This is a genomic window from Streptomyces sp. NPDC041200 (genome assembly GCF_055591805.1).
On sequence record NZ_JBVIZF010000030.1, the window covers coordinates 1 to 56,739 of the forward strand.

The window sequence follows — 56,739 nt, forward strand, 5'->3', positions numbered from 1 at the left end:
CCCCACATGTGGTCCCGGAAGTGGCGCTTGATCTCCCCGACGACGGTCGGCACGGCGAAGCTGGCGAACGCGCTGCCGCGCTCGGGCTCGTACCGCTTGACGGCCTTCACCAGGCCGAGCATCGCCACCTGCCGCAGGTCATCCGCCAGCTCACCGCGGTTGCGGAACTGCCGCGCCAGCCGCTCCGCCATCGGCATCCAGGCACGGACGACGTCCTGCCGCAGCGCCTCCTTCTCCGGGCCCTCGGGCAGCGCGGCGATGCGCTCGAACTGGGCGGAGGTGTCGGGAGCGTCATCGTGCGAGTGCTTGCTTCGTGTGCGTACGGCAGTCATGCGCCGGTCTCTCCCCTCATGCGTGGGCGGCGTGGGAGAGATCTGACCGCTCTGGGGTGCCGGACAGAGCACACCCCGGAGCAGCCGAACCGCTCCCGTGGGCGTGCCTCCGTTCCGAAGCACATTCAGGCGCCTGCCCCCGGCGGTCACCCGCAAACAACCTCCGCCCGCGGTCCGTACGGGGGTATCGAGGCGCGGGTGCGCCACATGATTCGATGGACACCTGTTTCCGGGAGGTCCAGGACGATCCATGATCCGACGCATACTCGCCGCCGCCGTGAGCCTGGCCGCGCTGCTCACCGTCCCCTCGGCCGCGCCCACGGTGTCGCGCCCCTTGACGGTGTCCACCGACAAGGGCGAGGTCGCGGGGGCCGCCACGGGCGGGGTCGGCCGGTACCTCGGCATTCCGTACGCCGCGCCACCCGTCGGCGACCGGCGCTGGCAGCCGCCGTCGCCCGCCGCCGAGTGGCCGGGTGTCCGGTCGGCGGACCGCCCCGGCGCGCGCTGCGTCCAGACGGCCACCGGTGACGGCCCGGGCACGAGTGAGGACTGCCTGTACCTCAACGTCTACGCCCCCGAGCGGCGCACGCAGCGTCCGCTGCCGGTCCTGTTCTGGATTCACGGTGGCGGCTTCATGAGCGGTGCGGGCGACCTCTACGACGGCTCGCTGCTCGCGCGGACCAACAACATCGTGGTCGTCACCATCAACTACCGGCTCGGCGTGTTCGGCTTCCTCGACCTGCCCGGGCTGAGCGCGCGCGGCGCGGGCAACTACGGTCTGCTCGACCAGATGGCGGCGCTGCGCTGGACCCAGCGGAACATCGGCGCGTTCGGCGGGGACCCCGGCCGGGTGACGCTCTCCGGCGAGTCGGCCGGTGGCCAGTCCGTGTGTTCCCTGCTGGCCTCGCCCCCGGCCCGCGGTCTGTTCGACCGCGCCATCATCCAGAGCGGAGGGTGTCCGAGCCTCACGCCCGCGCAGGCCAGGGCGCGCGGCAGGAGCGTTGCCACCGCCGCCGGTTGCCGCGATTCCGCGACCGCCGTGTCCTGTCTGCGGGCCAAGCGGCCGGACGACGTGCTCGCCGCCGGGCGCGAGTTCGGTGGCATCCTGAACGGCCCCCTGCCCGTGTCCGGCGTCCCCGAACTGCCGGTCGCGCCGGGTCTCGCGGTGCGCTCCGGCCGGTTCGCCGACGTCCCCCTCCTCATCGGCACCAACCGCGATGAGATACGCAAGTGGACACCCCCGTTCGCGAACGCGACCAAGGCGCAGTACGAGCGGGTGATCCGGCAGCACTACGGTCCGCACGCCGGCGGGGTGCTCACCCGCTACCCGTACGGCGCACGCCCCGGCCGGTACAACGCGGCGTACGCCCTCAGCGCGGTGTGGACCGACAGCAGCGTCTTCTACGGGATGGGCGGCTGCCAATACCAACGCCTCGCGGGCCGTTTCGCGTCCCAGCAGCCCAAGACGTACTTCTACGAATTCGGCGACCGCGACACGCCCTCCCCCGGCCCCGTTCCCCCGGGCTTCGCGGCGGGCGCGAGCCACGCCACCGAACTCGCCTACCTGTGGCCCAGCATGGCCCAGAAGCCCCTCACACCGGAGCAGCGGAAACTGTCGCGGACGATGGTGCGCCACTGGGGCGCGTTCGTACGCGACGCGGACCCCACGGCGCGGGGGCAGGCGGCGTGGCCGCCGTACCGCGGCGGCCGCCTGATGTCGCTGCTGCCGGGCGACAGCAGCAAGACCGTCAGCTCGAAGGCGTACGCGGCACAACACCAGTGCTCCTTCTGGAACGGGATCGGCTACGACTGGCTGACCACCGACCCGGCCCACCTCGCGGGCGCGCTGCGCGACCGCGGCACGTCCTAGGGTGGGTTCCGTGGAGCTTCTGCACCTGCGTTACTTCGCCGCCGTCGCCCAGGAACTGAACTTCTCCACCGCGGCGCGCAAACTGCACATGGCGGCGTCCCCGCTGAGCCGGCGGATCAAGGATCTCGAGGAGGAACTGGGACACCGGCTGTTCGACCGCGACACCCACCATGTGAGGCTCACCCCGGCGGGCAGCGCGCTGCTGCCGATCGCGCGCGGTGTCCTGGAGCAGGTCGACTCCATCAAGTGGCGGCTGGACGAGACGACCCGGCCGCAGCGGACCACCGTGCTGCTCGGCGTACCCACCGGCATCCACCCGGACCTGCGGACGCGTATCGACGCCCTCGCCGAGCGGGTCCGCGACCGGTTCGAGATCAAACGGTGGCCGGGCTCCACCGACCGCCTGGTCGACGCGGTGTGCGACGGCAGACTGGCGCTGACCCTGGCCCGGCTTCCGGTCGGCGGCGACCCGGCGCTGGAGCAGCTGCCGGTGATGTCGGAACGGCTCGGCGCGGTCGTGCCCCGGGACGGGTTCCCCGGGCGGGAGTCGGTCGCGCTGGCGGAACTGGCCGACCTCGCCTACGCGGGTTCTCCCGTGGCGGTGGCCCACGCGTACTTCCGCGGACTCGATCAGCAACTGTCGGATCTCGGCCTCAAGAAGCGCATCAAACTGAGCAGCGCGACCTTCGACGGGGTTTCCGAAATAGTGTCGAGTGGTCTGGCATTTTCCATTTCCATGCTGGACCCGAGAAGCCCTCTGCAGAATTATCGACTCGACAATGTCACCGTCCTCCCCTTTTCTGATTTCCACCCCCGCCTGGAGACCGGACTGATCTGGCGCCAGGACCGCGCCGACGGCGGTGACCTGGAAGAAGTCGCGTCCGCTGCCCGCGACATATTCGCCGAGCCACTCCACACCTGAATTCCGGAAAGCGGTATGACCACTGTGGTCACACCGCTTTTCGCAACATGATCATTCCGTCTTCACCCCTCCCTTGCTAATTTAGTTTCCAGATACATACACAGCAGCGGAGCAAGGAGTGAAGGCACAACGATGACGGACATCACGGATACCATCGCCGGTCCCCTGGAAGGCGTGCGCGTGATCGACCTCTCGACCGTGGTGATGGGCCCCTACGCGGCCCAGATCCTCGGGGACCTGGGCGCCGACGTGATCAAGATCGAGTCGCCCGCCGACACCGTGCGGGTGGGCCCCTACCGCACCACGCCGGGCATGACCGCGCTGAACCTCAACGTCAATCGCAACAAGCGCAGCGTGACCCTCAACCTCAAGGACGAGACGGAGCGGGAACGGGCGCTCGAACTGATCGACACCGCTGACGTGCTGATCACGAACATGCGGCCCGGCGCGCTGACCCGCCTGGGCCTGTCCTACGACGACATCGCCTCCCGTCATCCGCGGCTCGTCTACGCGCACGCGCAGGGCTTCCGCGGCGACTCGGACCGGGCCGGGAACGCCGCCTACGACGAGACCGTGCAGGCCGCCTCCGGCCTGGTCGACATCGCCGACCGGGCCCTGGGCGAGCCCGTCTACCTGCCCACCATCATCGGCGACAAGGTCTCCTCGCTGACCATCGCCTACAGCGTGCTCGCCGCCCTGCTGCACCGGGACCGGACCGGCCGGGGCCAGCTCGTCGAGATCCCGATGACGGACACGCTGATCGCGTTCAACCTGGTCGAGCACCTGGCGGGCCACACCTACGAGCCCGAGATGGGCCCCACCGGTTTCCACCTGTCGATGGCCAACGGGCACAAGGCGGTGCGCACCAAGGACGGTCTGGCTTGCGTGATCCCGTACAACCCGCGCAACTACCGGGACTTCTTCGCGGCCGCCGGGCGCCCGGACCTCGCCGAGGACCCGCGGGTGTGCGGCGAGGAGATCGACCGGGCCGACTACGAGGGCCTGGCCGCGCTGATCGACGCCTGCGCCCCGGCGCTGACCACCGCGGAATGGACCGAGGTGTGCGCCAAGCACAGCATTCCGATGGCTCCGGTGCTGGAACTGGACCGCGCCCACGAGGATCCGTACGTCCGGGACGGCCACCTGCTGGACACCGTCGAGCACCCGACCGAGGGCACCCTCCGCACCATCGGTATCCCGACGCGCTTCTCCGCCACTCCCGGCTCGATCCGCCGGCTGGCGCCGGTCGCGGGCCAGGACACCGAGGACGTGTTCGCCGAGTTCGACGCCACGCGCTGAGCGCCGCCGCCACGCGCTGACGCCGCCGTCCCGCACACCACCGCTCTCCGAGGACACCCATGAGCACTTCCCCAGCACACCCCGTACGCACCGAACGGATCGGCTCCACCCTGCTGATCACCCTCGACCGCCCCGAGGCCCGCAACGCCGTGAACGCGGCGGTCGCCACCGGCCTGACCGGCGCACTGGACGAACTGGAGGCCGACCCCGCGCTCCGGGCCGGTGTCCTGACCGGCGCGGGAGGTTCGTTCAGCGCCGGGATGGACCTCAAGGCGGCGATGCGGGGCGAGTCGCCCGAGGTCGAGGGCCGCGGGTTCGGCGGCCTGACCGAGGCCGACCGGGAGAAGCCCCTGATCGCCGCCGTGGAGGGCTGGGCCATGGGCGGCGGGTTCGAACTGGCCCTGGCCTGCGATCTGATCGTCACTGCCGAGGAGGCCCGGTTCGGCCTGCCCGAGGTCAAGCGCGGGTTGATCGCCGCGGGCGGCGGTGTGATCCGCCTGCCCCAGCGGATCCCGTACCACCTGGCCATGGAGCTGCTGCTGACCGGCGAGCCGGTCGATGGCCGCCGCGCCGCCGAACTGGGCCTGGCCAATCGGGTCACCGCCGCCGGACAGGCCGTCGCGGAGGCGCTCCGGCTCGCCGACCAGCTCGGCGACAACGCCCCGCTCGCGCTGGCAGCCGTCAAGCGCGTCGTCCGCGCGGCGGACGGCGCGTCCGACGCCGACGCCTTCGCCTTCCAGCGGGGGGAGATGGCGGCGCTGATGGCCTCGGCCGACGTCCGCGAAGGCATGACCGCCTTCGCCGAACGCCGCGCCGCACAGTGGACGGGGCGGTGAGGCACGACATGATCCACGACCACTTCCGAGGGAGGAGTACCGAGATGACCACCCCCGCGCAGCCGTCGGCCGTCGGGCCGATCGCGGACGAACTGGCCGCCGACTTCTACCACTACGAGTCGCTGCTGCCGGACGAGGAGCGCAAGATCCTCCTCGGGGCGCGCGCCCTCCTGCGCGACCACGTCAGGCCGCTGGTGAACGAGAACTGGGCCAGGGGCGAGTTCCCCAGGGAGCTGATCACCCTGTTCCGTGACAGCGGCCTCGCGGGCCTGCCCTACGAGGGCTACGGCGCCCACCGCCCCGCCGTCAGCAACCTCCTGAGCGGCATGCTGGCGATGGAGATGGCCCGCACCGACGCCTCGGTGTCCACCTTCTTCGGCGTCCACAACGGCCTGGCGATGTACTCCATCCACTCGGGCGGCGACCAGGAACAGCGCGACCGCTGGCTCCCGGAGATGGCCGCGATGGACAAGATCGGCGCGTTCGCCATGACCGAACCGCTCGGCGGCTCCGACGTCGCGGGCGGCATGCGCACCACCGCCCGGCGCGAAGGCGACACGTGGGTCCTGAACGGCGCCAAGAAGTGGATCGGCAACGCCACGTTCGCCGACTACGTCGTGGTGTGGGCCCGGGACGTCGACGACAACCACGTCAAGGGCTTCGTCGTCGAGAAGGACATGCCCGGGTTCAGCCCGGCGAAGATCGAGAACAAGCTCGCCTTCCGGATCGTGGAGAACGCCGAGATCACCCTGACCGACGTCCGGGTGCCGGAGGCCAACCGGCTGCAGAACATCAACTCCTTCCGGGACGTCGCCGAGATCCTGCGCGCCACCCGTGGCGGAGTGGCGTGGCAGGCGCTGGGTGTGATGGCCGGTGCATACGAACTGGCGCTGGGCTACGCCCGGGAGCGCCACCAGTTCGGCCGTCCGATCGGTGGCTTCCAGCTCGTGCAGGACCTGCTGGTCAAGAGCCTGGGCAACGTCACCGCCTCCTGGGGCATGCTGGCGCAGCTCGCCCGGATGCAGGACGCCGGTATCTTCCACGACGAGCACTCCGCCCTGGCCAAGGCGTTCGTCACCTCCCGGATGCGGGAGGTCGTGGCCTGGGGCCGGGAGATCTTCGGTGGCAACGGCATCCTCCTGGAGCACGACATCGCCCGGTTCTTCGCCGACGCCGAGGCCATCTACTCCTTCGAGGGCACCCGTGAGATGAACACCCTGATCGTCGGGAAGTCGATCACTGGCCAGAGCGCCTTCGTGTGAGTCCGTAGTCCTCGTCAGCGGAGCCGGTCGACGCGGCGCTCGTCCCACACCGGCTCCGCTGTCTCGCGGATGACACCGTCCGAGCCGAAGACCAGGAAGCGGTCGAAGGAGCGCGCGAACCAGCGGTCGTGGGTGACGGCGAGCACCGTGCCGTCGTACGCCTCCAAGCCCTCCTGCAGCGCTTCCGCCGACTCCAGGTCCAGGTTGTCGGTCGGCTCGTCCAGCAGCAGCGTGGTCGTCCCGGCCAGTTCGAGCAGCAGGATCTGGAAACGGGCCTGCTGGCCGCCCGAGAGCCGGTCGAAGAGCTGGTCACCCTGGCGTTCCATCTCATAGCGCCGCAGGGCGCTCATCGCCCGGCCCCGGTCCCGGGCGTGGTCGGTCCACAGGATCTCGACGAGTGTGCGGCCGGTCAGCTCGGGGCGGGCATGGGTCTGCGCGAAGTGGCCGGGCACGACGCGCGCGCCCAGCTTCCACTCCCCCCGGTGGGCGACGTGCTCACCGGCCAGGAGCCGCAGGAAGTGGGACTTGCCCGACCCGTTGGACCCCAGAACGGCCACCCGCTCGCCGTAGAAGACCTCCAGGTCGAAGGGGCGCATCAGCCCTTCCAGCTCCAGCCCCCGGCAGGTCAGCGCCCGGACCCCGGTGCGTCCGCCCGCCAGCCGCATGGTGATGTCCTGCTTGCGCGGCGGCTCGGGGGGCGGGCCCGCCTCCTGGAACTTCCGCAGCCGGGTCTTCGCCGCCTGATAGCGCGACGCCATCTCATCGCTTCGCGCCGCGTACCGCTGCATGTCCAGCACCAGGCGCTTCAACTGGGTGTGTTTCTCGTCCCAGCGCCGACGCAGCTCCTCGAACCGTGCGAACCGCTCGTCGCGGGCCGTGTGGTACGTGGCGAAACCGCCGCCGTGGACCCATACGTCGCTGCCCGCCGGGCTGGGCTCGACACTGACGATCCGTTCGGCCGCGCGGGACAGCAGTTCCCGGTCGTGGCTGATGAACAGCACGGTCTTGGGTGTCTCCCGGAGCCGCTCCTCCAGCCACTGCTTGCCCGGCACGTCCAGGTAGTTGTCCGGCTCGTCGAGCAGCAGGACGTCGTCGGGGCCCCGCAGCAGGGCCTCCAGCACCAGTCGCTTCTGCTCGCCCCCGCTGAGCGTGCGCACCGCGCGCCACCGCGCCTTCTCGTACGGCACCCCGAGCGCCGCCGTGGTGCACATGTCCCAGAGCGTCTCCGCCTCGTAGCCACGCACCTCGGCCCAGTCGCTGAGCGCCTGGGCATAACCCATCTGGGCGGCCTCGTCGTCCCGCTCCATGATCGCGAGTTCCGCCTCGTCGACCGCGCGGGCGGCCTCCCGTACGGCGGGCCGCGCCACCGAGACCAGCAGGTCCCGCACGGTCCGCTCATCCCGGACGGAACCGACGAACTGCGGCATCACGCCCAGTGAGCCGCTGACGGTCACCGTCCCCTCATGGGGTTCCGCCTCGCGGGAGAGAAGCCGCAGCAGTGTGGTCTTCCCCGCCCCGTTCGGCCCCACCAGCGCGGCGACGGCGCCCTCACCCACCCGGAACGACACATCACCGAGCAGCAACCGCCCGTCCGGCAGGAAGTAGGCGAGATGCGCGGCCTCCAGATGTCCCATGACCCGGCATTCTCTTGTCACCGCGCCATGACCGGCAAGGCATTTCCTAGAGTCGGAGAGAGGCGACAACGCCCCCTTCAGGAGGAGAACCCATGCCCACGCCACAGACCCCGTTTCCGCTGGACGGGACTTTCCTCGCGGACCCGCACGCCTCTTGTGCCGCCTTACGCCGAACCGGTTCGGTGCACCGGGCCGTCGACCCCGACGGAGGCCCGCTCTTCCTGGTGACGCGATACCAGGATGTCCGCGCCGCCGCCGCGGATCGGCGGCTGTCGGTCAGCAAGCGGTATGCGCGGGCCGCCTGCGGCCATGTTCACTCGATGCCCGCCGAGTTGGACGCGCATCTGCTCAACAGCGACTCCGCCACCCACGCACGCCTGCGCCGCCTGGTGGGCACGGCGTTCACCCCTCGCCGTACGGAGAGCCTGCGGGACGCGGTGCGGCAGGCATCCGACCAGCTGCTGGACACGATGGCCTCGAAAGACCGCGCCGATGTCGTCGCGGATCTGGCCCATCCCTTGTCCATGACGGTGATCTGCGACCTGATGGGTGTTCCGTCCGACGACCGCCTGGACTTCCGGCGCTGGACGAACACCCTGCTGAGTTCCGAGCCCGGCGCCCCCCAACGCTCCCGCGAGGCCATGCGGGAGATGCACCGCTTCCTGGCACACCTCATCGACCGCAAACGCGTGGCGCCCAGGGACGATCTGCTGTCGGCCCTCATCGCGGCGCGCGACGAGGAAGAACGGCTGAGCGAGGACGAACTGGTGGCCATGGCCTTCCTCCTGCTCTTCGGCGGCTACGACAACACGGCGAGCCTGATCGCCACCAGCGTGCTGGCGCTGCTGACCCACCCACGGCACCTGATGGCCGTCCGTACCGGCGAGCTGGCCATGGACGCGGTGACGGAGGAGGTGTTGCGCTGGAATCCCCCGACCATGCTCGCCGTCCGGCGCTTCGCCACCGAGGACATCGAGATGGACGGCACCGCCATCCCGGCCGGTGAGCGCGTCTGGCTGTCCTGGGCGTCGGCCAACCGCGACCCCGACCGCTTCGCGGAACCGGACGCGTTCGACCCCCACCGCGAAGTGACCACGCACCTTTCCTTCGGGCACGGCCCCCACTTCTGCCCGGGCGCGGCCCTGGCCCGCATGGAGAACACCATCGCCGTGACATCCCTAGTGCGGCGTTTCCCGAGGCTCGCACTGCTCGGCTCCGTCGACGCCCTGCGGTGGACGGCATCCCTGCGCAGCCGCAGCCTGCGATCACTTCCCGTCTCCCTGTGAGGTGACGGCGACGGCCGAGTGCTCCGCTGGATCCCTGTTGCGGTTCCGCCGTCCCTCCACTTGAACGACCGCGCCGGGATTCACCGGTCCCGGGTCGTGGGTATGTGTTCCCGGAACGCCACGCACCGGGCACCGCATCCGCCCCGTCGCTCACTCCGCTCCACGTGTCACCGCCGTGCACCGCCGCCGTACGCCACGCCACGTCACGCCACGGAGGAGATGTCCCATGCGCCGTAGCTCCCGCCCTCTGGCCGCTGTGATCGCGTTCCTCACCTTCCTCGGGCTGCTGCTGCCCCTCGGCACCACCGCCACCGCCGCCGGGGCCGCACAGCCGGGCGGATCCGGGGTGCTGCCGTCCGTCGTCCCGCGTCCGCAGACGATGGCCCGGCTCGGCCCGGACGTCGCGGTGCCCGCAGCGGTGCGGGTGGTCTACGGCGACGGGGTGGACCAACCCACGCGCGACCTCGTCGCCTCCGTGCTGCGCCGCGCGGGGGCCCGGCACCTGCGGGGCGGCTCCGGGCCGGGGCTGACGGTGACCGTCGGGCGGATCTCCGACGCCCGGATCGCGAAGGCGCTGCGGGCCGCCGGGGGCCGGGTGCCCGGAGAACTGCGCGCGGAGGGGTACGCGCTCGCCGCGCGGGGCAGGGCGGTGGCGCTCGCGGGCGCGGACGCCGACGGGACGTACTACGCGGCGCAGACGCTGCGTCAGCTGGTCACCGGCAAGCGTGCGATCGCCTCCGTGTCCGTCGTGGATCACCCGCTGATGCCACTGCGCGGAGTGATCGAGGGATTCTACGGAAGCCCGTGGACCCACGCAGAGCGCATGGATCAGCTGGCGTTCTACGGGGACGTCAAGATGAACACGTACGTCTACGCGCCCAAGGACGACCCGTACCACCGGGAGAAGTGGCGCGAGCCGTACCCGGCCGACAAGCTCGCCCAGCTCGGTGAGCTGGTCCGGCAGGCCGCCGACCACCATGTGCGGTTCACCTTCGCCCTCTCCCCCGGCAACTCCCTCTGCTACAGCGATCCCGCCGAGTTCACGGCGCTCCAGGCCAAGTTGGGGGCGATGTACGACCTCGGGGTGCGCAGCTTCTCGGTGCCGCTGGACGACATCAGCTACACCCGGTGGAACTGTGCCGCCGACCGCACCGCCTACGGCGAACCCTCGCAGCGCGCCGCGGGCGCGGCGCAGGCCGATCTGCTGAACCGGGTGCAGAAGCAGTTCCTGGACGCGCGCGAGGGCACCGCGCCGCTCCAGATGGTGCCGACCGAATACGGCGACCTCGCCGACACCGCGTACAAGCAGACCCTGCGCGAGCGGCTGGACTCACGGGTCGAGGTCATGTGGACCGGGACCGATGTGGTGCCGCCGCGGATCACCGTGGCCGACGCCACGCGTGCCGCCACCGTCTGGGGGCGCAAGGTGTTCGTCTGGGACAACTACCCGGTCAACGACTACGGTCAGGCCGAGGGACGGCTGCTGCTCGCCCCGTACGACGCCCGTGAGTCCGGTCTGCACCAGCAGCTCTCCGGGCTGGTCCTCAACCCGATGAACCAGGCCGCCGCCAGCAAGGTCGCCCTCTTCGGCGGCGCGGACTTCGCCTGGAACGACACGGCGTACGACCCGGACCGCACCTGGCGGGCCGCCGCCGCGTACCTGGCCGGGAACGACGCGGACGCGGCCACCGTCTCCGCGCTGCTGGCCTTCTTCGACACCCAGCACCTCGCGCCCACCTTCGGCGACAAGCCCTGGCAGCCGCAGGCGCCCCAACTGGCCGCCCGGATGGCCCAGTTCCGTACCGACTGGAACGCCGGACGGCAGCGGGCGGCGCTGGACGCCCTGCGCCCCTCCGCGACACTGCTGGCCACCGCACCGGCCACCATCAGGGCGGACGTGGCCGACCGTGGTTTCGTGGCGGACAGCGCGCCGTGGCTGGACGCGCTGACGCTGTGGGGCCGCGCCTTCGCACGCACCCTGGACGCGCTGGGCGCCCGGCTCGACGGCGACACCGGGCAGGCCGAGCGGTGGTTCGCCGAGGCGTCGTCGCTGGCCCAGCAGGCCGGGCGGATCCGTACGATCCCGGGCGAGACCCGCCCCGAGGGCCCGGTCCGCGTCGCCGACGGAGTCCTCGACACCTTCCTGGCGGCCGCGCCCGGCCTCGGCGGAACGGGCACCCGGGCGACATCCTCTACGGCTGGCTAGTTGCCGCGTCAGTCAAGGTTTACCCGGTAGCGAGACGGCCTGGTGCGGTCAGCCGCAAGGCGCCGGATCGGCCTCGTAGTGGGCCTACTCGGTCGATTCGGCAACGCCGCAGATGGCCGTGCCAGGGCGGTGAGCGGGGTGAACCTTGGCTGACGCGGCACTAGCTGACCGGGGGCGCGCCCGCCCACTGGTGCAGAGCGGCTTCGAGACCGGTACCGGCCGCGGTGTCGGTGGCCCAGGCGACCACCCCGTCCGGGCGTACCAACACCCCGGCCGGGGCCGCGTGGTTGTCGGTCACGCCGCTGACCCGCCCGGCCCAGGCCGCGGCGAGGCGGGCGAACGCGCCGTCCGGCGTACGGTCGAGCAGCAGGAACCCGCCGCCGTGACCGTGGTCGACCAGCCGGGAGCCGTCCGCCAGCCACAGGTCGGGGGCGAACCGTCCGACCAGCGGATGGTCGCCCGGCAGATCGATGCGCTGCGTGACACCGGAGATCTTCTTGACCGCGTGGGTCGCGCCCGCTCGCGTGTTCAGCAAGTCGCCGACGACCTCCCGGAGCGCGGCCGATGTGGCGTCCCCGCGCATCACCCCGATCTGGGCCCGCGTCCAGTCCAGCACCCAGGCGCCGAGGGGACGGCGCTCGGTGTCGTAGGTGTCGAGCAGCCCTTCGGGTGCCCATCCGGCGACCACGGCACCGAGCTTCCAGCCGAGGTTCATCGCGTCGCCCACCCCGAGGTTGAGCCCCTGGCCGCCGAACGGCGAGTGCACATGCGCGGCGTCTCCGGCCAGCAGCACCCGCCCCGACCGGTAGGTCGCGGCCTGGCGGGCGTTGTCGGTCCAGCGGGTCGCGGCGCCGCGCAGCGCGGTCAGTGTGACGTCGGTGCCCGAGACCCGGCGCAGGCTGCTCTGCACGTCCTCCAGGGTGACCGGTGCCGATCGGTCGGCGGGACCGCCGTCGAACTCCACGGTGACCACCCGCCCGGGCTGTGGCCCGTAGCGGTACGCCCCCCGCGTCGACCACACCCATCCGTCGTCGAGCAGCGAAGGGTCGGCGATGTCGGCGACCGCCAGGTGTCCGGTGAGTTCGGGACCGGTGCCGGGGAAGTCGATGCCCGCGAGGCGGCGCACGACGCTGTGCCCGCCGTCGCACCCGACCAGCCACCCGGTGTGCGTCGTCCCGGCGGACGTGCCGACGAGCACGCCGTCGCCGGTGGCGTCGAGCGCGGTGACCTCGACGCCGCGACGCACCGGTACGCCGAGCCGTGCGAGATGGCCGGTCAGCAGCTGCTCCAGCTCACGCTGCGGCACCATCCGCGCTCCGGCGACCGCGGCGTGCGCGGCGAGGTCGGGATCGGACCAGTCCACGAGGTCGGCGTCGAGGATCAAGCCCGCGAAGTGTCCGGTGAAGCGCGGCTCGGGCACTCGCCGACCGCCACCGGGCGGTTGGTCGTCGGCCCCGCGAGCGAACGACCCCACCCGCTCGAGCGTCTCTCGCTGCACCTGCTCGGCGGCGGTCAGCAGGCCACGGCGGTCGAGGGCCTCGGCCGTCGGCACGTTGACCCCGCCCGCCTTCATCGACTCGTCCGGCTCGGTCCGTCGCTCGAGTACGCGCACTCTCGCCCCGGAGAGCGCCAGCTCCGCGGCGAGCACGAGGCCCACCGGCCCGGCTCCGACCACGGTCACATCCACATCCTGGTTCGCTTTCACGAACAGTGTTCTATGTACGAACAGCGTTCGTGTCAAGGTAGGGTGGCCGGGTGAACCCGAGAGAGCGACGCGCGGCACGCCACCAGCCGCCGACCCCCGAGGCCGGAGCCGACCCCAGGCCACGGCGCCGCAAGGCCAAGGCGCCGATCACCGTGGAGCAGGTCGTGGACACCGCGCTGGACGTCATCGCCACGGAGGGCTACGAGGCGCTGACCATGCGCCGACTGGCCGGGGCGCTCGACACCGGACCCGCCTCGCTCTACGCCCACGTGGTCAACAAGGCCGACCTCGACGAGCTGCTCATCGGGCGGCTGTGCGCCGAGCTGAACCTGCCCGAGCCCGACCCTGCGGCCTGGCGGGAGCAGCTCCGCGACGTGTGCGCGCAGATCCGCGACCAGTACCTGAAATACCCCGGAATCTCCCGCGCCGCGCTCGCCATGGCCCCCACCGACCGGGAAACCCTGCGCGTCAGCGAGGCAATGCTGGCGATCCTGCTCGCGGGCGATGTCGCCCCGCAGGCCGCCGCCTGGGCCATCGACGCCCTCCTGCTGTACGTGGCCGCCTACTGCCTGGAGACATCGATCGCGCGCCAGCGATCGGCACACGACGACGCCGCTTGGGTCGTCGACCGCGACGAACTGCTGCGCCGGTTCGCCGCCCTGCCCGCCGAGACCTTCCCCCACACCACCCGCCACGCCGCCGAGCTGACCGCGGGCGAGGGCCACGACCGGTTCGACTTCACCCTCGCCCTGATGATCGGCGGCCTCGCACACCGCCGCTAGCCGCGAACCCGGGGCCGGGCCGCGGCGGTCCGGATCCGGTCCGCCACACCGGAATCGGCGCGTCCGATAGCGTCCACCCATGGCCATGCAACTGCTGCCCCTCGGCGACGCCCTCCTGGACCGCGTGATCGAACTCGCGACCCTGCCCTGGAGCCGACAGGCGTACGAGGACGCCTTCGCACGCAACGGCTGGTGTGCCGGCGAGGACCCCGACGAGCCGGGCGTGGGCTGGGAAGAGCCCTGGTGGATCAGCGGCGAGGAAGGGGTGGACGACTGGTGGCTGTTGCTCGGTGAGGCCCCCGGATGCCGCCGCGATCCGGACCCCACCGTGGTCTGCGACCACCCCGACTGCCGGACGGGCTGCTTCGTCGAGCACCCCTTCGCGTACTTCACCGATCCGGTGGACGCCGAGGAATGGGACAACGAGTTCGGCCCCTTCCACAGCCGACGGGACGTGAACCCAGAGGCCACGGCCGAGGACTTCGAGGCCCAGTACCAGCGGGTATCCGAGCTGCTCCGCGCCCGTCTGGGCGCCCCGCTGCCCGAGGGCATGCAGCGGCTCCCCGACGACGAGGAGGCCGTGCACACGTACCTGATGTGGGAGCGGGGCGACTCCTGGGTGGTCCTGCTCATAGCCGAGGACCTGATCACCTACGGCGCCTACGACCGCGCGGCCATCCAGGTGCGCCCCCGAACCTGACCCCGCCACCGGTGGTCTCTGTCGCCATCTTCGGTGTCGTGGCCACACGTCGAGCTGCGTAGGCTGCCGCCATGGGACTGGACCTCACCGTGCTCATGGCCGACTGGGAACGGCTCCGCGCGTTCCCCGTCGAAGACCGCGTCAAGGCACTGGACGACGCTATGTGGCCGACCGGTCCCGACGACGACCACGACGGCACGCACAGCACGTACAGCACGGCCGACGGCTGGGTCTGGCCACCGGAACAGGACCCGGCGTGGTGCGCCGAGTACCGCTTCTTCAGCACCACCGGCACCTACGCGTGGCATAGCCGCGCAGGCGATGCGTGGGACGACATGCGGCCGCTCGCCGAGGCGTCGCTGCGCGAGGTGATGGACCACTTCCTGAACGGCCTGATCTGGGACGAGGACCCGGACGAGGACCCCACGCTGACCGGCGGCGGGGGCTTCTTCCCGCCCGCCACCGATCGCTGGCGGCGCGACCTGCTCCTCGTCTGCCCGCCAGAGGGGACGCGCGCCAAGGCCCACGCCTGGGAGCGGGCGGCGCCGCACCTGGAGAAGCTGCGCGGCCCCTTCGCCGCTGAGTGCGAGGGCTGGGCCGGACGCCCGGACACCTTCGAGGAGTTCAGCGCCCTCATCCGCGAATGGGGCGACGTAGTGACGGAGACCGCCCGCCACGACTGGGGCCTGATCGGCCTGCCGTTCTGAGCCCGCGATCAGCCGTGGCCCGCCGGGTTCCGGTACGCGGACAGCAGGTCGTCCGTGAGGCGGGCGGCAACCTCGGGGACGTGGGCGCGTAGGTAGTGGTGGCCGCCGGGGAAGTGGTGGACGCGGGTGTCGGCCGTCGTGTGCGTGCTCCACTCGTGCAGTGTCCCGGGGTCGACCATCGGGTCGTCGGAGCCGCCGAAGACGCTCAGTCGCGCGCGCAGCGGGGGGCATGGCTGCCGGGTGTGTTGCAGCAGGGCCACCGCGTCCGCGAGGAATGGGGTGTAGACGGTGCGGGTGAGCGCGTCGTCGGTGGGCTCCTCCCAGCCCATGATCTCGGTGATGGCGGCGATCCCGGAACCGAGGTTGCGCGCGATGTGGTCGCCGAGGCCGCCGCGGTTCGGCGGCGGGACGGCGGACAGCGCGAGCAGGCCCGGTTCGGTGTGCGCCACCGCGCGGAGCCGGTGGGTGGCCTCGTAGGCGAGCAGCGCTCCGAAGCTGTGGCCGAAGACGGCGTGGAAACCGTCGGCGGGTGGCCGGTGGCCGAGGTCCGTGGCGATGGCCTCCGCGATGCCGGTGGCGGCCCAGTCGACATCGGTGATCGACGGTTCCGCGGTGCGGGTGCCGCGGCCCGGCAGGTCGACGGCGACCAGGTCGAAGAGTTCGGAGAACGCGGCGGCCCAGGGCAGGAAGAACTCGGACCCGGTGCCGGACGGCGGCACGCAGTACACCCGGATCCGCGCGGTCTGCCGGTCGGTGAGCCGGTTGAGCCGTGGGGTGGGGAACGGCGGGGGCGAGGTCATGCGGCGCCCCTCCTGACCCTCCCGAGCAGGCGTGGGGCGAGCTGTCGGACACCGGCGGCGGTGGCCAGCTCCATCGTCGGGACGACGCAGTCCAGCCTGCGCTGCAGTACGGAACTCAGCTCGGCCGCCATCAGCGACTCCAGGCCGAGCTGGTCGAGCCGGGTGTCCGGGTCGATCCGCTCCGGGGTGGTCTGCAATACCGTGGCCAGCGCCGAGACCAGGACCTCGGTGACGATGTCCAGCGCCTCCGGCTCGGCCGCCGAACGCAGCAGCTCCGGAATGTTCCGGTCGGTGTCATGGAGATCGGCGTCCGGCGCGGGCAGCAGGTCGGTGAAGCGGGGGGCGGCGACGGCGGGGAGGAGCTTCGCGGTCTGCGCCCAGTCCGTGTTCCCCACCATGATGACGTCCACATCGGGATCGGTGATCAGCTCGCCGAGAGCGCGGGTGGCGGTCGTGGAGTCGAGTTCGCCGAAACCGGCTTGCCGCATGGTGTCGGCCATGCCCGCCCGGTCGGCGTAGCCGGTGTCCGAGATGGCGCACCACTGCACGGCGAGTGCGGGCAGCCCCGCGGCCCGGCGTTGCCGGATGATCGCCTCACCCGCCAGGTTGCCCGCGGCGTAGGTGCTCTGGCGGAGGTTTCCGGCGAGGGCGGAGATGGAGCTGTAGAAGACGAAGAAGTCGAGTGGCCGGTCACGGGTGAGCCGGTCCAGGTGTGCCGTCCCGTCGAGTTTCGGGGTCACCACCGCGCGGGTGCGCTCATCGTCCAGCTCCACGGCGGTGGCGTCGTCGAGGACGTCGTCGAGCACCATGGCGGCGTTGATGACGCCCCGCAGCGGATGGCCGGTGGCATCGATGGCGGCCACCAGCTCCCGGGTGGCCACGGGGTCGGTGATATCGGTGGCGTAGGCGGTCCCCCGCGCCCCCTCCTCGGCGAGGCGGGCGAGCGACGCGGCGGCCTCCGGGTGGGTGGCGCCGCCGCGGGAGGCCAGCGCCAGGTGGCGCGCCCCGCACCGGGCCAGCCAGACGGCGGTGGCCGCGCCGAAACCGCCCAGTCCGCCGGTGACGAGGTACGTGGCCTCCGGGTCCAGGGCCATGGGCGGCCGCGGAACCCGTACGGGGACCGGCTCGGCGGGGTCGAGCGTGATGACGATCTTGCCGATGTGCCGGGAGTCCCGCAGGAGCGCCATGGCGTCGGCGATCTGGTGCGCCGGGTAGGTGAGATGCGGCAGCGGCCGGTACACCCCGGACGCCACGCGCTCGGCCAGTTCGGCGATCATCTCCCCGGCCACTGGTCCGTCGTCCTGGAGCAGACTGGTGAGGTCGACCCCGAAGAAGGAGAGGTCACGGGAGAAGGGCCGCAGGGCGAGCGCGTTGTCCGCGAGGATGTCGCGCTTCCCCAGCTCGACGAAACGGCCGTGCGGGCGCAGCAACTCCATGCCACGGCCCAGCGCCTCCCCCGCCACCGAGTTGAGTACCACGTCCACTCCGCGGCCTCCGGTGATCTCGCGGACCTCATCGGCGAAGCCGAGTCCGCGCGAGTCCAGTACGTGTTCGTAGCCGAGCAGGCGCAGCAGTTGGCGTTTGGCCGGGGTCCCCGCGGTGGCGATGACGGTGGCCCCGGCGTGCTCGGCGTACCGCAGAGCGGCCAGGCCCACGCCACCGGCGGCACCGTGGACGAGGATCGTCTCGCCCTGGCGGAGCCGGGCCAGGTAGTCGAGGCCGTAGTGCACGGTGGCGAAGACCGTCGGGATGGTCGCCGCCTCGGTGAACGGCATGCCGTCGGGGATCGGAACGGTGAGCCGGGCGCGGCAGCGCACGTGCGTGGTGAGGCTGCCGGATTGCGCGACCATCACCCGGTCGCCCACGGCCCGTTCGGCCACACCGGCACCGACGCGGGTCACCACTCCGGCGCATTCGAGGCCCAGCAGCGGAGTTCCGGTGTCCGGTGTCTCGGCCATGGGTGGCACCAGTCCCCGGGAGACCATGATGTCGGCGTAGTTGAGCGCCGCCGCCCGCACCTCGATGACCACCTCTCCGGGGCCTGGCGCCGGCTCGGCCACCGCCGTCCAGGCCGGTCCGTCGTCCGCCACGGCCAGGGCGAAGGGGCGGACTGCGCGGGTGGCGGGCGTGCGCTGGGTGATCCGCGGTACGAAGCGCCCGCCCCCAGTGAGCACGACCTCGTCTTCCTCGGTGTCGGCGAGCAGCTCCGTGCAGACGTCCGCCGCGGTCGCGCCGGGGGCCACCGTAATCCTGCGGACCCTCAACAGAGGGTTTTCGCTGGTCAGGGTGCGGGCCTGGGCCCAGGCGGCGGCCGGGGCGGGGCGTTCGGGGACCGCGGTGTGCGCACCGGGCGTCAGCACCCAGGCGCGCACCTCACGGCTCTCGGGCAGCGCCTGGCAGGCGGTGACCATGGCCCTGAGGATCGCCGCTTGCCGGACCACCAGGCCGACGTCGTCCTCGCCGGTGACCTCGCTGTCCTCGCCGAGCATGACCAGGATTCCGGTGCTCTCGTCGGTGTCGTTCAGCGCGGCGCCCCATCGCGCGGGGTCCCCCGAGGCGTCGGCGTGGCTCACCGAGCACCCCAGGTCGCGCAGCCGCGCCGCGACGGACGCGGGCAGATCGTCGAGGCCGTCCGTCGCCACCAGGAAGTGGCCGGGCGAGGCGATCTCGGGTGGCGGCGCGGGCTGTTCGCGTTCGCCCCGGTCGGCGAAGAGCACCGAGCAGATGGGCTCCTCACCGAGCTGTACGACATCGGCGAACCCGGCGGATCGCAGCACCTCGGGCCACTGCTCACGAGCGAGCAGCGTGTCCTCGCGCAGGTCCGTGTCGGTGAACTCGGCCGCCGAGGTGAGCAGTCCGTAGCAGGGGGCGAAGAGGTCGTTGTCGTGAAACTCTGCGGCGAGCAACCGCCCGCCGCTGTCCAGGAGTTCGGCGACATGGCCGAGGGCCCGGCGCACATCGGTGGTGGCGTGCAGGACGTTGGCGGCGATCACCAGGTCGAAGGAGGCGGCGGTGAAGCCCTGTTCGGCGGGGTCCCGGTCCAGGTCCAGCGTCCGGTAGTCGAGGAACCGGTGGTCGGCGAACCGGTGGCGGGCGCGGGGGAAGAACGCGCTGGAGATGTCCGTGTAGACGTACGTGGCGCGGTCGGCGGGCAGCCGGGGCAGCAGCCAGGCGGTGGTGGACCCGGTACCGGCGCCGACCTCCAGGATCCGCAGCGGCCGGTCCTCCGGCCACGCCTCGACCAGCTCGGTGAGGAGTTCTCTGGCCGTCCGGTTCAGGTACTGGTGTGCCAGGGAGGTCATGTAGTGCAGTTCGGCGAGGCGCTCGGTGTCCGAGAACAGCAACCGCACCGGATCCACGTCTCCGGTGAGCAGACCGGCCAGTTGCGGACCGCACCGCGCGTACAGAAGCAGCTCCGGCGCCATGCCGGGGAAGTCCCGCAGCAGGTCGGCCAGGAGCCGGTCGGGTTCCGGGGTCCGGTCGAGCACACCTTCCCGTACGGCGAGCGCCCGCAGCTTCTCGTACAGCGGCCTGTTGACCGGCCGCGCGCCCTTCGCCTCCAGTTCGGCGAGCGCGGCCGTCACGAAGTGACCGGTCAGGTGGGTGACGCGGCGGACGAAGGCGTGGGGGTCGTAGTGCCGGAACGCCTCGGTCAGGGCCGCCACTTCGTCTGCCCGCGCGGCGGCGAGCGCCGCGGCCGTCGGCAGCCCGGCCGGGCCGGTGGAGCCGGGAAGCGGGGCGGCCTGGAGGGCGCTGACGACGCGGCCGACACCGCTCGCCGCGCCCTTGTTCCGGCGTACCCGGACACCGTGCAGCTCCATGGCCACGGTGCCGTCCGGATCCATGACGGTGATGTCCACCACCGCCTCGCGCAGCGACAGGTCGCGCGCCCGGATCAGTGCCACGCCCCGGTCGGCGGGGGTCCGCCAGAACCTGACCCGCTCCAGCACGGCGGGCAGGAACTGGTGGACCTGCCCGTTCTCGGCGTGCGGGAGCAGCGCCCCGATGGACTGCAGCGTGGCGTCGATCAGGGCCGGGTGGGCGAGGAACTCCCCCGCCCCCGAGGGGTTGGCGTAGTCGGCGAGCACCGTTTCATCGGCCACGGAGAGCCGCTGCACACCGCGGAACGCCTCCCCGTACGCCAGCTCGACCTGCCGCATCCGCGTGTAGTGCCGTTCCCCGGAGACCACGGTCCGTGCGGCCTCGCGGAGGGCGGCCACGTCCAGCGGCGCCGGTGGCCCGGTGGGCAGTCGGCGCACCCGTCCCCGCGCGTGTTCCTGCCAGTCCTCACCGCCCCGGCGGGAGGCCATCCGGGCCACCTCACCGGAGAGGGAGGTCTGCACGGTGACGTCCATGTCCGGGTCGTCCCACGGCAGGACGAGTGCCGTGCCGATGTCCAGGCCCGTGACCTCCACCGCCCCCTCGTGGCCGGTTCGGCGACCGGCCGCGAGCGCCATCTCCAGATACGCGGCGCCGGGCATCACCACCGCCCCGCTGACCCGGTGGTCGCCGATCCAGCCGTGCCGTGACGGCTCGACCGGCGTCTGCCAGGTGGGTTCCGCGCTGGGCAGCCGGTCGCCGAGCAGTGGGTGTCCCGACTCCTCCCCGGCGCCCGGTCCCGCCGACCACCAGCTGGGGTCGCCGTTGAGATGGTGTTCCCGCTGCCATGGGTAGGCGGGCAGCGGTACGACACGGCCGCGCACCGGGAACCAGGCGTCCCAGTCGACGTCGGCCCCGGCCGCGAGGACGGCCGCGCAGGTGGTCCGTACCGCGGCCGCACCGGCCGACTCGCGGGACAGCGAGCCGACCGTGGTCACCGGCCGGTCCGCGGTGGCGCACTGCCTGCGCAGATAGCCGAGCAGCACCGGACGGGGGCCGACCTCCACGATCGTGCCGCAGCCGTGCTCGGCCACCAGCGCATCGACGGCGGGGCCGAACAGCACCGGCTCGCGGATGTTGCGCCACCAGTATCCGGCGCCCAGCTCGGTGCCCGGCAGCGTGCCACCGGTGACGGTGGAGACGAACGCCGCGGTGCCGGAGCGCGACGCCAGCCCGGCCAGTCCGGTACGCAGACGGTCCCGGATCGGGTCCATCGACCGGCTGTGAAAGGCGTAATCCAGGTCCAGCTCCCGGAAGAACACACCGCGACGGAGCAACTCGTCGCCGAGCGCGGAGAGTTGTTCGGCCGACCCGGCCAGCGTCACATCGGTGGGGCTGTTCACCCCGGCCAGTTCCAGGTCCCGGTCGGCGATCAGCGCGGCGGCCTCGTCGGCGGAGAGCCCGACCGCCGCCATCCGTCCGCCACCCGCCGTGTCCGCCTGCGCGAGGCCGCGTTCGGCGATGACCCGGCAGGCGGCGGCCAGGTCCAGTGCCCCGCAGGCGTGTGCCGCCGCCACTTCGCCCACCGAATGGCCCGCCACCGCGGCGGGGCTGATGCCACGCTCCCGCAGCAGCGCGGTCAGCCCGATCTGCACCGCGAACAGCAGCGGCTGTGCGATCTCCGTCCGGTGCGGCTCCGGCTTCGCGGACCGCAGCTCCGCCAGCACCGACCAGCCCAGATGCCCGGCCAGTTCGGCGTCCACCTCGGTGACGGCCGCGCGGAACACCGGTTCGGCGTCCAGCAGTTCCGCGCCCATGCCAGCCCACTGGGCGCCGTTCCCGGAGTACACGAACGCCACCGGCCCCGGAGTCGCGGCCGCCGCCGCGCCCCCGCCCACGGGGGCGCCCTCGGCGATCGTCTCCAGCAGCGCGGCGGCCCCCTCGGCGCTGTCCGCCAGCACGGCGGCCCGTTCGCGGTGGTGTCCGCGCCGACGGCAGCTGGTGAAGGCGATGTCGTAGAACGCGTCGGTGGTGTCCCGGAGCCGGGCGGCGGTACGGGTGACCGCCTCGGTGAGCGCCTGCGGGGTGGCCGCCGAGACCACCACCGGCAGGGACGTCACCTCCGGCAGCGGGAGTACGGAGGGCACGGGGGGCGGGCCGAGGACGGCGTGGGCGTTGGCCCCGCCGAACCCGAACGAGTTGAGCGCCAGCGCCCCCGGGGCCAACGGCCGTGGCGCGGTCACCGGTTCCAGGCCCAGCGTGGCGAAGTCGATGGCGGGGTTGAGCGGTTCGGCGTGCAGCGACGCCGGGATCACCCCGTGGCGCAGCATCAGTACGCATTTCAGCAGCCCGGCCAGGCCCGCCCCGGACTCCAGGTGGCCGAGGTTCGACTTCACCGAGCCGATGGGCAGCGGAGTCTCCCGGCCCGCGCCGAGCGCGTGGCCCAGCGCCCGGCACTCGATCGGGTCGCCCGCCTGCGTACCGGTTCCGTGGGCCTCCACGTAGGACACGTCCTCGGGGCGCACCCCGGCGCGGTGGTGCACCTGGCGCATCAGCTGCTCCTGGGCCTGTGCGCTGGGCAGCGAGAGCCCGGGTGTGCGTCCGTCCGCGCCCGTTCCGGTGCCGAGGACCACGGCGTGCACGGTGTCCCCGTCCGCCCTGGCATCGGCGAGGCGCTTGAGCACCACCACCCCGCCGCCCTCGGCGCGCACGTATCCGTCGGCGTCCGCGGAGAAGGAACGGCAACGGCCGCTCCGGGAGAGCATGGACGCCTTCGAGAACCCGATGAAGTCCCCCGGGCTCAGCAGGAGGTTGATCCCGCACGCGAGGGCCACCGCGCCGTTTCCCTCACGCAGTTGCGCACAGGCCTGGTGCAGGGCGACCAGGGACGAGGAACAGGCGGTGTCCACCGCCATGGACGCCCCGCGCAGGTCGAACAGGTGCGAGATGCGGTTGGCGGTGTTGCAGAGCGCGGCCCCCGCCATCGTGTACGCCGTGATCGCCTCGGGGCGGGCGTACTGCAGCTGGCCGTAGTTGGCGTTGCTCACCCCGACGTAGACCCCGGAGTCCGATCCGGCGAGTGTTCCCGGATCGATACCCGCGTCGTCGAGGGCTTCCCTGGCCATCTCCAGCAACAGCCGCTGCTGCGGGTCCATCCGGCTCGCCTCGCGGGGCGACAGCCCGAAGAACGCGGCGTCGAACCCGGCGATGTCCTCCAGAAATCCGCCCGCGGCCGAGTACGCCTTGCCGGGCCGTCGTGGATCGGTGTCCACGAACCGGCGGGTGTCGAACCGGTCAGCCGGTATCTCACCGACCAGATCGCGCCCGGCCGCGAGCGCGGCCCACAGCTCCTCGGGCGCCGTGACGCCACCCGGCAACCGGCAGCTGAGCCCGACGATGGCGATATCGCCGGACTGCTCTTCCCGGGTGAACGAGGTGTGCGAGATGGGCGGTGTGGGCTGCGTGGAGGTCGTCTTACGTGCCATCACTGCCGATCCCTACCCGTGGCGCCCCTGGTCAATCGGACAGTTCTGAAGGGCCGCCAGGAAGTCCCCGAGAGCCGTCGAGACGGCTTCGGGGGCTTCCACCGGCAGCAGATGGCCGACGCCAGGGACCGTCGTGAGGGTCGCGTGCGGGATGTGCGGCAGGAGGTGGTCACGCAGGACGCCCGGCGGCTCCACGAGGGCGTTCTCCCCGGCCAGCACCGCTACCGGAACCTCGATGTCGTGTGCGGCGAAGGTGATGTCCCGCGCGATGCCGTGCGGGGGCCACTCCTGCCGAGCCTCGGCACTCGCGGCGAGGCTGTCGCGCACCGCCATGGTGCGGAACAGATCGCGGGTCTTCTCCCGGATCCGGGCGCGGTGGACATCGATGGTCTTGGCGCTGCTGCCGAGCCGCGCCGCGATCTGCTTGTTCGGCATACCGGCGACGGCCAGCTCCAGCACTTCCCGTTCCCGGGAGGTCAGGCTGTCCAGTTTCCCGCGCAGCTCGCGCTGGACCGCGTCCCGCTCGAAGCGCTCCCGCACGGTGCGCAGCGCGGCCTGTACGACGTCGAGCAGGTGCTGCGGGTCGTACGGCTTCTCCAGGAAGTCCACGGCGCCGTTCTGCATGGATGTCGCCGTGCGCGGAGACGAAGACCACGGGCAGCGGCGCGCCCGTCTCGTTCAGCAGCTGCTGGACGTCGAAACCGCTGAGTTCGGGCATGCGCACATCGAGGATCAGACAGGCGGGCCGGTCCCGGTCGTAGGAGCGCAGAAAGGTCCGGGCGTCCTGGAAAGCGCTCGGAGCGGATGCCGACCGGCTCCAGGAGCCAGGCGAGCGACTCGCTCAGTTCCTCGTCGTCGTCGATGTACCCGAGGGATGGCGGTGGGTTGCCGGTTGGCATGGTGCTCCCTCCCGACAGATGGCGGTCCGGAGGGACCGTAATCCCTTGGCAAGAGTCAAGGTGCTTGCTAGGGGTCCAGGTGTCGTATTCTCGCGGCGTGAGTGCGAGTGTGAGACGGGATGCGGGCGGCTCCGCACGCGGAGGGGCCGTCCCCGCGCTCGATCCCCTAGACCTGAAGGTGCTGCAGGCGCTGCAGCTCGACGGGCGCGCGCCGTTCAGCCGTATCGCCGATGTCCTCGGGGTCTCCGACCAGACGGTGGCGCGGCGGTACCGGCGGCTGCACAACACCGTCAACGTGCGGGTGCTCGGCATGACGGACGAGAACCGGCTCGGTCGGCAGACCTGGATCGTACGGCTGCACTGTGTGCCGGACGTGGCGGAGAACCTCGCGGACGCGCTCGCCAAACGCCCCGACACCCTCCATGTGACCCTGATCTCCGGTGGCACCGAGGTCGTCTGCGGCATGAAGCCCCGCAGCCGCAAGGAGCGGGACGAGCTGCTCTTCGGCCGACTGCAACGCACCCGGCAGATCGTCAGCGTGACCGCCCACTGCCTCCTGCACCCCTTCTTCGGCGGCTCGGCCAGCTGGCTCAACAAGGCCAACGCGCTCACTCCCGAGCAGGAGTCCGCTCTGCGGCCGCCCGCTCCGGAGCCGTTCGACGCCCCCGTCTCCCTGGACGCCGCCGACGAGGCACTTCTCGCACTGCTCCGCCGCGACGGCCGGGCCACCCTCACCGACCTGCAGAAGGTCACCGGCCAGTCGGAGTCGGTGGTCAAACGGAGGCTGGAAGCGCTGCGTACCACCGGCGTGCTGTACTTCGACGTGCAGTACGACCGCGAGTCGGTCGGGCAGGACGTCAGCGCCATGCTCTGGCTCACGGTGGCGCCGCGCGCGCTCGACGACGTCGGCCGCAGCCTCGCCGCGCACCCGGAAGTGAACTTCGCGTCCGCCGCCACCGGCCAGGCCAACATCGTCGTCGCCGCCGGATTCCGCAGCCCCAACGAGCTGTACACGTACCTGAGCAGGACGATCGGCGCCCTCGACGGCGTTCAGGCGGTCGAGTCGTCGCTCGTCCTGCGCCAGGTCAAGCAGCTCACGTACGAACCGGAGCGCTGACCGATCGGCCGGTGCGCCCAGCCCCCGGGCTCAGGCCCCGGGTTCAGCCCTCCGCATGGGCCAGCTCCACGTCGTACTCGAACCCCGGGCCGCCCACGGCCACCGGCGCCGCGACCGGTGGATAGCCGCTGGCGATCAGCGAGTACTCCCCCGCCTCCAGGTCGGTGAAGGCATAGACACCGTCCGGCCCGGTGGTCGCCGTGCCGATCACGTCGCCCGACGTGTCCACGAGCGTGACCCGCGCGTCGCTCAGCGGTTCGCGGTCGGCGCCCGCCCGTACCGTGCCCCGCAGCATGGCGCCCGCACGCAGTGACACGTTCAGACGGGCGAGCCGGGCGCCCGACACCCGCACCGGGAGTGCGGCGGGCCGGTGTCCGGCGGCGTTCACCACCACCGTGACGTCACCTTCGGGCAGCTCGCCGAACGCGAACTCACCGGCGGCGTCGGTCGTTTCAGCGGCCAGCGCTTCTCCCCGTACGTCCATCACCGCCACCGTCGCGCCCTCCACGGGCGTCTCGTCCACGGCCGTGACCACCGTGCCGACCAGCCCGCTGATCACGGACAGCAGGGCGTCGTAGGACAGCGGCTCCTCGCCCACCACCACGGTGGACGCCTGCGGCTGATGGCCCTCCGCCGCCGCGATCAGTACGTACGATCCCGCACCCGGCGCGTCCAGACGGTAGCGGCCACCGGAGCGCGCCACGGCCCGGCCCAGCTGCCGCCCGCCCAGGGAGATCAGCGTCAGCGTGGCCCCCTCGACCGCCTCCCCGGCCGTCCCGAGTATCCGGCCGTACAGAACGGATCCCGCACCGCTGTCAGGAGCGAATGCCGCCGAGCCGACCGCGCCCGGCCGACCGCGGGCATGGGCGCCGACCAGCACCGGCTCCCGCTCGCTCGCTCGCTCCTGCTCCCGCTGCCGCTCCCGCTCCCGCTCGAACCCGGCGGAAGGCTCGGCGTCCCGCGCCGCGCCCTGCCCCGCGGCGCTGGTGACAGGCGCCGTGCGCGGCGGAGTGCGCAGCAGTACGGCCCCGACGAGTGCGGCGAGGAGGGCCAGGCCCGCGGCCACCATCAGGCACAGATGGAGGCCGTCGAGGAACGCCTCGCCCAGCGCACCCATGGCCCGGCCGGTGTCCGCGCCCAGGTTCATCCGGGCCGCCGCTCCCAGACCATCGGCGTTCACGGCGTCGGTGATCCGGTCGACCACCGGTCCGGTGACCCCGGCGTCGCGCAGATGGCCGGGCAGGGTGTCGGTGCTCCTGGTGGTCAGCAGGGTGCCCAGCACGGCCGGTCCGAGCGCGCCGCCGACCTGCCGGAAGGCGTTGTTGCCCGCCGCCGCCATACCGGCCAGATGGTGCGGCACCGCCGCGACCGCGGTGGCGGTCATGGGGGTGATCACCATGCCGAGGCCGAGGCCGAGCAGGGCCAGCCGCCAGGCCAGCGGGCCAAAGCCGGTCCCGGCGTCGATCGCGGTCAAGGAGAGCAGCGCGCCCACGGTGGCCAGCAGCCCGGTGGTGATCATGACGCGCGGCGAGATCCAGTGCATCAGACGTCCCGCCAGCGCGCCCACGATCAGGCAGACCACGCAGACGACCAGCATCCGGTACCCCGCGTGCAGCGTGTCCAGGCGCTGTACCAGGCCGAAGTACAGGCTGAGGACGAAGAAGAAGCCGATCAGCCCCAGGAAGGTGATCATGGCGATCAGGGTCGTCGCGCTGAAGGCCGCGCTGCGGAAGAGCGACAGGTCCAGCATCGGGCTGGCGCTGCGCCGTTCGGCCAGCACGAAGGCGACAGCGCTGAGCGCGGCCAGCGACAGGGCCGCGAGCACCCGCCCCTCGGAGAACGAGGTGGCGCCGCCCTCGATGACGCCGTAGACCAGCGCGGTGACCGTCACCGCCGCGGTGATCTGACCGGGCCAGTCCAGCCTGCGCCCACCAGGAGCGCGGGAGTCGGTCACGAGCGGTGCCGCGACCAGGAGGGTGAGGACCGCCACCGGGATGGCGGGCAGATAGATCCAGCGCCAGGTGGTGTGGTCGAGGATCACACCGGCGAGCATGGGCCCGATGGCCAGCGCGGCCATCAAAGACGCCGCCCAGAGCCCGACGAACGTGGCGCGTTTACGCGGGTCGGGCACGGCATGACTGATCAGCGCCAGCGTCGAGGGCAGCAGCGCGGCCGCGCCCAGACCGGCACAAGCCTGCCCGGCCCACAGCACCTCGACCGAATCGGCCGACAGCGCGATGGCCCCTCCCGCAGCGGCCAGCACCAAGCCGGACAGATACACCTTCTTGCGGCCGTGCACGTCGCCGAAGACCCCGGCGGTGAGGATGAACGCGGCCATGGGGAGCTGAAACGCCGACTGCACCCAGGTCAGCTGGGTGGTCGACGCGTGCAAGGCGCTCTGGATGGCGGGCAGGCTCACCGAGACGGTGGTCACTGGCAGATAGGCGACGAACATCCCGAGGCACGCCATGACAAGCGTGGCCACCTGCCGTTCTCTCGGCTCGTTCATCATGGGTGTGGCGTTCACGGATCTACTCCCTTGGCGCACGGCAATACCGCACTCGGCTGGCACCGCCGTCAGCTTCCGGCCACCTCCTGCTTCAGATCCAGCCACAGCCGCCAGGACCGGGAAAACCGACATCCGGAGCGGGCTCAGGGAGGATTTCCGACGCGGGGCCGCACCGTCACCCGCGAGATCACCCGCGAGCTGTTCATCGGCGAGGCCCCGGATTCCCCGGACCCGGCTACCGGTCGGCGGGTGCCGGGACCAGGCCGTCGGCCACCAGCCCGGCGAGGACGGCCTCGCCCAGGGCCTGGACGGCGGACTGCGGCCGGACCATGACCGTGAACTCCTTGATCCGGCCGGTGTCGTCGAAGTGCAGCAGGTCGATGCCGTGGATCTGCTTACCGCCCACGGTGGCCCGGAAGAGCAGGACTGCCGAGTCGGAGACACCGCCGTCGGCGCTCGTCTCGGCGGTGCCGTCGTGGTGGCCGGTGTAGCGGAAGTCCTCGAAGGTGCGCAGCAGGACCCCGAAGAGGCCCAGCACCAGGGGCTTGCCCTCGAACGGGGTGAACTTCACGGGGCTGTAGAAGCGGATGTCGTCGGTGAACAGATCTTCCAGGGCGGCCAGGTCGCGGTTGTCGACGGCGGCGCGGAACCGTGCTGCGGCTGCGTTCATGTCTCTCACCTCGTACTCAGGAATACGGTTCGTCAGATCGACTAGTATGATGCGCCGTTGCCCCGAGCCCCGGCCGATGGACGCCATCCCAGCCCGCGGGACACGCGCTGGAGGCGGGCGACGCGACCGGCCGTCGCGGGCGAGTGCGGCCAGGCCGTGCAGGGCGCTCCAGATGACCTCGGCGACGAGGTCGAGCTGGCGGGGGCCCGCCGGGAGGGCGGCGGCCGGGCGAGTTCGGTGAAGCCGTCGAGGGCGACGGCCTGCACGATGGCGGCCTTGCCGTCGAAGTGGCTGTACAGGACGGGCTGGCTGTATTCCACGCGCTCGGCGCGCTCGCGGGCGCGGCGTTCTGAAGCTGTCATGCCGCCTGGGTTCACCCTCACGCCCATCGGCGACGGACTGGCGGTGCTACGCGCCGGCGGCCCACGCGGCGCGGCCTACGGGATCCACTTCGCTACCGCTGCGGTGATGCTGGCCGGATCGCTCGCCCTGCTGCTGGGGTAAGCGGCGGCTACCTCCCGGGGCGACGCCAGGGAAACCGCGTGAGGACCTGAGCCGCACCTGGCTGGGGCACCGCCGGGACCCCGCGCCGTCGCCCCCTGCCTGACGGTCCGGCCAACGGTCCCTCAGCCATGGGAGGTGGGCCCGCTGGGCATGACATCACCATGACGAGACGGGAAGGCGCCATCGGCGTCCTCATGCCACGCGATATTCCGGCGCGACACATCGTCGCCTTCGCGCAGCGCGCGGAGGCGTGCGGCTTCGACGAGTTGTGGGTGGTGGAAGACCTCGGGTATCGGGGAGGGCTGGTCCAGGCGGCGGCCGTGCTCGCCGCCACTGAACGGGTCCGCGTCGGTGTGGGGCTGCTGCCCGCGGGCGCGCGGAACGTGGCGTTCGCCGCGATGGAGATCGCGAGCCTCGCGCAGCTGCATCCCGGCCGCGTCGACATCTGCGTCGGCCATGGGATGCCGTCCTGGATGCGGAGCGTCGGGGCGTGGCCGAGGAGCCCGCTCACTCTGCTGGGCGAGTACATCACCGTGCTGAAGTCGCTGCTGGACGGCCAACTCGTTCATCACGAGGGGCAGTACGTGCGCGTCGACGGGGTGCGGCTGGACGAGAGTGCCACGCCAGCGGCGGTGCCGCCCGTTCTGGCCGGGGTGCGGGGGCCCAAGTCGCTGGCTGTTTCGGGTGGCGTGGCCGACGGAACCCTTCTCGCGGAACCGGTGACGCCCGCCTACGTACGGGAATCGCTCCAGCACATCGCCGCCACCCGCCCGCACCGTCTGGTGGCGTACAACATCGCGGCGGTCGATGACGATCCCTCCGTGGCGCTGGCGGCTGTCCGGCCCGCCCTCGGAGTGGTCGGGGAGCCGGACTGGCGGGCCCATGTCGCTCCGCTGCCCTTCCACGGCGATCTCGCCGCCCTGCGCTCGCGCTGCGACAGCCCGGAGGAGTTCGCCCGCGCCATGCCGGACGACTGGGTACGGCAGCTGGCCGTGGCGGGCACGCCGGAGCGGGCGCGGGCCACGCTGGCGGGCTTGTTCGACGCCGGTGTGACCAGTGCCGTCCTCACACCCGTGGGCAGCGATTACCTGGCGTCGCTGGACTCGCTGGCCCGGGTGCTATGAGCACGGTCGGCTGCCGGGGTGTGCTCGCGGTGTGGCCAGGCCGCTCTGGTAGGCGATGACGACGAGCTGGGCGCGGTCGCGGGCGCCCACTTTGGTCATGGCCCGCTGGATGTGGCTGCGTACGGTGAGCGGGCTCAGGACGAGCCGGTCGGCGATCTCGGCGTTGGACTTGCCGTATGCGGCCAGGGCCGTGACCTCACGTTCGCGGTCGGTCAGGGCCTTGACGGCGTCGGGGAGGGCGAGGAAGCCGTCCGTGTCCGGGGTGGCCAGGAAGCGGGTGATGAGGGCCCGGGTGGCGGTGGGTGAGAGGAGGGAGTCCCCGGCCGCCACGGTGCGGATGCCCGACATCAGGTCGTCGGGGCGCACGCCCTTGCCGAGGAAACCGCCCGCGCCCGCGCGCAGGGCCTTGGCCACGTTCTCGTCGTTCTCGAACGTGGTGAGGATGAGGATGTGCGTTCCCGACAGCTCCGGCCGGGAGCAGATGGCCGCGGTGGCCGCCACGCCGTCGAGGTTCGGCATGCGGATGTCCATGATGACCACGTCGGGCCGGTGCGCGGCGGGGAGGTCGACGGCTTCCTGTCCGTCGGCGGCCTCCGCGACGACGGTCATGTCCTCGACCGAGTCGATGAGGATGCGGAAGGTGGCCCGGAGCAGGGCCTGGTCGTCGGCGAGCAGGACGCGGATCGTCATGTGGCAAGACTCTCGTCGTGGCTGTGGAGCGGAAGGCCGCAGGCGACCTCGAAGCCGCCCCGCGGCCGGTGGCCAGCGTGGAAGGTGCCGCCCGCGGCGGTGGCGCGTTCGCGCATGCTGAGCAGGCCGAAGCCGCCTCCCGAGGCAGAGGTGACCAGGGGGCGGCCGGATCCGGTGCCGTTGGTGATGGTCAGGTTCAGGGAGCGGGGAGCGTAGCGGAGCCGGACCTCGGCGGTGCGGGTCGCGGCGTGTTTGGTGACGTTGGTGAGTGCTTCCTGGACGATCCGGTACGCCGTCAGATCGAGCACCGGCGAGAGCGGACGCCGCTGTCCCTCGACGGTGACGATCACCTCAAGGCCGGCCGTCGCACAGGTGTCGACCAGCTCGGCCAGTTGCTCCAGCCCCGGTGCGGGAGCGAGGTCGGCGGTGTCATCGTCCTGGTACAACAGCCCTACGGTGGCCTTGAGTTCGCGCAGCGCGGCAGCGGTGGTGTCCGGCAGCTTGGCGATGATCCCGAGGGCCTGGTCCGGGTGCGTCCGCGCGAGGTGTGCGGCCGTGCCCGCCTGCGCGTCGGCCAGGGTCAGGTGGTGAGCGACCACGTCGTGCAACTCCCGTGCGATGCGCATGCGTTCCTGGATCACCCGGCGGCGTGCCTCTTCCTCACGCTGCCGGTCGGCGTGTTCGGCGCGGGCCGCCGCGTACTCACGGCGCACCCGGACGTAGGCGCCCAGGGCCGCCGACAGGAGCACCCAGGCCGCCGGGTTGACGATCACGATGATCGGTGAGTCGAGGAACGAGGGGACGAACATCCCGGTGAGGACCATGCCCGCCGCGGCCGCCAGCGCGCTGTTCCAGGTGGTGCGGCGCACGGTCCGCACACTCGTGGAGTACTGCGCGACCAGGAGCGGACCCATCAGCCCGGGAGTCACGAGGTAGCCGAGGGACCCCAGCGCCATGGTGCACACGGTGGCCGCGGCGAGGACGTACAGGGGCCGTCGCCCGCGCCACGGCAGTGCGGCGCAGGCGACGGCGGCCAGGGCGATACCGGGCCACAGGGCCGGTGTCCCGGGCATGAACGACCGGGTGAGGAGCACGGAGGCGACGGTGCACGCGAACAGCAGGGCCACCGCCGTGGCCTCGACGGCTGTGGGATGGGCCGCCGCCCGGCGCTGCCAGCTGTTGTTCATCACCCTCCAAGAAAACACTCCGCCCACGGCCCGTGTCAGGTGCGGGCAGGTTCCTGGCGCACCGGCTCACCGGACGCCGGTGTGGTTCCGTACGCGGAAGACGCGGATGACGCAGAAGAGGCGGACGTCGCCAGCCCGGCGCCCTCGACGTCGACGCGGGGCAGCAGCCGGTCGAGCCAGCGCGGCATCCACCATGCCTTGTCCCCGAGCAGGGCGAGTACGGCGGGCACGAGCGCCATGCGGACGACGAAGGCGTCGAACAGCACCGCGACGGCGAGGCCGAACCCTATGGTCTTGATCATCGATTCGTCGGCGCCGACGAATCCGGAGAACACCGCGATCATGATCACCGCCGCGGCCGCGACCACCCGGGCGCTGTGCCGGAAACCCGTGACGACCGCCTGGACGGGCCGGTCCCCGTGCACGTACGCCTCCCGCATACGCGAGACCAGGAAGACCTCGTAGTCCATCGCCAGGCCGAACACGATGCCCACCAGGAAGATCGGCATCAGGCTCATGATCGGACCGGCCTGCTCCACCCCCAGCAGCTCCGCGCCCCAGCCCCACTGGAAGACCGCCACGACCGCGCCGATGGCGGCCAGCACCGACAGCAGGAACCCGAGTGCGGCCTTGACGGGCACGAGGACGGAGCGGAAGACCACCAGCAGCAGGACCAGGGCCAGGGCGATGATGACGGCCAGGTAGGGCACGAGCGCGTCCTGCAGGGCCTGAGCGACATCGATGTCCATCGCGGTGCTGCCGGACACCTCGAACGTCGCCCCGGTCTCCCGCTCCAGGCCCGGGCGTTCCGAGCGGATGGCCGTGACGAGGCTCTTGGTGTCCTCGTCGTTCGGGCCCGTGGCCGGGACCGCCGAGAAGAGGGCGGCGTCACCGGCCTGGTTGAACCGCGCGGGAGAGACGGACACGACCCCGGGGGTCGCGCCGATCTGCTCGGCGATCGCACGCGCCGCCGCCTTGGGCTCGTCCGCGCCCTTGACGTCCGCCACGACCGTCAGCGGCCCGTTGAAGCCCGCGCCGAAGCCGTCCGCGAGCGCGTCGTAGGCGCGCCGCTCCGTCGACGAGACGGGCTTGGACTCGGCCCCCGGCATGCCCATCTCCAGCTGCGCGGCGGGCAGCGCCAGGACGCCCAGGCCCGCGACGCACGCCACCAGCACCGTCACCGGGCGGCGCAGCACGAACCGCGCCCACCGGGAACCGCCGTTGTCGGCCGCCTGTGGTGCGGGGCCGCCCTTGCGCGTACGGCGCGACAGGACGGCGTCGGGCCACATGCCGAGCAGCGCGGGGACCAGGGTGAGGGCGATCAGTACGGCCACGATCACGGCACCGGCGGCGCACAGTCCCATCTTGGCCAGCATCGGAACGCCGATCACCGTCAGTCCGGCCAGCGCGATGACGACCGTCAGACCGGCGAACACCACGGCGGAGCCCGCCGTGCCGACGGCGAGACCGGCCGCCTCGCGCGGGTCGTGCCCGTTGGCACGCTCCTCGCGGTACCGGGACACCACGAAGAGGGCGTAGTCGATGCCGACCGCGAGACCGAGCATCGTGGCGAGCGTCCCCGTGGTCAGGGAGAGTCCGAAGGTGCTGCCCAGGGCCATGATGGCGGCCATGCTGATCCCGATGCCGACGACGGCGGTGAGGAGCGGGAGGCCCGCGGCCGCGAGCGACCCGAAGGTGATCAGCAGGACGACCGCGGCCAGGGCCATGCCGATGGCCTCGGAGGAACCGCCCGCCGCGGGCTGCGTGGCGAGGGCGGTGCCGCCGACCTCGACCGTGAGACCGGAGTCCCCGGCCCCGTCGATGGCCTTCCGCAGCGCGGCCTTGTCGGCATCGGTGAGATCCGCGGACTTCACCTGGTAGTTCACCGTGGCATAGGCGGTGGAGCGGTCCTTGCTCACCGCGCCCGCCGTGAACGGGCTGACGGCGCCGGTGACCTTCGGCTCGTCCGCGGCCTTCGCCACGAACGTGTCGACGGCGGCGCGGTGGTCGGCCGCCGTCACCTTCTCCCCGTCAGGTGCGACGAACACGATCCGGGCGCTGGCGCCGTTGGCGGCCGGGCCCGGGAAACGCTCTCCGATCAGGTCGAAGGCCTTCTGTGCCTCGATGCCCGGCATGAAGGACGTGCCGTCGTCGGAGGCGGCGGGGGCCTTGGCGGCGCCGACACCGACACTGCCGAGGATCACCGCCCACAACAGCGTCATCAACAGGCGCCGCCGGAAGGCGATCCGGCCCAACCGATAGAGGAACGTAGCCACGAGAAACGGGTCTCCAGGTCTGGATGCGAGTGGAGCACCAGCCTGGCCGGGCGGGGCCGCCGTGACATCGTGCGCGTGCTGGCACTCTCCGTTGGTGGCACCGCACGAGCCGACGCGCCGCCGTCCTCCTCAAGGAGGAGCACGAAATGCCGCGTACGGATGACAGAAGATCACCGCAACCGGGCCCCGGGCGTGCGGGGTTGGCGTGGAACGGCACAGGCGGTTGGCCGATGAACTCCGGCCGCGCGCGGACCCGAGGGTAGGGTGCCCGGCGAACGGCAGCTCGCCGCCCGGGGTGAAGATCCGCAGCCGGTAGCCCACGTCGACCTGGGCGGATGGGCGTGAACGCGGCATGGCGATCAAGGGCCTTCCGCACGGTGGACCGGCCACCGCTGCATGTGCCCCCAATCGCCCCGCTTACCCTGATCTGGCCGATTCTCTTCGGCGACAGATTCGATTGAGCGTGGGACAGGAGCACACAATGGCCACCCCCTCCGATGTGGCGGCCCCCGAGCAGGACGGTGCGGGCGGTCACCGCCGGCCTTCGGGCCGCTTGCGGTCCTGGATGCTGGAGGGCCTGTCCGACATGGCCAAGCGGCAGCCGGGGCCGCACGCCCAGCCCTCCGAGGGGCACCGGGGGCAGCGCTGGTGGCGGGTGATGTGCCTGACCGGCGTGGACTACTTCTCCACGCTCGGCTACCAGCCCGGTATCGCCGCCCTCGCCGCCGGGCTGCTCTCCCCCATCGCCACCGTCGTCCTGGTGGCCGTGACCCTGCTCGGGGCGCTGCCGGTGTACCGGCGGGTGGCCAAGGAGAGCCCGCACGGTGAGGGGTCGATCGCGATGCTGGAGCGGCTGCTGTCGTTCTGGCAGGGCAAGCTCTTCGTGCTGACCCTGCTGGGCTTCGCCGCGACGGACTTCCTGATCACGATCACCCTCTCGGCGGCCGACGCCTCCACCCACCTCGTGGAGAACCCGCACTTCACCAGCGTCCTGCACGGCCATGAGGTCGTCATCACCATGGGTCTGGTCGCCCTGCTCGGTGCCGTCTTCCTCAAGGGGTTCACCGAGGCCATCGGCGTGGCGGTGGCCCTGGTGGGGGTGTATCTGGCGCTCAACGCGGTCGTGGTGGTCGTCGGGCTGTGGCATGTGGCCACCGCCTCCCACGTGGTCACCGACTGGTCGCAGGCGCTGACCGCCCAGCACAGCAACCCCCTGATCATGGTCGGTCTGGCGCTGGTGGTCTTCCCCAAGCTCGCCCTCGGCCTGTCCGGCTTCGAGACCGGTGTGGCGGTCATGCCGCACGTCCAGGGCGACCCCGGCGACACCGAGGAGCGGCCCACCGGCCGGATCCGGGACACCCGCAAGCTGCTCACCACCGCCGCGGTGATCATGAGCGGCTTCCTGATCTGCACCAGCTTCATCACCACCCTGCTCATACCGCAGGACGCGTTCAAGCCGGGCGGCCCGGCCAATGGACGCGCCCTGGCCTATCTCGCCCACGACTACCTGGGCTCGGCGTTCGGCACCCTCTACGACGCCGCCACCATCGGCATCCTGTGGTTCGCGGGCGCCTCCGCGATGGCCGGGCTGCTCAACCTCATGCCGCGCTATCTGCCCCGTTACGGCATGGCACCGCACTGGGCCCGCGCGGTCCGCCCGATGGTGCTGATCTTCACCCTGATCGGGTTCCTGGTGACCTGGATCTTCGACGCCGACGTGGACGCCCAGGGCGGCGCCTACGCCACCGGGGTGCTGGTCCTGATGACCTCAGCCGCCGTCGCCGTCACCATCGCCGCCCGCCGCGCCCGGCAGCGGGGCTGGACCATCGCCTTCGGGGCCATCTCCGTGGTCTTCGTCTACACCACGGCGGTCAACGTCGTGGAACGCCCCGACGGCGTCAAGATCGGCGCGTGTTTCATCGCGGGCATCATCGCGGTGTCCCTGCTGTCCCGGCTCGCCCGCGCCTTCGAGCTGCGGGTCACCGACATGGAGCTGGACGCCATGGCCGAGCGCTTCGTCCGGGACACCGCCACCCGCCGGATACGGTTCATCGCCAACGAGCCCGACAACCGCGACGCGGGCGAGTACCGCGACAAGACCCAGCAGATCCGGGCCGACAACGACATCCCGGCGGAAGAGGACCTCATCTTCGTCGAGGTCACCGTCCGCGACCCCTCCGACTTCGAATCCGCGGTACGGGTACGGGGCGAGGTGCTGCACGGCCGCTACCGCGTCCTGACCCTCGACGGCTCCAGCATCCCCAACTCGCTGGCCGCCCTGCTGCTGCACGTACGGGACGAGACCGGTTGCAGGCCGCACATCTACTTCGAGTGGACCGAGGGCAGCCCCTTCGCCCAGTTCCTGCGGTTCTTCCTGTTCGGCCAGGGCGAGGTCGCCCCCGTCACCCGCGAAGTCCTCCGCGAGGCCGAACCCGACCGGGCGCGCCGGCCTCACGTCCACGTCGGCTGAGTTCGGCTGAGCGCCGCAAACGCGCACCGGGCGCCGCCGGGGTCCTTGAGACCCGCGACGGCGCCCGGTGTGGTGGTCAGGAGCAGGGCTTGTAGAACTGCTTCCAGCCGTCGGTGGGCATGGCCGGGGGCTCGGCCCAGGACCCGGCCTCGCCGTACTTCTGGAACGCCTCGTAGTCGAAGTCCGCGAGGCCGCCGCCCGGCTTCGACAGCCGTACGTCGCGGTCCATCTGCCCGTCCCCGCCGTTGTTGCGGATCGCGAGGTCCGGGTAGCCGTCGTCGTTGTACTGGGCGATGGTGAGCTGCCTGGCCTCGCCGTGGTCCCCGATGTCGGAGTGCGTGGCTTCGGCGGACCCCAGGTCCGTCCGGTCCAGCGGGCCGGGACGGTATTCCGCGACGCGGGCCGTGTTGGGGTCGTCGCCGTCGGCCGGCTCGACGATGTTGACGACCATGTCCAGCGTGCCGTCGTTTTGGAAGTCGGCGACCGCGGCGGTCGCGGTCTCGCCCTTCTTGGCGCCGAGGAGGTCCTTGACGGGGAGCTTCTTGCCGAACGAGCCGTTCTTGGCGCCCCACTGGACCGTCATCTCGGTGCCGGTGTGCCCGGGGTTGGTGATCTTGTCCGGGTAGGTGTCGCCGTCGAGGTCACCGAGCAGCGTGGTCGCGTCGGCCAGGCACGGGGCCGACGCGTCGGTGGCGCTGCCGGACCGGTGTGCGCTGCCTGAGGCCGACGACTCGGCCGCCCCGGCCTGGTAACCGGCGACGGTCAGGGTCAGGGCGACGGCCGTGAGCGGCACGGCGATCAAACGTGAGCGCTTCCGAAGCATTGATGAACACCTTTCAGTTGCTGACGCCCCGTGAGATGAGCGCGCGTTGACGGAAGTTCACCCACGACCTCCGCGTTACCTGAATGTGTCATTCCATCGGTGACCCCGCAGGAGCCAGCGCTCTCTTGCGGTTACTGGGAAACCGTAGGAGAGTGAACAGCCGACCTGAAAGAACGCACTCTTCGGCGACTGAGGAACCTGATGGCGACCAAACAGCAGCTGAGCGGCCTGCCCGAGGACGCGGACCTGAGGCGCGCGGACTCCCTGGCGCGGGAGATCTTCTCGGACGTGGCCAACAAGTGGGCGCTCCTGATCATCGAGGCGATCGGCGAGCGCACCCTGCGCTTCAGCGAGCTGCGGAACGAGGTCGAGGGCGTCAGCCACAAGATGCTCACCCAGAACCTGCGCATGCTGGAGCGCAACGGCCTGGTCGACCGGAAGGTGTACCCCACCGTGCCGCCACGGGTCGAGTACACCCTCACCGAGCCGGGCCGGGCCCTGCGCACCACGGTCGACGCCATGTGCGGCTGGACCCACCAGTACCTCGGCCACATCGAGGACGCGCGCCACCGCTTCGGCGCCTGACCCTTTTGGTGGCCCACCTCACCCTCCGGATGGTGGACGGCCCTCTTCCCTCCGTCGCCGCACCCCCTAGGCTGGCCGGTGCAGCTGGTTCGCCCCGTCCGCCAGGCGGGACGCGTCGCAAGAGGGAACCCGGTGGGAATCCGGGACTGCCCCGCAGCGGTGAGCGGGAACGACCGCCGTCATGTGCACTGGGCCCGGCGAAACCGGGCCTGGGAAGCGACGGCCAGTAGGTGTCCTCCCCCGGAGGACGTGCCCGCGAGTCCGAAGACCTGCCAGTGGCCCGCGTACGAACCACTCGTGCGCGGCATCTCGGTGACCTCGAGGGCGGGTCGGCGTACCTACCAGGCGGATGACCGCGCTGTGCCGCGCGGGTCCGGTTCCGCCGGGTTCCGTCACCCTTCGCGCTCTCGTCCCGTCACCGGGATCTCAGGGATTCATCTCGCGAAGGAGATCTCCGTGACCAGCAAGACCGCGGCCGCGGCAGCACGGGCCACCGTGTACGGCTACCCCCGCCAGGGCCAGAACCGGGAACTGAAGAAGGCGATCGAGGGCTACTGGCAGGGCCGCGTCACCGCCGACGCCCTCCACGCCACCGCCGCCGAACTGCGCGCCACCACCTGGCGGCAGCTCTCCGCGGCGGGCGTCCACGAGGTGCCCACCGGCGACTTCTCGCACTACGACCACGTCCTGGACACCACCGTCATGGTCGGCGCGATCCCCGCCCGGCACCGCGCCGCCGTCGAGGCGGACGCCCTGGACGGCTACTTCGCCATGGCGCGCGGCACCCAGGACGTGGCGCCGCTGGAGATGACGAAGTGGTTCGACACCAACTACCACTACCTGGTGCCCGAGCTGGGCCCGGACACGGTGTTCGCGGCCGACTCCACCCAGCGCGTGGCGGAGCTGAAGGAGGCCCTGGCCCTGGGCCTGACCGCCCGGCCCGTCCTCGTCGGCCCGGTCACCTACCTGCTGCTCGCCAAGCCCGCCCCCGGGGTGGCCGCGGACTTCGACCCGCTCACCCTTCTCGACCGGCTGCTGCCGGTGTACGCCGAGGTGCTGGCCGACCTGCGCGCGACGGGCGCCGAGTGGGTGCAGCTGGACGAGCCCGCCCTCGTGCAGGACCGTACCCCGGCCGAGCTGAACGCCGCTGAGCGCGCGTACCGCGACCTCGGCGCCCTCGCCGACCGGCCGAAGCTGCTCGTGGCCTCCTACTTCGACCGGCTCGGCGACGCCCTGCCGGTGCTGGCCAAGGCCCCGGTCGACGGGCTCGCGCTGGACTTCACCGGGGCGGCGGCCGCCAACCTGGACGCGCTGGCCGCCGTCGGCGGACTGCCCGGCAAGCGCCTGGTGGCGGGCGTGGTCAACGGCCGCAACGTCTGGGTCAACGACCTGGAGAAGTCCCTGTCCACGCTGGGCACCCTGCTGGGGCTCGCCGACCGGGTCGACGTGGCCGCCTCCTGCTCCCTCCTCCATGTGCCGCTCGACGTGGCGGCCGAGCGGGACATCGAGCCGCAGATCCTGCGCTGGCTGGCCTTCGCCCGCCAGAAGACCGCCGAGATCGTCGCCCTCGCGAAGGGCCTCGCCCACGGCACCGACGCCATCGCCGGTGAACTCGCCACCAACCGCGCCGCCCTGGCCTCCCGCGCCGACTCGGCGATCACCCACGATCCGGCGGTACGGGCCCGCGCCGCCGCGGTCACGGAGGCCGACACCCACCGCTCCCAGCCGTACGGCGAGCGCGCCACGGCCCAGCGCGCCCACCTCCGCCTGCCGCTGCTGCCGACGACCACCATCGGCTCCTTCCCGCAGACCGGCGAGGTGCGTGCCGCCCGCGCCGACCTGCGGGCCGGGCGGATCGACACGGCCGGGTACGAGGAGCGGATCAAGGCCGAGATCCAGGAGGTGGTCAGCTTCCAGGAGAAGGCCGGACTGGATGTCCTGGTGCACGGCGAGGCCGAGCGCAACGACATGGTCCAGTACTTCGCCGAACAGCTCACCGGCTACCTGGCCACCCAGCACGGCTGGGTGCAGTCCTACGGCACCCGCTACGTCCGCCCGCCGGTGCTGGCCGGGGACATCTCCCGGCCCGAGCCGATGACGGTGCGCTGGACGACATACGCCCAGTCCCTCACCGACCGCCCGGTCAAGGGCATGCTCACCGGCCCCGTCACCATGCTCGCCTGGTCCTTCGTCCGCGACGACCAGCCGCTCGCCGACACCGCGCGCCAGGTCGCCCTGGCCCTGCGGGACGAGGTGGGCGACTTGGAGACGGCCGGAAGCTCGGTGATCCAGGTCGACGAGCCCGCGCTGCGCGAGACCCTTCCGCTGCGCGCCGCCGACCGCGCGGCGTATCTGGCGTGGGCCACCGAGGCCTTCCGGCTCAGCACGACCGGTGTGCGCCCGACCACGCAGATCCACACCCACATGTGCTACGCCGAGTTCGGGGACATCGTCCAGGCCATCGACGACCTCGACGCCGATGTCATCAGTCTGGAGGCGGCCCGCTCCCATATGCGGGTGGCGCGCGAACTGGCCGCCCACGGCTACCCGCGCGAGGCGGGTCCTGGCGTCTACGACATCCACTCCCCGCGTGTGCCGAGCACGGAGGAGGCGTCCGAACTGCTGCGCGCCGGGCTTGAGGCCATTCCCGCCGAGCGGCTGTGGGTCAATCCCGACTGCGGCCTGAAGACCCGCGGCTGGCCCGAGACCCGCGCCTCGCTGGAGAACCTGGTCGCCGCGGCCCGCACGGTCCGCGGTGAGCTGTCGGGGTCCTGACCCCGGACACCCGGGCGGGCCGGGGCGCCTCACGCCCCGGCCCGTTCCTGTCGGCTCGCAGCGCGCCGTACGGGAGCGCCGCGGCCCTGAGCACCGCCCACACCAGGTTCGCCGGTCAGCGCTTGGTGGTGCCGTTGAACAGCGAGCGCGACCAGAGGTAGCCGACCAGGGTGATCCCGGCGCACCAGGCGAGCGAGATCCAGCCGTTGTTGCCGATCTCCGAGCCGGAGAGCAGGCCGCGCAGGGTCTCGGTCATCGGTGTGAACGGCTGGTACTCGGCGAACCAGCGCAGGCCCGGCGACATCGAGTCGGCCGGGACGAACGCCGAGCCGAGGAACGGCAGGAACTGGATCAGCAGCGGCTTGTTGCTCGCCGACTCGACGGTCTTGGAGATCAGGCCGAGCGCCGCCGACAGCCAGGCCACCGCGAAAGCGATCGCCGCGAGCAGGCCGGCCACCGCCAGCCACTCGACCGGGTTCGCGTCCGGGCGGAAGCCGACCGCGATCGCCACGGCCACGACGAAGACCAGGCTCACCATCGTCGTGATGACGCTGCCGATGACATGGCCCGTCATGAACGACGAGCGCGTGATGTTCATGGTGCGGAAGCGGTTGATGATGCCCTCGGTCATGTCCTGGCAGACAGCGATCGAGGTCGACATCGAGCCGGACGCCACGCCCATGATGATGACGCCGGGCGTCAGATACTCCAGGTAGGCGTCCCGCCCGCCGCCCCCGGGGAGGCCGGCGCCGATCGAGCCCCCGAAGGCGTACACGAAGAGCAGCAGCATCATGACGGGCATCATGGCCGGGCCCAGGGACACGGCGGGGTAGCGGAGCGCGTGCTTGATGTTGCGCCGCAGCATCGTCATCGAGTCGTGCACGGCGTAGGTGAGGGTGCTCATCGCAGGGTCTCCTTGACGTGAAGCGGAGTGTCGGCGGTGCCGTCGCCGGTCAGGGCGAGGAACACGTCGTCCAGGTCGGGGGTGTGCACGGAGAAGTCGGCGGCCCGGGTCCCGGCGGCGTCGAGCCGGTCGAGCAGGGCGCGCAGCGCGTCGATCCCACCGTCGCCCGCCACGCGCAGGGCGAGGTTCTCGTCGTCGCGGGCCGCGTGGGGGAAGGCGGCGGCCGCGCGGTCGAACTCGGCGATGTCGTCGAACCGCAGTCGTACGTGGCTGCCGGGGATCTGCGCCTTGAGTTCGTCGGCGGTGCCCTCGGCGACGATCCGGCCGCCGTCGAGCACGGCGATCCGGTCCGCCAACTGGTCGGCCTCCTCCAGGTATTGGGTTGTGAGGAAGACCGTGGTGCCGCCCGCGACCAGCGAGCGCACCATCTCCCACATGGTGCGGCGGCTGCGGGGGTCGAGCCCGGTCGTCGGCTCGTCCAGGAAAATCACCTGCGGGTCGCCGACCAGCGTCATGGCGATGTCGAGCCTGCGCCGCATACCGCCGGAGAAGGTCGCGGCCCGCTTGTCCGCGACGTCCGCGATCCCGAACCGCTCCAGCAACTCCCGGGCGCGGGACCGGCCTTCGCGCTTACCGAGGCGCAGCAGGTCGGCCATGAGGAGCAGGTTCTCCTCGGCGGTGAGCAGATCGTCGAGCGCGGCGAACTGCCCGGTGACACCGATCGCGGCCCGTACCGCGTCCGCCGCGGTGGCGACGTCGTGGCCCGCGACCTGGGCCTGTCCGCCGTCGGCGGCGATGAGCGTGGACAGGATCTGCACGGCGGTGGTCTTGCCCGCGCCGTTCGGCCCGAGCAGGGCGAACACCGTGCCCGCGGGGATGCGCAGATCGATGCCGTCGAGAACGGTCTTGTCGCCGTACGCCTTGCGCAGACCGATGGCGGAGACGGCGGCGGGCGCGGGGCTCTTTGACGTCGGGCTCTTGGACGTGGGCATGACAGATGAAGGCATGGAGCCCTCCGATCGAAGGGTGAAGTGGCGGGAGGAGTACGGGCGCGGGGTGGCTCAGACGGCGGCGCGGCGGACGTCGATGTTGCCGTACCGGGTGCGGGCGCGGACCTGGACGGTGTCCTCGGTCTTCTCCGGGGTCTCGGACGCGGTGAGCGTGTTACGGACCTGCCCGGAGCCCGAGGTGACGTCGAGCCAGGCGGCCGTGCCCTCGCGGATGCCGACCTCGATGGCGCCGTAGGAGGTCTCCAACTGGACGGTGCCGCGCGCCACTTCGGCTACGCGCAGGGTGCCGTGGGCGGTGGTGGCGGTGACCGAGTCCTCGGCGCGCCGGATGTCGATGTCGCCGTTGGCGCCGCTCACCCGCAGCTCGCCGGTCACGGCGCCGACGGTCGTGGTACCGTGCGAGTTCTTGAGGACGGCGGGTCCGTCGACGAGGTTGACACGCAGGCTGCCGGAGCTGGTGGTGATCTCGGCCGCGCCGTCGACCCGGTCCACGGTGATCGAGCCGTGCGACGCGGTCAGCCGCAGCGGGCCGGTCGCGTCGAGGCGGACGTCACCGGACGAGGTCTTCACGCGGACCTCGCCGAGCCGCCCCTCGCCGAGCACCTGGGTCCAGGCGCCGGTCGCGTCGATGCGCGAGCCCGCGGGCAGTTCGACCGTCACGTCGACCGCGCCGGTGCGGCCGAGGCCGAACAGGTTGGGCTTGGGCGTCCTGACGGTCAGCATGCCACTCGCGTACGAGACCTCGGTCTGGTCGGCCGTACGCACGTCCAGGTCCTTCTTCGGGTCGCGGGGCCGCACCTCGACGACGGTGTCGGGGCGGTCGCCCGCCGTGAACTGGACGGAACCGGCCTCCACGTGCGCGGTGGCCGAGATGGGTTCGGGGGTGTCGAAAGTAGGCATGGCTGTCCCGTCCTCTTGGGTCTCGGAGACGTCCCCGCTGGTGGGACGTGGTGTGGGATGAAGCGGTGGAGTGAGGTGGTGTGGTGTGAAGTGGTACGGGCGGGGGTGCGGCTAGCGCACCCAGCCCGTGAAGCTCTGTCCCATGGTCTGGGTCTTCTCCGCCGTACGCGGCCGGCCGCCGCCGTCGACCGCGGCCGAAACGGCCCGTACCAGCCAGGCGTTGACCGACAGGCCCTCGCGGTTCGCGGCCTCTTCGGCACGGGCCTTGAGGTGGGCCGGAAGACGCAGGTTGACGCGGGCGGTGCCACCCTCGTCGCCGTCGGCGGGCGGCGCGGCCGTGAGCGGTTCGAGGGGCGCGGTGGCCGCCTCCGCGGGGCCGCGGTCGACGGGCGGCGGCGTCACCACGAAGTCGGGGTCGAGCCCGCGCAGCCGTACGTCGACCGAGCCGGGCGCCAGCTCGCGGGTGATCTCGGCCATCGCGGCGGAGAGCACGTTGAGCATGGCCAGCCGGGTCGCCGACTCCAGCGGCGCGGTGAGCCGCTCGGCCAGCGCGCGGGCATCGTCCCCTCCGGTTTCGGCGGCCACCGCGAGTTCGCGGCGGAGGGTGTCGACATACGGGGTGAGGTCCATGACGTCATGGTGGCACCACTATGGCGCCATGCGCAACCCCGAATGGCACCTCACCTCTGCCCAACCATCCTGACCTGGCGAAACGCACAGGGGACGACCTGAGCCATGGTGGCGCCATGGACACTCAAGCACCTGCAGGGCCACGACATGGCACCCACATGGCACCACCTGACGCCAGATGACACCAAGCCGCGCCACTGCCAACGTGATGTCCGAATACCGCCAGCATTCCGGGCCTCGACCCCCCATCGTTGACCGTGAACGAAAGAGCACGGGAGAGCACAGCGATGACCCTCTACACCACCGTGGACAGCCCCCTCGGCGAACTGCTGCTGGTGGGCGACGAGACACCGGACGGCATCACGCTGACCTCGCTGTCCATGCCCGGGCAGAAGAACGCCCCGGCCGTACGGCCCGACTGGCGCCACGCGCCCGGCGAGTTCACGGAGACCGCCCGGCAGCTGAGCGCCTACTTCGACGCCGGCCTCACCGTCTTCGACATCCCCTTCACGCCCGGCGGCACGGACTTCCAGCAGCGCGTGTGGCACGCGCTGGAGAAGATCCCCTACGGCACCACGATCAGCTACGGGCGGCTCGCCGAACGGCTGGACGTACCCCGTGGGCAGGTCCAGGCCGTGGGCGCGGCGATCGGTGCCAATCCGCTGCTGCTGGTGCGGCCCTGTCACCGGGTGATCGGCGCGGACGGGACCATGCGCGGCTATGCCGGAGGCGTCGAGCGCAAGGTGGCCCTCCTCACCCACGAGGGCGCGCTGCAACCGACCCTCATGTGACCCGCGCCGACAACCTGGACCCATCAGGGAAGGAAGAAGGCCGATGACCGTCATGACCGACACCACCCGCTCCCCACGCCAGGTGGGCGACCGCGTCGCGGCGGATGACTGGGCCGCGCTCACCGAGGAACTCAACGAGTACGGCAACGCGCTCACCGGCCCCGTCCTCACCGACGCCGAATGCCACCGCGTCGCCGGGCTGTACGACGATACGGAGCGCTTCCGCAGCACCATCGACATGGCCCGCTACCGCTTCGGGTGCGGCCAGTACCGCTACTTCACCCACGACCTCCCCGACCTGGTGCGCGAGCTGCGCGAGGCGTTCTACCCACGGCTGCTCCCCATCGCCCGCGACTGGGCCGGAAAGCTGGGCCGCCCGGCGCCGTGGCCGGACACGCTCGACGAGTGGCTGACGATGTGCCACGAGGCAGGGCAGGCCAAGTCCGCCCAGATCCTGCTGCGGTACGGCCCCGGCGACTGGAACGCCCTGCACCGGGACGTGTTCGGCGACATGCTCTTCCCGCTGCAGGTGGTGGTCGGACTCGACGCCCCCGGCGAGGACTTCACCGGCGGCGAGTTCATCATGACCGAGCAACGCCCCCGGGCGCAGTCGAGGGGATCGTCCACCACCCTGCCCAAGGGCCACGGGCTGATCTTCACCACCCGGGACCGCCCCGTGGCCTCCAAACGCGGCTGGGCGAACGGCCCCATGCGGCACGGCGTGAGCACCGTCCGTTCCGGACACCGCCACACCCTCGGCCTCGTCTTCCACGACGCCGCATGACCCCCGTCCCGCCCGGCCGCGCCCAGCCCTCACCGGCGTCCCGCTCGCCGCTGATCCGCGCGGAGGAGCTGGCCGCGTACGGCGATCTGCCGTGCCCCGACCCGCACACCAATCCCGAACTCGACGCGGTCCTCGCCTTGTTGGCCTCGGCGAAGGGCCGCGTCGAGACCGTCGCCATCGGCCACAGCCGTGATACGGCCTCCCGCGCCGCCGCCGAGGCCTTCGCGGCCGCGTGGCAGGCGCGGGACGGAAGGGTCCTCACCAGGGTGGACTGGCCGGAGAGCGCCGCGTCCTGGCTGCGGCCCGCGCGTCGGCTGACCGCCGGGGAGCCCGACGCCTGGGTCATGGCCGCGGCCCCGCTCGGCTTCGTCCAGATGGCCCGTCGGCTACGGCACTCCACCGACTGGGACCCGGCCCGCACGGTCGCTTTCGCCGCCCTCAGGGACTCCCGCCTCCCCGCGCTGGCCGGTCCGGACACGCTGCACGGGCTGCGCGGTGCCACCGCCGAGGGCGGCACCTGGGCCGTGCGGGACCGCTGGGTCACGGCCTACTCTCCGGTCGCCACCAGCGCTCCCTCCAGACCGAGCAGCCGCCGCTTGCGCTCGACACCGCCCGCGTAGCCGGACAGCGCCCCACCCGCGCCGATCACGCGGTGGCAGGGGCGCACGATCAGCAGCGGATTGGCACCGATCGCGGTGCCGACGGCCCGGCAGGCGGTGCGCGGTGCGCCGATCAGCTCGGCGATCCCACCGTACGTGAGCGTCGTGCCGTACGGGATGGTCTCCAGCGCCTGCCACACCCGGCGCCGGAAGTCGGTGCCACCGCTGACGGGCTCGATCTCGAACCGCGTGCGCGTGCCGCCGAAGTACGCCCGCAGCTGGTCGGCGATCTCGGCGAACGCCGCCGGGTCCCGGGTCCAGCCGGGGCGGACCGTGGCGCCGCCCCGCTGGCCGGGCACGGACAGGGAGGCGAGCGCGGTGCCGCCGGGAGCGGTGGCCGACGCCTCGCCCACCAGCAGCAGTTCGCCGAGCGGGCTGTCGAGGGTCGTGTAGACCGTCATGGGTCGGTCCTCCTGGTCAGCGCGCGGACTTACCGGGCAGCGCGGGCCATTCGACCCCGGTGAGATCGGGCAGTACGAGATCGGCACCGGCGAGCGCGGCCGCCGGGTGCGTCGTCGTGACCGCGACACAGCGCAGCCCGGCGGCGCGGGCGGCCGCGATGCCCGCGGGGGCGTCCTCGAAGGCGATCGCGTCGGCAGGGGCCACGCCCAGCGCCGCGCATCCCGCCGTGAAGCCCTCGGGATCAGGCTTGCCCCGGCTCACGTCCTCGGCGGTGATGAACGCCGCGAACAGACCGGCGCCGCCGACCAGCTCCAGCAGCTCCCCCGCGTGGTCCCGCAGCCCCGAGGTGACGACCGCCATGGGAACGCCCTCCGCGTGCAGGGACTTCACCAGGGCCTCGGCGCCCGGCACGGCGTACGGAGGAGGGCTGTCCGGCCCGGTCAGGTAGCCGACGGCCTCCTCGAACAGCTCGTCGACCGTCCCGCCGGGGAACCGGTGCACATGGTCGGCCAGCGCCTCCTTGCCGCGGCGTCCCACGAAGGTCGCCAGCAGGGCGTCGTCGACCGGCAGCCCATGGGCCCGGAACAGCCGGGTCCACGCCGCCCGGCTCCGGTGCTCGGTGGCCACCAGGGTGCCGTCGAGGTCGAAGAGCGCCGCTTGTGAGTTCATGATCGGTCAGACCTTTCCGAGTAACTGTGCTGTGGGCTCCGGCCGCTCCGGCGGATCAGCCGGCGGCGGCCAAGGAGCGCCAGACGCGCTGGTAGTCGCCGTGCCACGGCGACTGGGCCTGCAGGGCCGCCGCCGCGCGCACGACGGTGGAGTCGTTGTGCCGCCGGGCCGCGATCTGCATGCCCACCGGGACGCCGTTCGCCGCGCGGCCTACGGGGACGGTCGCGACGGGGCCTCCCATCACGGTGCAGGGGATGGTCAGTGACCATCCGGCGTACGCGTCGACCTCCTCGTCCCCGACCCGCCGCGGCCCCACGGTGTTGCCCGCGGGGTCGTTGCGTACGCCGGTGACCGCGTTGACCGGGCTGATGAGCAGGTCCGCCTCGGCGAACACGCTCACGAAGGCGTCCAGGAGCCGGGTGCGGAGCCGGTCGTAGCCACGGATGTCGGCGGCGCTCAGCTCCTCCCCCTGGCACACCCCGGCCAGGTAGTCGGGGTCGACGAAGCGGCTGTTCTCGCCGAACAGGTCCGTCCCGGCCTCCCGTGCCGCCTCCGCGGACTCCGCGTGGCAGCCCGCCTGATGGCGACGCCAGGCGGCGGTCAGCTCGTCATGGCGCACCGGGAGCCGGAAGCGCGTCTCCCGCACGGTGGCGCCACGCTCCTCCAGCGCGGGCAGCGCCGCCCGCACCAGGGCCTCGGCCTCCGGTTCCACCGGATAGCCACCGAGGTCGGGGCTGTAGGCGACGCGCACTCCGGTGAGCGCGGGCGGCCGCAGGCCGTCGGCGAACGAATCGAGGCCGGGGAAGGAGTACGGGTCGCCCGGGTGCTCCCCCGACATGAGGTCGAGCGCGAGCGAGGCGTCCTCGACGGTGCGGGCCACCGGGGCGTAGCAGCCCACGGCGTCGCGCCAGCGGTAGGCGTTGGGGCGGGCCGGGGCGGGCACCCTGCCGGACGTGGGCATCATCGTGAAGACGCCGCAGAAGGCCGCGGAGGTGCGCAGCGAGCCCCCGGCGTCGAACCCCTGGGCCAGCGGCACCATGCCCGCCGCGACCGCCGCGGCGCTGCCGCCGCAGCACCCGCCGGCGTTCATGGCCACGTTGAACGGCGTCGAGGTCGGGCCGCGCAGCGCGTTGTCCGTCGTCGCCTTGAAGCCGAACTCGGAGCTGTTCGTCTTGCCGACCACGATCGCACCGGCCCGCTGGAGCCGCTCCACGCACAGCGCCGTGTCCGTCGGCACGTCGTCGGCGAACACCCGCGAGCCGTGCGTCATCGGCACCCCCGCGACCGGGGCGAGGTCGGTGACGGCGATCGGCACGCCGAGCAGCGGCCCCGGCTCCTCGCCCGCCATGAGGGCGCGCTCGGCCCGCCGGGCGGCGGCCAGGGCCTCGTCGTGGCAGACGGTCACGAAGGCGTTGACCACGGGGTCGAGCCGCTCGATGCGCTCCAGGCTCGCCCGGACGACGTCGGTGGGCGAGACGCTGCGGCTCCGGATGAGCGCCGCGAGCACGGTCGCCGTCGTCGATGCGAGATCCTCCACGAGCCGTCTCTCCTTCCGTTCGGGGCCGCCGACCGTCACCCGACATGAAGAACACCGGGCCCGGGCATGCGGTTGCGTCGGCATGCGGTTGCGTCACGATGCGCTGACCGCGCCGCGCAACCATTCCGGGGCGGGAGGTGTTTTACCGGGTGATGGATGAAACAAACGAGCGGCTCACCGAGCAGTTGGCAGCGGATCTCGACGCGGGATTCACCGAACTCGTCCGGGTCCACCTCGGTGTGGTGCACGCGTTTCTCCATCGGGTGTCGGGCTCCGCCGCCGAGGCGGAGGACCTGGGCCAGGACACCTTTCTGCGGGCCTACACAGCTCTGGAGGGATATTCGGCGCAGCGCAGGCGCGAACTGCGGGTCAGATCATGGCTCATGGCGATCGCGATGAACGTCTGGCGCAACCACGTGCGGAGCAGATCGCGCCGCCCCGCGGTGGCGGCGCGGATCGAGGAGTCCTGTCTGACCCTGGCGGACGACTCCCCGGGGCCCGAGGAGCGGACCGCGCTCGCCGAGGACCGCTCCCGGCTGACGGCCGCGCTCGGCCGGTTACCCGAGCTGTACCGGGTGCCGGTGGTCCTGCGGCACATCGCCTGTCTGAGCTACCAGGAGGTGGCCGAGGCCCAGGGGACCCCCGTGGGCACGGTGAAAGCGCAGGTGTCACGGGGTCTGAAGATGTTACGGGCCGAGCTGGAACCGCAGGTGCGGGAAGCGGAGGAGGTGAGACCATGAACGACGAACGAGGCGGTGCGGACGACGCCGACGGCCTGGCCACACGGCTGACCGGGCTCATCGAGCCACCGTCGGCCGGGCACGCGGTCAGGATCCTGAGAGCCGTCGGCATTCCGGCGCGGCACTACGACAGCTATGTCCGTGCCGACGGCCCCGTCGGGCCGCTGTACGTCTCCTGCGACGAGCACAGGGCGATCACCGGCTCAGCCCTCGCGGCCGCGGTGGGGGGGCCGGAGTCCTTCGAGGCGGCGTACCACGCGCGGGTGGGGCGCCCGGTGTTCCCCGTCAGCACGTCCCCGCCCGGCCTGTCCTCCGCGCTGCGCACCGGGCGCACCGGGAAGCTCCGGTTCGCCCTGGCCGGGCTGACCGAAGCGGAACAGGCGCTGCTCGGTGCCGTCCGCTCGATCCCGCCGGGGCAGCTGCGGCCGGTCTCCTGGGTCTCGGCCCGGGCCGGTGTGGCGGCCGCGGAGGAGACGGTGGTGGCGCTGCTGGCGCGCAACCCCGCGCCCGTGCTCGTCCCGTGCCACCGCGTGGAGGTGCGGCGCGACGCGCCCGGGAGCACCCCGGGGCCGTACGCACCGGAGGTGGGCCTGGCGCTGCGCGTCGCCGAGGGGGTCGACGTGGAGTGGGTGAGCCGGTTCGCCGAGCGGCAGGTCCGGTATCTGGGCAGCGATACGACCCGTATCTACTGCCATCCGACCTGCGCGCACGCGCGCCGGATCACCCCGGTCCACCAGGTCCCGTTCCGCTCGGCGGTCGAGGCCGTCGCCTCCGGATACCGCGGCTGCAAGAGCTGCCTGCCCGAGGCCGCCTGACCGCGGCCGCCCGGCGGGCGGCCGCGCGACCGTGATCACGCACCGCCCCACAGCCGCAGGGCCAGGACGATGAGGACGACCGCGACCGTGCCGTCCAGGGCCCGGGCCACCCGGGGCCCGGCGCCCGGGTAGCGCCCCCGCATCCGCCGGCCCGCCCGGTGCAGGGCCTCGGAGAGTACGAGGAGCCACAGGGCGCCCAGGAGCAGATAGACGGCGGCGAGGAGCATCATCGTGCGCTCCAGCGGCGCGCCCTCAGGCACGAATTGGGGAAGGAAGGCCAGCAGGAACAGCCCCACCTTGGGGTTGAGGCCCGTGCACAGGAACCCCTGGCCGAAGGAGCGGAGCGGGGAGAGGCCGGGCGGTGCGGGCCCGGCCTCCGGTACGGCGGACTGCGGGGCGGACGCCCGTACCGCCGTGCCGGGCCGCAGCACGGACCGTACCGCCACGCCGGGCCGCGGGGCGGGCGCCCGTAGCGCGCCCGCCAGCATCCGCAGCCCCCACACCAGGAGTACGGCGGCGCCGCCCCAGCGCAGCACGGTGTAGAACGCCGGGACGGCCTGTGCGCCCGCCCAGGCGCCGCCGATCGACACCGTGGCGTGGAGGGCTCCCGCCGTGATCATCCCCGCCGCCGCCGTGAGCGCGGCCTTGCGGGATCCGCCTCCCAGGACCATGCGCGCCAGCAGGGCGGTGTCCGGCCCCGGGGAGACGATGACGGACAGGGCGCTGCTGACGAACAGCAGCCCGGGTTCGCCGCTCACCGCGGGCCGTTCGCCCGGCGGGCGCGGCGGCGGGGGCCTCTCATGCGGCGCCTCCCGGCGCCGCTACCGTGTCCGGTTCGACCACCAGCCGCCGCTCGATGGCGCGTACGGCCGCGTGGTCGGTCCGCAGCTGCTCCGGATCGTCGGAGGCGAGCACGACGAAGCCGAGCGCCAGGGTGTTGAGGAGGTCCTTGGTGACCCCGATCCGGTCGCCGGAGCGCACCCCGATGGACGCCAGGTGGTAGCTGGGCAGATCGCGCAGCGCGTCGAACACCTCGGCGTTGCGCACCCGGCCCTCGGCGCTGCTGATGAGGAAGACGACCTTGACGTTCCGGCGCAGTGTGTAGCCGTCCGGCACGGTGTCCGGCCGGGTCAGGTGGCGCGCGGCGCGGTCGACCTGGCTGTCCCCCGTGGCGACGCGGCTGAAGGCGGGGTGGCCGCCGCCGTGCGGGCGCGCGTTGACCTCGATCAGACGCGGTCCGTCGCGCGTGTCCATGACCTCCACATGGGCGGAGCCGTAGCGGAAGCCGACCGCGTCCAGCACCCCGCGGGTGTACCGGCACAGTCCGGGGACGACGGGGTCCTCGGGGGCGACCCAGTCCATGGACTCGTACACCGCCATCTGGTCGCCGTTGAACACCTTCTGGTACCGGCAGACGTCGGCCACGGTGTGCCGCCCGTCGTGGCTGAAGGTGTCCACGACGTACTCGGTGCCCTCGGCGTACTCCTGAACGATCATCTGGTCGTTGACGATCCGCCACTGGTTGAGCTGCCCGAGCTGTGCCTCGAACGGCTCCCGCCAGCCGTCGCCGCCCGGTATCCGGGTGACGCCGTCCGTGCTGCCGCTCTTGGGCGGCTTGACCACCAGGTCCCGTCCGGCCAGGCCCTCGCGGGCGATCCAGGCGGCCACGTCGTCGGTGGAGTCGGTGCACAGGTGGCGCAGGACCGGCAGCCCGGCCCCGGCCACGGCCTCGGCCATGGCGTTCTTGTGCCGCCGGGCGGCCGCCGTCCCGGTGGTGTTGGCCCGCTGCGGTACGACCCGGGCGGCGAGCCGGTCGGCGAACTCGACCGCGATCTCCGTCCCCGGCAGCACGCAGGAGGGGCGCAGTGCCGTCAGGCGGCGCACCAGCGCGTCCTCGTCGCCGTCGAAGGTGAGGAGCTGGCGGAAGTCCTCGGCGTGGAAGGAGCCCGCGTAGGCGGGCGGGATCTCCGGATACGACACCACGGCGACGGTCTCGATGCCCTCGGCGGCGAAGGAGGGCGCGTACAGCCCGCCCGAGGAGAACGGGTCGACGATGACGGCCGGTCCGGGCGCGGGGCCGTGCGGCGGGGTTCGGCGGGGCGTCGTCACGGTCCACACTCCTGGCTCTGCGGGTGCTGGTGTTCCGGGCGCGGGTGTTCCGGGCGCGGGGGCCGGGGGCTCAGTTCGGGTGAGAGCGGCCGGTGTTCCAAGGACACCTCCGCGCCCTCAGCGGCGGGGAAGACGGCCGTCACGGACGAACCCACCCGGACCGCGGGGATCTCCGCGCGCAGCCGCGCCAGCGACGTCTTCCGCTCGTGCCACGGGCACACCAGCCTGCTGGGCCGCCCGGCGACATGGGCCAGGTGGAGGGGGCCGCCGCGGTGCGGGCACTGGGCCCGCATCACGAAGCCCTCGCCGTCCACGGTGGCGTACACATACGGTGTGCCGGCGATGGCGGCGCAGTTGCGCCGCCCCGCCAGCGAGAAGGTCACGACAAGCACGCGCGGTAATCCCCCACGGAGTGGATCTCGTAGACGCATTCGTCGGACTCGATGATGGCGCCGTGCAGCCGGTTGCGCTGGATGACGGTGCCCTCCCCCGCCTCCAGGATCTGGTGCGAGTCCAGACCGCTGACGAACTTCATCGTGCCGGAGACGATGTGGCACAGCTCGTCGCCGTCATGGCAGTGGGTGTTGGACAACTCGCCGTAGGGCTCGACGATATGGGCGACGGGTGCCTCCACCTTGCCCTGCCGCAGCCCCTCGAAGACCGGCCCGTGCAGCTCCTTGAACTTCGGCCCGTTGTCCATCCAGCCGATCTGCGTGGCGAAGTCCTGGTCCGCGAGGTCGACCAGCAGCCGGTACTCCTCGATGCCGCGCACGATCTCCGGGATGATCCCCTCCCCGTGCTCCTCCACCAGCGGCCGGATGAGCTTCTCGCGCGCCATGCGGCCGTGGTGCTGGTCGATGTGGACGTGTTCGGTGAAGTAGGTCGTGTCCACGCGGTCGCCGAAGACGGAGCGGAGCATCTCGTCGGCGCGGCGGCAGAAGTCGACCAGGGTGCTCTCCGTGTAGAACAGCGCGCCGACGTAGCGGAAGAACAGCTCGTGGTTCTTTCCCAGGTAGTGGAAGTAGTTGTTCATCAGCAGACTGCTGTTGAGGTAGTACTGCCAGTACCGGTGGAGGTCGGCTTCCAGGCCGACCGACTCCAGCGTGCTCTCGAACAGCTTGCTGTGCTTCGTCTCGTGCACGCCGTAGCCGTACTCATCAATGATGATCTTGAACCACTCGGACTGCGGCGCCCCGTAGTAGCCGAGCACATTGCGGATCATCGGCGACGCCTCGGACAGGAAGTCCGGTGCGAACTGCACGAGCCACATGCGGGCGGCACGCTCCGGGTCGGCGGAGGAGGTGATGGCCTTCTCGGCAGGTGAGGGGGCCGATCCGCCGGAGGTGTCGAGGGAGTCCAGATACGATTCCAGACTCTCCGCCGTCCACTTCCCCGAGGTCTCGACCTCGTCGTCGAGAAATCCGAACGCGTAGCGCTCCAGGGCCGGCCGGATCATCTCGCCCAGCGACCGGTTGCTGTCGCTGTAGAAGGCCTTCCAGTCCGCTTCCTTCCCCTTGAGTCCGCCCTTGGGGAAGAAGACGAGGTCGGCCTCGTAGATGGTGGTGAGGACGCGCTGGACCGCCAGGCTCGAATAGTTGAGGATGTCCGAGCGCCCCGGTATCTCATCGTAATTCAGATACTTGAGGACCTGCGGGCGGAGCTGCCTCCGATAGGGATTGTCGTCGTTCTGCCACTCCTCGTTGTCGAGGTAGATGGGATTGCTCGCGAAGCGCACCACCGCGTCGCGGAGTTCCTCACCGCTCAGCTTGAAGGGGGTGTAGCCGAGTGTGTGACTCATGACGTTCCCTTTCTTCTCGCGGTTTGTTCGATTTACTCGTGGGGCGTGCGGACGGTCAGCCGGCTCTCGGTCCACCGGAGCCGGAACGAGAAGGGCTCGCCGGGCCGTACGGCCACCGGTGAGACAAGCGGGACCATGCCCTGCATCCAGTGTGATCCGGAATTTTCCGGCGCATTGCGCAGCACCAGGCCCGCGCCGAGGTCGAGTTCGAACCACACGACGAGACCGTGCGCCACGCCCTCGGTGTCCGGCATCAGGGTCAGCGTCCGCTCGCCCGGCTCCAGCGCGTCCCGGGCCAGGTCGAAGCCGAGAAGTTCGGCCGAGTCCGACAGCATCTGATGCGGCCAGGTGTTGAGCCGCACCGGGAAGTGCCCCTGGGTCGCCACGGAGTTCAGCAGGGAGACATCGAACCCGCCCGCCTTGTGCACCCGGTTGAGCGCGGCCACGCTCTCGCACTGGACCAGGCTCCCGAAGAGCCGTGCGGACGAGGGGATCATCATGCCGTCCCGGGCGAGCAGATGCTCCCGGGCGTGCCGTACGGACGGCAGGATGCCCTCGCCTATCAGACCGCAGTCGACGATCTCCGACACCAGGACATCCGCGGGACCGGCGAGGTCCCGGCCGACCTCCAGCGCCGTCGACGGCTTCGCGAGCACTGTGATGAGGTCCGACATCCCGTGCGCGGCGATGATCTGCCGGGCGATCTCGGCCAGCAGCGGATTCATCTCGCACGTGGTCACATGCCCGGCACCGGCCCGCACCGCGGCCATCGCCAGGAGGCCGGTGCCCGACCCGATGTCCAGCACATGGGCACCGGCGGGGATGCGGCGGGCGAGCGCGGCGCCGAGCGCCTCGTTGCGTTCGGCGTCATTGAGCATCGCGAAATGCCACCGCGGAATGTATTTGGCCGCGACATCCGCGAACACACCCGACTGCGGCGCGATGTTCGCAAGGTTTTCAGAAGCCGATACGACCCGCTCCGTCAGCGCGCTGAGGTCCTGGGTCAGGGTCTGTAACGCGGCCCTCGCCAGACTTGAGTCGGCGAAGTCGGAAGTGGCGCCGGTCACCGGTGACGCCTGGTCCTTGGCGGCCAACTGAGGCGCTAGGGAAATGCCTTCTGGAGGCACAGGAATGCCAACCTTCCTTATCGGTCTTGCCGCTATCCGGGAGCGCCAACGGCGCGGCGGCTACCCGGAATTGTGCACGCCGTGGTCCGGAAGATTTCACAAGGCTCGGTGGGGACCGGAGACGGCGAGCCTGGCTGACTGGAGAGCGCTGCACCAGAGGCCCGGTGAGGGTCTGGGCACGAAAGGCAAAGGCGCCCTGCCGCCAGTAATGTATACCGACGACACCTGGTCCGCACAACCCCTCCCCCCGGAAACCGAGAGGTGCGGTACTTATGCCCGTGGAGGGGATAGCACTCCCTCGAAATACGGTACTTAGCAGCTACACGCAACCAACCGGCGCTCCGCAGGGTTTCATGAGTTGTGCGTGTTCGACGCACGCCCCGGGGACGGAAGGAGCGGGAATGCTGATTCACCCGTGGGACAGCGGCGATGCCGCCGAGACCCTGGACTTCGTCCGGGCCCAAGGCTTCGGACAGCTCATCGCCGCGGGGCGCGGGCGCGACATTCCCGTCGTCGTGCCGACGCAGTACCATCTCGCCGACAGCCGCACCGTTCTGCTGCATCTGGCCCGGCCGAACCCGGTCTGGCAC

The 56,739-nt window shown here is 71.8% G+C and carries 47 protein-coding genes, 2 pseudogenes and 1 riboswitch (1 of these 50 only partly in view); of the genes and pseudogenes, 22 read left to right on the forward strand and 27 right to left on the reverse strand.

Annotated features, from left to right (window positions below; all coding sequences use genetic code 11):
* A partial coding sequence (locus tag ACZ6CL_RS34925) for a sigma-70 family RNA polymerase sigma factor (protein WP_468943448.1) occupies nt 1-332 on the reverse strand: 332 nt, incomplete at its 3' end.
* 250 nt (nt 333-582) lie between these two features.
* Between ACZ6CL_RS34925 and ACZ6CL_RS34930 the strand changes: the two genes are divergently transcribed.
* The 5 genes from ACZ6CL_RS34930 to ACZ6CL_RS34950 all read left to right on the forward strand — a co-directional run bounded on the left by ACZ6CL_RS34930 (nt 583) and on the right by ACZ6CL_RS34950 (nt 6,521).
* Nucleotides 583-2,202, forward strand: coding sequence for a carboxylesterase/lipase family protein (locus ACZ6CL_RS34930; RefSeq protein ID WP_468943449.1), 1,620 nt, complete (start codon nt 583-585; stop codon nt 2,200-2,202).
* Between the two features lie 10 nt (nt 2,203-2,212).
* On the forward strand, nt 2,213-3,124 hold the full coding sequence (locus ACZ6CL_RS34935; RefSeq protein WP_468943452.1) for a LysR family transcriptional regulator: 912 nt from the start codon (nt 2,213-2,215) through the stop codon (nt 3,122-3,124).
* A gap of 132 nt (nt 3,125-3,256) precedes the next feature.
* On the forward strand, nt 3,257-4,423 hold the full coding sequence (locus ACZ6CL_RS34940) for a CaiB/BaiF CoA transferase family protein (RefSeq protein WP_468943454.1): 1,167 nt from the start codon (nt 3,257-3,259) through the stop codon (nt 4,421-4,423).
* A 59-nt stretch (nt 4,424-4,482) separates the two neighbouring features.
* Entirely contained in the window at nt 4,483-5,259 is a 777-nt protein-coding gene (locus ACZ6CL_RS34945; RefSeq protein ID WP_468943456.1) for a crotonase/enoyl-CoA hydratase family protein, read from the forward strand.
* A gap of 44 nt (nt 5,260-5,303) precedes the next feature.
* Nucleotides 5,304-6,521 carry an acyl-CoA dehydrogenase family protein gene (locus ACZ6CL_RS34950; RefSeq protein WP_468943459.1) on the forward strand — a complete coding sequence of 406 codons (1,218 nt, stop codon included), beginning with the start codon at nt 5,304-5,306 and terminating at the stop codon, nt 6,519-6,521.
* 14 nt (nt 6,522-6,535) lie between these two features.
* On the opposite strand, the gene ACZ6CL_RS34955 is transcribed toward ACZ6CL_RS34950, so the two are convergent.
* Nucleotides 6,536-8,155, reverse strand: a complete 1,620-nt coding sequence (locus tag ACZ6CL_RS34955; protein ID WP_468943462.1) for an ABC-F family ATP-binding cassette domain-containing protein — start codon at nt 8,153-8,155, stop codon at nt 6,536-6,538.
* Nucleotides 8,156-8,247: 92 nt separating this feature from the next.
* Between ACZ6CL_RS34955 and ACZ6CL_RS34960 the strand changes: the two genes are divergently transcribed.
* Nucleotides 8,248-9,441, forward strand: a complete 1,194-nt coding sequence (locus ACZ6CL_RS34960; RefSeq protein WP_468943465.1) for a cytochrome P450 family protein — start codon at nt 8,248-8,250, stop codon at nt 9,439-9,441.
* 226 nt (nt 9,442-9,667) lie between these two features.
* Nucleotides 9,668-11,647, forward strand: coding sequence for a beta-N-acetylhexosaminidase family protein (locus ACZ6CL_RS34965; RefSeq protein ID WP_468943467.1), 1,980 nt, complete (start codon nt 9,668-9,670; stop codon nt 11,645-11,647).
* A gap of 160 nt (nt 11,648-11,807) precedes the next feature.
* Here ACZ6CL_RS34965 and ACZ6CL_RS34970 read toward each other — a convergent pair whose 3' ends face one another.
* Complete coding sequence (locus ACZ6CL_RS34970; RefSeq protein ID WP_468943470.1) at nt 11,808-13,352, reverse strand: FAD-dependent oxidoreductase; 1,545 nt, start codon at nt 13,350-13,352, stop codon at nt 11,808-11,810.
* 50 nt (nt 13,353-13,402) lie between these two features.
* Here ACZ6CL_RS34970 and ACZ6CL_RS34975 point away from each other — a divergent pair, with 50 nt between their 5' ends.
* The 3 genes from ACZ6CL_RS34975 (at nt 13,403) to ACZ6CL_RS34985 (ending at nt 15,541) form a co-directional block, all read left to right on the forward strand.
* Nucleotides 13,403-14,134 carry a TetR/AcrR family transcriptional regulator gene (locus ACZ6CL_RS34975; RefSeq protein WP_468943471.1) on the forward strand — a complete coding sequence of 244 codons (732 nt, stop codon included), beginning with the start codon at nt 13,403-13,405 and terminating at the stop codon, nt 14,132-14,134.
* 79 nt (nt 14,135-14,213) lie between these two features.
* Nucleotides 14,214-14,834, forward strand: coding sequence for a hypothetical protein (locus ACZ6CL_RS34980; RefSeq protein ID WP_468943473.1), 621 nt, complete (start codon nt 14,214-14,216; stop codon nt 14,832-14,834).
* Nucleotides 14,835-14,905: 71 nt separating this feature from the next.
* The gene (locus ACZ6CL_RS34985) at nt 14,906-15,541 is read left to right on the forward strand and encodes a hypothetical protein (RefSeq protein ID WP_468943474.1); all 636 of its coding nucleotides are present in this window, start codon (nt 14,906-14,908) and stop codon (nt 15,539-15,541) included.
* 8 nt (nt 15,542-15,549) lie between these two features.
* On the opposite strand, the gene ACZ6CL_RS34990 is transcribed toward ACZ6CL_RS34985, so the two are convergent.
* From ACZ6CL_RS34990 to ACZ6CL_RS35005, 4 genes and pseudogenes are all read right to left on the reverse strand, one after another.
* Nucleotides 15,550-16,341, reverse strand: coding sequence for a thioesterase II family protein (locus tag ACZ6CL_RS34990; protein WP_468943476.1), 792 nt, complete (start codon nt 16,339-16,341; stop codon nt 15,550-15,552).
* A complete protein-coding gene (locus ACZ6CL_RS34995; RefSeq protein ID WP_468943479.1) occupies nt 16,338-23,645 on the reverse strand; it encodes an SDR family NAD(P)-dependent oxidoreductase in 7,308 nt (2,435 codons plus the stop codon). The genes ACZ6CL_RS34990 and ACZ6CL_RS34995 overlap by 4 nt, the downstream gene beginning before the upstream one ends.
* A 12-nt stretch (nt 23,646-23,657) precedes the next feature.
* Nucleotides 23,658-24,269, reverse strand: a complete 612-nt coding sequence (locus ACZ6CL_RS35000; RefSeq protein ID WP_468943481.1) for a LuxR C-terminal-related transcriptional regulator — start codon at nt 24,267-24,269, stop codon at nt 23,658-23,660.
* Between the two features lie 58 nt (nt 24,270-24,327).
* Nucleotides 24,328-24,414 (reverse strand): annotated as a pseudogene (locus tag ACZ6CL_RS35005) (DNA-binding response regulator); the annotation flags it as partial.
* A 227-nt stretch (nt 24,415-24,641) separates the two neighbouring features.
* On the opposite strand from ACZ6CL_RS35005, the gene ACZ6CL_RS35010 reads away from it, so the two are divergent.
* Nucleotides 24,642-25,661, forward strand: coding sequence for an Lrp/AsnC family transcriptional regulator (locus ACZ6CL_RS35010; protein ID WP_468943484.1), 1,020 nt, complete (start codon nt 24,642-24,644; stop codon nt 25,659-25,661).
* A gap of 43 nt (nt 25,662-25,704) precedes the next feature.
* On the opposite strand, the gene ACZ6CL_RS35015 is transcribed toward ACZ6CL_RS35010, so the two are convergent.
* From ACZ6CL_RS35015 to ACZ6CL_RS35025, 3 genes and pseudogenes are all read right to left on the reverse strand, one after another.
* The gene (locus ACZ6CL_RS35015) at nt 25,705-28,188 is read right to left on the reverse strand and encodes an MFS transporter (protein ID WP_468943487.1); all 2,484 of its coding nucleotides are present in this window, start codon (nt 28,186-28,188) and stop codon (nt 25,705-25,707) included.
* Between the two features lie 217 nt (nt 28,189-28,405).
* The gene (locus tag ACZ6CL_RS35020; RefSeq protein WP_468943490.1) at nt 28,406-28,840 is read right to left on the reverse strand and encodes a nuclear transport factor 2 family protein; all 435 of its coding nucleotides are present in this window, start codon (nt 28,838-28,840) and stop codon (nt 28,406-28,408) included.
* Between the two features lie 176 nt (nt 28,841-29,016).
* A pseudogene (locus ACZ6CL_RS35025) lies at nt 29,017-29,229 on the reverse strand (hypothetical protein); the annotation flags it as partial.
* Between ACZ6CL_RS35025 and ACZ6CL_RS35030 the strand changes: the two are divergent.
* Complete coding sequence (locus tag ACZ6CL_RS35030) at nt 29,201-29,344, forward strand: hypothetical protein (RefSeq protein WP_468943610.1); 144 nt, start codon at nt 29,201-29,203, stop codon at nt 29,342-29,344. The pseudogene ACZ6CL_RS35025 and the gene ACZ6CL_RS35030 sit on opposite strands and share 29 nt — an antisense overlap.
* Nucleotides 29,345-29,505: 161 nt before the next feature.
* Nucleotides 29,506-30,468, forward strand: a complete 963-nt coding sequence (locus tag ACZ6CL_RS35035) for an LLM class flavin-dependent oxidoreductase (protein WP_468943493.1) — start codon at nt 29,506-29,508, stop codon at nt 30,466-30,468.
* Here ACZ6CL_RS35035 and ACZ6CL_RS35040 read toward each other — a convergent pair.
* From ACZ6CL_RS35040 to ACZ6CL_RS35055, 4 genes are all read right to left on the reverse strand, one after another.
* Complete coding sequence (locus ACZ6CL_RS35040) at nt 30,463-31,158, reverse strand: response regulator transcription factor (RefSeq protein ID WP_468943496.1); 696 nt, start codon at nt 31,156-31,158, stop codon at nt 30,463-30,465. The two genes, ACZ6CL_RS35035 and ACZ6CL_RS35040, sit on opposite strands and share 6 nt — an antisense overlap.
* Nucleotides 31,155-32,345 carry a sensor histidine kinase gene (locus tag ACZ6CL_RS35045; RefSeq protein ID WP_468943499.1) on the reverse strand — a complete coding sequence of 397 codons (1,191 nt, stop codon included), beginning with the start codon at nt 32,343-32,345 and terminating at the stop codon, nt 31,155-31,157. Before ACZ6CL_RS35045 ends, ACZ6CL_RS35040 begins: the two co-directional genes overlap by 4 nt.
* A 35-nt stretch (nt 32,346-32,380) precedes the next feature.
* Nucleotides 32,381-34,621, reverse strand: a complete 2,241-nt coding sequence (locus tag ACZ6CL_RS35050; protein WP_468943502.1) for an MMPL family transporter — start codon at nt 34,619-34,621, stop codon at nt 32,381-32,383.
* A 129-nt stretch (nt 34,622-34,750) separates the two neighbouring features.
* Complete coding sequence (locus tag ACZ6CL_RS35055; RefSeq protein ID WP_468943604.1) at nt 34,751-34,975, reverse strand: PhzF family phenazine biosynthesis protein; 225 nt, start codon at nt 34,973-34,975, stop codon at nt 34,751-34,753.
* Between the two features lie 127 nt (nt 34,976-35,102).
* Between ACZ6CL_RS35055 and ACZ6CL_RS35060 the strand changes: the two genes are divergently transcribed.
* Nucleotides 35,103-37,091, forward strand: a complete 1,989-nt coding sequence (locus ACZ6CL_RS35060) for an APC family permease (RefSeq protein ID WP_468943503.1) — start codon at nt 35,103-35,105, stop codon at nt 37,089-37,091.
* 76 nt (nt 37,092-37,167) lie between these two features.
* Here ACZ6CL_RS35060 and ACZ6CL_RS35065 read toward each other — a convergent pair whose 3' ends face one another.
* Nucleotides 37,168-37,884 carry an FG-GAP-like repeat-containing protein gene (locus ACZ6CL_RS35065; RefSeq protein WP_468943506.1) on the reverse strand — a complete coding sequence of 239 codons (717 nt, stop codon included), beginning with the start codon at nt 37,882-37,884 and terminating at the stop codon, nt 37,168-37,170.
* A gap of 231 nt (nt 37,885-38,115) precedes the next feature.
* Between ACZ6CL_RS35065 and ACZ6CL_RS35070 the strand changes: the two genes are divergently transcribed.
* Together ACZ6CL_RS35070 and metE are read left to right on the forward strand one after the other, a co-directional pair.
* Nucleotides 38,116-38,499: a winged helix-turn-helix transcriptional regulator gene (locus ACZ6CL_RS35070; RefSeq protein ID WP_468943509.1), complete on the forward strand. Its 384-nt coding sequence runs from the start codon at nt 38,116-38,118 to the stop codon at nt 38,497-38,499.
* 67 nt (nt 38,500-38,566) lie between these two features.
* Nucleotides 38,567-38,790: riboswitch (cobalamin riboswitch) on the forward strand.
* Nucleotides 38,791-38,955: 165 nt separating this feature from the next.
* Nucleotides 38,956-41,274: a 5-methyltetrahydropteroyltriglutamate--homocysteine S-methyltransferase gene (gene metE, locus ACZ6CL_RS35075; RefSeq protein WP_468943511.1), complete on the forward strand. Its 2,319-nt coding sequence runs from the start codon at nt 38,956-38,958 to the stop codon at nt 41,272-41,274.
* 115 nt (nt 41,275-41,389) lie between these two features.
* Here metE and ACZ6CL_RS35080 read toward each other — a convergent pair whose 3' ends face one another.
* From ACZ6CL_RS35080 to ACZ6CL_RS35095, 4 genes are all read right to left on the reverse strand, one after another.
* Nucleotides 41,390-42,178 carry an ABC transporter permease gene (locus tag ACZ6CL_RS35080; protein WP_468943514.1) on the reverse strand — a complete coding sequence of 263 codons (789 nt, stop codon included), beginning with the start codon at nt 42,176-42,178 and terminating at the stop codon, nt 41,390-41,392.
* Entirely contained in the window at nt 42,175-43,170 is a 996-nt protein-coding gene (locus tag ACZ6CL_RS35085) for an ATP-binding cassette domain-containing protein (protein ID WP_468943607.1), read from the reverse strand. The genes ACZ6CL_RS35080 and ACZ6CL_RS35085 overlap by 4 nt, the downstream gene beginning before the upstream one ends.
* 69 nt (nt 43,171-43,239) lie before the next feature.
* Complete coding sequence (locus ACZ6CL_RS35090; protein ID WP_468943516.1) at nt 43,240-44,088, reverse strand: DUF4097 family beta strand repeat-containing protein; 849 nt, start codon at nt 44,086-44,088, stop codon at nt 43,240-43,242.
* Between the two features lie 111 nt (nt 44,089-44,199).
* Nucleotides 44,200-44,718 carry a hypothetical protein gene (locus ACZ6CL_RS35095; RefSeq protein ID WP_468943519.1) on the reverse strand — a complete coding sequence of 173 codons (519 nt, stop codon included), beginning with the start codon at nt 44,716-44,718 and terminating at the stop codon, nt 44,200-44,202.
* A gap of 287 nt (nt 44,719-45,005) precedes the next feature.
* Here ACZ6CL_RS35095 and ACZ6CL_RS35100 point away from each other — a divergent pair, with 287 nt between their 5' ends.
* Genes ACZ6CL_RS35100 through ACZ6CL_RS35110 form a run of 3 tightly spaced genes read left to right on the forward strand, consistent with a single transcriptional unit; the run spans nt 45,006 to nt 46,913 of the window.
* Nucleotides 45,006-45,509 (forward strand): methylated-DNA--[protein]-cysteine S-methyltransferase, encoded by a 504-nt coding sequence (locus ACZ6CL_RS35100; RefSeq protein ID WP_468943522.1) that lies wholly within the window; start codon nt 45,006-45,008, stop codon nt 45,507-45,509.
* A 52-nt stretch (nt 45,510-45,561) separates the two neighbouring features.
* Complete coding sequence (locus ACZ6CL_RS35105) at nt 45,562-46,293, forward strand: 2OG-Fe(II) oxygenase (RefSeq protein ID WP_468943609.1); 732 nt, start codon at nt 45,562-45,564, stop codon at nt 46,291-46,293.
* The gene (locus ACZ6CL_RS35110; protein ID WP_468943523.1) at nt 46,290-46,913 is read left to right on the forward strand and encodes a hypothetical protein; all 624 of its coding nucleotides are present in this window, start codon (nt 46,290-46,292) and stop codon (nt 46,911-46,913) included. Before ACZ6CL_RS35105 ends, ACZ6CL_RS35110 begins: the two co-directional genes overlap by 4 nt.
* Here the strand turns inward: ACZ6CL_RS35110 and ACZ6CL_RS35115 are convergent.
* The 3 genes from ACZ6CL_RS35115 to ACZ6CL_RS35125 are packed head-to-tail and all read right to left on the reverse strand — an operon-like array spanning nt 46,841 to nt 49,560.
* Nucleotides 46,841-47,353, reverse strand: a complete 513-nt coding sequence (locus ACZ6CL_RS35115; protein ID WP_468943525.1) for a methylated-DNA--[protein]-cysteine S-methyltransferase — start codon at nt 47,351-47,353, stop codon at nt 46,841-46,843. The genes ACZ6CL_RS35110 and ACZ6CL_RS35115 overlap by 73 nt on opposite strands.
* 16 nt (nt 47,354-47,369) lie before the next feature.
* Entirely contained in the window at nt 47,370-48,023 is a 654-nt protein-coding gene (locus tag ACZ6CL_RS35120; protein ID WP_468943527.1) for an HAD family hydrolase, read from the reverse strand.
* Nucleotides 48,024-48,078: 55 nt separating this feature from the next.
* Nucleotides 48,079-49,560 (reverse strand): amidase, encoded by a 1,482-nt coding sequence (locus ACZ6CL_RS35125; RefSeq protein ID WP_468943528.1) that lies wholly within the window; start codon nt 49,558-49,560, stop codon nt 48,079-48,081.
* 152 nt (nt 49,561-49,712) lie between these two features.
* Between ACZ6CL_RS35125 and ACZ6CL_RS35130 the strand changes: the two genes are divergently transcribed.
* Nucleotides 49,713-50,300 carry an RNA polymerase sigma factor gene (locus tag ACZ6CL_RS35130; protein WP_468943529.1) on the forward strand — a complete coding sequence of 196 codons (588 nt, stop codon included), beginning with the start codon at nt 49,713-49,715 and terminating at the stop codon, nt 50,298-50,300.
* Nucleotides 50,297-51,115, forward strand: a complete 819-nt coding sequence (locus ACZ6CL_RS35135; RefSeq protein ID WP_468943531.1) for an MGMT family protein — start codon at nt 50,297-50,299, stop codon at nt 51,113-51,115. Before ACZ6CL_RS35130 ends, ACZ6CL_RS35135 begins: the two co-directional genes overlap by 4 nt.
* A gap of 35 nt (nt 51,116-51,150) precedes the next feature.
* Here ACZ6CL_RS35135 and ACZ6CL_RS35140 read toward each other — a convergent pair whose 3' ends face one another.
* From ACZ6CL_RS35140 to ACZ6CL_RS35160, 5 genes are read right to left on the reverse strand one after another with little or no spacing between them, the layout of a single operon-like run.
* Nucleotides 51,151-51,873, reverse strand: coding sequence for a LysE family translocator (locus ACZ6CL_RS35140; RefSeq protein WP_468943533.1), 723 nt, complete (start codon nt 51,871-51,873; stop codon nt 51,151-51,153).
* A gap of 40 nt (nt 51,874-51,913) precedes the next feature.
* Entirely contained in the window at nt 51,914-53,224 is a 1,311-nt protein-coding gene (locus tag ACZ6CL_RS35145; RefSeq protein ID WP_468943535.1) for an ATP-grasp domain-containing protein, read from the reverse strand.
* The gene (locus ACZ6CL_RS35150) at nt 53,221-53,616 is read right to left on the reverse strand and encodes a Rieske 2Fe-2S domain-containing protein (protein ID WP_468943537.1); all 396 of its coding nucleotides are present in this window, start codon (nt 53,614-53,616) and stop codon (nt 53,221-53,223) included. Before ACZ6CL_RS35150 ends, ACZ6CL_RS35145 begins: the two co-directional genes overlap by 4 nt.
* The gene (locus tag ACZ6CL_RS35155) at nt 53,604-55,022 is read right to left on the reverse strand and encodes an iron-containing redox enzyme family protein (RefSeq protein WP_468943540.1); all 1,419 of its coding nucleotides are present in this window, start codon (nt 55,020-55,022) and stop codon (nt 53,604-53,606) included. The genes ACZ6CL_RS35150 and ACZ6CL_RS35155 overlap by 13 nt, the downstream gene beginning before the upstream one ends.
* A gap of 32 nt (nt 55,023-55,054) precedes the next feature.
* Nucleotides 55,055-56,089, reverse strand: coding sequence for a 50S ribosomal protein L11 methyltransferase (locus tag ACZ6CL_RS35160; protein ID WP_468943543.1), 1,035 nt, complete (start codon nt 56,087-56,089; stop codon nt 55,055-55,057).
* Nucleotides 56,090-56,550: 461 nt separating this feature from the next.
* On the opposite strand from ACZ6CL_RS35160, the gene ACZ6CL_RS35165 reads away from it, so the two are divergent.
* Nucleotides 56,551-56,739 carry the 5' portion of an FMN-binding negative transcriptional regulator gene (locus ACZ6CL_RS35165; protein ID WP_468943545.1) on the forward strand. It continues 402 nt past the right edge of the window, so only the first 189 of its 591 coding nucleotides appear in the window; it begins with the start codon at nt 56,551-56,553; the stop codon falls past the right edge of the window.

Bases quoted from the DNA above. Each gene is read 5' to 3' on its own strand.
- ACZ6CL_RS34930 (WP_468943449.1), top strand. From the start codon at position 583: ATGATCCGACGCATACTCGCCGCCGCCGTGAGCCTGGCCGCGCTGCTC.
- ACZ6CL_RS34940 (WP_468943454.1), top strand. From the start codon at position 3,257: ATGACGGACATCACGGATACCATCGCCGGTCCCCTGGAAGGCGTGCGC.
- ACZ6CL_RS34945 (WP_468943456.1), top strand. From the start codon at position 4,483: ATGAGCACTTCCCCAGCACACCCCGTACGCACCGAACGGATCGGCTCC.
- ACZ6CL_RS34950 (WP_468943459.1), top strand. From the start codon at position 5,304: ATGACCACCCCCGCGCAGCCGTCGGCCGTCGGGCCGATCGCGGACGAA.
- ACZ6CL_RS34955 (WP_468943462.1), bottom strand. From the start codon at position 8,155: ATGGGACATCTGGAGGCCGCGCATCTCGCCTACTTCCTGCCGGACGGG.
- ACZ6CL_RS34960 (WP_468943465.1), top strand. From the start codon at position 8,248: ATGCCCACGCCACAGACCCCGTTTCCGCTGGACGGGACTTTCCTCGCG.
- ACZ6CL_RS34965 (WP_468943467.1), top strand. From the start codon at position 9,668: ATGCGCCGTAGCTCCCGCCCTCTGGCCGCTGTGATCGCGTTCCTCACC.
- ACZ6CL_RS34980 (WP_468943473.1), top strand. From the start codon at position 14,214: ATGGCCATGCAACTGCTGCCCCTCGGCGACGCCCTCCTGGACCGCGTG.
- ACZ6CL_RS34985 (WP_468943474.1), top strand. From the start codon at position 14,906: ATGGGACTGGACCTCACCGTGCTCATGGCCGACTGGGAACGGCTCCGC.
- ACZ6CL_RS34990 (WP_468943476.1), bottom strand. From the start codon at position 16,341: ATGACCTCGCCCCCGCCGTTCCCCACCCCACGGCTCAACCGGCTCACC.
- ACZ6CL_RS34995 (WP_468943479.1), bottom strand. From the start codon at position 23,645: ATGGCACGTAAGACGACCTCCACGCAGCCCACACCGCCCATCTCGCAC.
- ACZ6CL_RS35000 (WP_468943481.1), bottom strand. From the start codon at position 24,269: ATGCAGAACGGCGCCGTGGACTTCCTGGAGAAGCCGTACGACCCGCAG.
- ACZ6CL_RS35020 (WP_468943490.1), bottom strand. From the start codon at position 28,840: ATGAACGCAGCCGCAGCACGGTTCCGCGCCGCCGTCGACAACCGCGAC.
- ACZ6CL_RS35030 (WP_468943610.1), top strand. From the start codon at position 29,201: ATGCCGCCTGGGTTCACCCTCACGCCCATCGGCGACGGACTGGCGGTG.
- ACZ6CL_RS35035 (WP_468943493.1), top strand. From the start codon at position 29,506: ATGACGAGACGGGAAGGCGCCATCGGCGTCCTCATGCCACGCGATATT.
- ACZ6CL_RS35040 (WP_468943496.1), bottom strand. From the start codon at position 31,158: ATGACGATCCGCGTCCTGCTCGCCGACGACCAGGCCCTGCTCCGGGCC.
- ACZ6CL_RS35045 (WP_468943499.1), bottom strand. From the start codon at position 32,345: ATGAACAACAGCTGGCAGCGCCGGGCGGCGGCCCATCCCACAGCCGTC.
- ACZ6CL_RS35055 (WP_468943604.1), bottom strand. From the start codon at position 34,975: ATGCCGCGTTCACGCCCATCCGCCCAGGTCGACGTGGGCTACCGGCTG.
- ACZ6CL_RS35060 (WP_468943503.1), top strand. From the start codon at position 35,103: ATGGCCACCCCCTCCGATGTGGCGGCCCCCGAGCAGGACGGTGCGGGC.
- ACZ6CL_RS35070 (WP_468943509.1), top strand. From the start codon at position 38,116: ATGGCGACCAAACAGCAGCTGAGCGGCCTGCCCGAGGACGCGGACCTG.
- ACZ6CL_RS35080 (WP_468943514.1), bottom strand. From the start codon at position 42,178: ATGAGCACCCTCACCTACGCCGTGCACGACTCGATGACGATGCTGCGG.
- ACZ6CL_RS35085 (WP_468943607.1), bottom strand. From the start codon at position 43,170: ATGCCCACGTCCAAGAGCCCGACGTCAAAGAGCCCCGCGCCCGCCGCC.
- ACZ6CL_RS35090 (WP_468943516.1), bottom strand. From the start codon at position 44,088: ATGCCTACTTTCGACACCCCCGAACCCATCTCGGCCACCGCGCACGTG.
- ACZ6CL_RS35095 (WP_468943519.1), bottom strand. From the start codon at position 44,718: ATGGACCTCACCCCGTATGTCGACACCCTCCGCCGCGAACTCGCGGTG.
- ACZ6CL_RS35100 (WP_468943522.1), top strand. From the start codon at position 45,006: ATGACCCTCTACACCACCGTGGACAGCCCCCTCGGCGAACTGCTGCTG.
- ACZ6CL_RS35105 (WP_468943609.1), top strand. From the start codon at position 45,562: ATGACCGACACCACCCGCTCCCCACGCCAGGTGGGCGACCGCGTCGCG.
- ACZ6CL_RS35110 (WP_468943523.1), top strand. From the start codon at position 46,290: ATGACCCCCGTCCCGCCCGGCCGCGCCCAGCCCTCACCGGCGTCCCGC.
- ACZ6CL_RS35115 (WP_468943525.1), bottom strand. From the start codon at position 47,353: ATGACGGTCTACACGACCCTCGACAGCCCGCTCGGCGAACTGCTGCTG.
- ACZ6CL_RS35120 (WP_468943527.1), bottom strand. From the start codon at position 48,023: ATGAACTCACAAGCGGCGCTCTTCGACCTCGACGGCACCCTGGTGGCC.
- ACZ6CL_RS35130 (WP_468943529.1), top strand. From the start codon at position 49,713: ATGGATGAAACAAACGAGCGGCTCACCGAGCAGTTGGCAGCGGATCTC.
- ACZ6CL_RS35135 (WP_468943531.1), top strand. From the start codon at position 50,297: ATGAACGACGAACGAGGCGGTGCGGACGACGCCGACGGCCTGGCCACA.
- ACZ6CL_RS35155 (WP_468943540.1), bottom strand. From the start codon at position 55,022: ATGAGTCACACACTCGGCTACACCCCCTTCAAGCTGAGCGGTGAGGAA.